Genomic DNA, 57,671 nt, shown 5'->3' on the forward strand with positions numbered 1-57,671 from the left:
TCAGGCCGGCTACCCGTCGTCGCCTTGGTAGGCCATCACCCCACCAACAAGCTGATAGGCCGCGGGTCCATCCCGTACCGCCGGAACTTTCCACCACCACGGATGCCCGAAGTGGTCATATCCGGTATTAGACCTAGTTTCCCAGGCTTATCCCAGAGTACAGGGCAGGTTACCCACGTGTTACTCACCCGTTCGCCGCTCGTGTACCCCGAAGGGCCTTACCGCTCGACTTGCATGTGTTAAGCACGCCGCCAGCGTTCGTCCTGAGCCAGGATCAAACTCTCCAATAAGGAATGAGTTCGATCGCTCCGAACAACACTGACACAACTGTCAGCTGTCCAGTAACAATCTCAAAGGAAACCTCTTGACGAGGTTCATACAATTTACTGGCTATTCGGCACGCTGTTGAGTTCTCAAAGAACACGCGCACACCGTCACTCATCACTTCAGTGATTCGATCCGGGGCTTGTTGTCCGCCGCGCTCCGTTCCGGTCTCTCTCCGGCCCGTTCCGCGCTGGCAGAGAGAAACTTACACGAGTGTCCCCGGATAGTGAAATCGGGGGGTCGGTTGCGGCATCTCCGCAGCTAGGCGTGGTGCGACCCCGTCCGGGGGTGGATGCTGAGGCCGTGCAGCTCCCCCCTGGGCTCGGTCGGTACGCGCGCCGCCTGGCCGTCGTCGCGGCTTGCTACTACGCGGGTGCCCGGCTCGGCCTGCTCCAGGCCCTGATCAACGACCAGGTGACACCGCTGTGGCCGCCGACCGGGGTGGCGGTGCTCGCCCTGCTGCTCGGCGGGCTGCGGATGTGGCCGGCGATCGTGGTCGGGGCGTTCGCGGTCAACTTCACGTTCACCGACCTCGGTGCCACGGTCCTCGTCACCGCCGGCAACACGCTCGGCCCGGTGGTCGCGTACCTGCTGCTGAGGCGGGCGGGGTTCCGGCCGGAGGTGGACCGGGCGCGGGACGCGATAGCGCTGGTGTTGCTGGGCGGGTTCGCGGGCATGGTGGTGAGCGCGACGATCGGCTCGGCCACGCTGCTGGTGGCGGGGGTGATCGACGGCGGGTTGTTCTGGTCGACGTGGGTGGTCTGGTGGACCGGCGACGTGCTCGGTGTGCTGGTGCTGGTGCCGATCGTGCTCGCGTTCCGCCGCCTGCGGTGGCGGGGCCACCCGGCGCGCCGGTGGTTGGAGGCGGCCGCGTTGCTGGTGAGCACGACGGTGGTGATGACCGTGGCGACCACGCACAACCTGCGGCTGATGTACTTGGTGTTCCCGTTCCTGATCTGGGCGGCGCTGCGGTTCCAGCACGTGGGCACGGCGCCGTGCACGGTCATCGCGGCGACGTTGGCGGCCTGGGGCGCGGCGCGCGGCTCCGGCCCGTTCGCGGACATGGGGTTGCTGCCGCGCATGGTGACGTTGCAGGCGTTCAACGGGACGGCGGTGTTGACGGCGCTGTTGTTGTCCGCGGTGATCGCGGAGCGCAACGCGGCGCGGGAGGCGATCGAGCGGACGGTGGAGCAGTTGGCGGAGGTCGTGGCGCGGTACCAGCCGTTGGGGTTGGGCAAGCTGCTGCCGCCGAAGCCGCCGGAGGAGCGCTGAGTGGACGTGGTGGTCGTCGGCGGCGGGCCGGCGGGGCGGGCGTTGGCGCGGGCGTGCGCGGCGCGGGGTCTGGGCACGACGGTGGTCGACCCGAACCCGGGGCGGCCGTGGCGGGCGACGTACGGGGCGTGGGCGGACGAGCTGCCGGTGGGCGCGCCGGTGGCGGTGCGGACGGCGAGGGCTCGGGCGTTCACGACGGGCGAGCACGTGCTCGCGCGGGGCTATGCGGTGTTGGACAACGAGCGGTTGCGGCGTCTGCCGGACGCGGTGCGGGTCGTGGCGGGTCGGGTGGTGGGGTGGACGGGCACGTCGGTGACGTTGGCGGACGGGCGGGTGTTGACCGGTCGGGTGGTGGACGCGGCCGGTGCGGCGGGTGGTCGGGGTGCGGCGCAGACGGCGGTGGGGGTGGTGGTGCCGGCCGCGGCGGCGGTCCCGTTCGTCGGGCCGGACGAGGCGTTGATCATGGATTGGCGGAAGCCGCCCGCGGCGACGACGGGTGATCCGACGTTCCTGTACGCGATCCCGGTGTCGGCTGACGAGGTGTTGCTGGAGGAGACGTCGTTGGCGCGTCGGCCGGGGTTGCCGCTGCGGGAGTTGCGGTTGCGGTTGCACGCGCGCCTGGCCGCGCACGGGGTGGCGGTGCCGGCGGGTGAGGAGCGGGTGCGCATCCCGTTGGACGGGCGGCCGCGGGCCGGGGCGTTCGGGGCGGCGGCGGGGTGGGTGCACCCGGCGACGGGGTACAGCGTGGCGGTGGCGTTGCGGCGCGCGCCGGTGGTGGCGGACGCGCTCGCGGCGGGGCGCGGGGTGGGGCGCACGGTGGCGGAACGGGCGGTCCGGGGGTTGCGATCGCACGGGTTGGAGGCGTTGCTGGCGTTGCCGCCCGACGCCGTGCCGGAATTCTTCAACGACTTTTTCCATTTGCCCGGCAGTCTTCAACGCGCCTACCTCGGCGAGCCGGATGACCTGGGCGGGACCGCTCGCGCGATGCTCCGGCTGTTCCGGTCGGCGTCGTGGGGTATGCGAGCCCGCCTGGCATTTCCTGTGCATTCGGCCACAAGTGCGGGAACACCTGGTTAACGGTCTCGGCAAGGGCATGGGCGGAGGGGCACGATCGACGCGTGCCCGCCTTGCTGGATGACGTTCGCTTCGCCTTCCAGCCGTTGTTCAACCTCCACACCGGAGGGGTCGTGGCGGTTGAAGCGCTCGCCCGGCCGCACGACGGCACCGTGCAGGACCTGCTGCGGATGGCGTTCCGCGCGGGATACCTGGCCAACACCGACGTGGCGCTCGCCTGCCGGGCGGTCCGGCACGCGGCCGAGCACGGCCTGGGCGTGCCGCTGCACGTCAACCTGCTGGCGTTGACGATCGCGGACAAGCCGGAGCTGATGGCCCCGCTGTACGGGGTGCTGCGCGAGGTGGGGCGCACCCCGGCGGACCTGGTCGTCGAGGTCGGCACGCCGTACTCGCGCGCGCCGCGCCGGCTGCTGGTGCGGGGCATCGCGCGGTTGCGGGAGGACGGGTTCCGGATCGGGTTGGACGGCGTCGGCGAGGGTGATTCGCCGTTGTCGCTGCTCACCGAGGTGCGGCCGGACGTGGTGAAGCTGGACCGCGAGGTGGTGGTGGCGCTGCCGGTCGACCCGGCGCGCTTCGCGCTGGCGCAGGCGTTGCAGCACCTGTGCGAGCACACGGGTTCGCTGGTGGTGGCGGAGGGTGTGGAGACGGAGGCGCAGCTGGCCGCGCTGCGCCGGCTGGGGGTGCGGCTCGCGCAGGGCAACCTGCTGGCGAGCCCGCAGCGCCGGCCGAAGGTGGACGCGACGATCGCGGCGGTGTTGAGCGAGGTCATCGACCCGGAGGCGGTCACCAGCACGATGACCGCGCCGTTGCGGCGCCGGAACGGCCCGAAGGTGACCGACTTCCTGCACCCGGCGACGACGCTGCCCGACTCGGCGACGTCCGAGGAGGTGCGGGACGTGCTGGCGAACCAGCCGACGGTCAGCGGCGTGGTGCTCGTGGACGGGGAGAACCGGCCGCGGTGGACGGTGGACCGCAACCGGTTCCTGCTGGCGGTGACGGGGCCGTTCGGGCACGCCCTGCACGCCAAGCGGGAGGCGGCGCGGTTGGCGGACAAGCCGAAGCTGATCGGGGCGGAGTCCAGCGCGCTGGAGTTGTTGGACGTGGTCGCGCACGCGAACCGGGAGCGCACCAACGACGACCTGGTGGTCGTGGACGACGACGACCGGTGCCTCGGTGTGGTGCGCGTCGCGGACGTCGTGCGCGGTGTGGCGGAGATGAAGGTGGAGCAGGCGGCGGCGTTGAGCCCGTTGACGCGGCTGCCGGGCAGCGACTCGATCGCGCGCGAGGTGGACCGGCGCATCCTGGGCGGCGAGCTGTTCGCCGTGGGGTGGTTGGACGTGGACGCGTTCAAGCGGGTCAACGACTCGGCGGGGTTCGCGGCCGGGGACGACCTGATCCGGGCGATAGGGCGTGCGCTGACCGACGGGGCGGGGTCGTTCCCGGGCGTGCAGGTGGGGCACGTGGGCGGGGACGATTTCCTGGTGGTGGCGGGGTTGGACGAGATCGTGCCGTTCGCCGCGGGTGTGCTGGACGTGCCGTTCGAGGCGGAGGGGCGCGCGGTGACGTTGTCGTTGGCGACGTTGGTCTGCGCGGCGGGGTCGGTGGGGTCGTACCGCGAGGTGTCGCGGTTGCTCGCGCCGTTGAAGGAGCACGCGAAGTCGTTGCGGGGCAACAGTTGGGTGTTGGGGCGGCCGGGCAGCGACCACGTCGACGTGCTGCGGGGCGGGCCGCACCTCGCGGTGAGCTAGGAAGTTCACCGCAAAGCTGCCTGTGCGACCCGGTCGGTTACTCCTAGCATCACGGTGACTACCCACCGCACGGGAGGTCCCTGGTGAGTGAGGTCATCGCCCTACCGCTTCCGCGAAGCGTGTCCGACCCGCCGCTGACGGTGGGGGTCGAGGAGGAGTTCCTGCTGGTCGACGCGGACACCGGGGTGCTGGTGCCGCTGGCGGGCGTCGTGCTCGGCGGCGCCCGGTCCGGGCTGGACCTGCAGACCGAGATGACGAAGTACCAGGTGGAGAGCGCCACGCCGGTGTGCCGGAGCATGGCGGAGGTGCGTGAGCAGTTGCTGGCGGCGCGGCGTGAGCTGGCCGCGTTGGCGGGCGCGCACGGTGCGCGGGTCGTGGCGAGCGGGACGCCGCTGCTGGGTGGCAGCCGGCCGCCGCCGCTGACCGACACCGCGCGTTACCGCCGGATCGCCGCCGAGTACGGGCCGCTGGTGGACGGGCTGATGATCTGCGGGTGCCACGTGCACGTCGGCATCCCGGACGAGGAGACGGGGGTGCTGGTCAGCAACCACCTGCGGCAGTGGCTGCCGGTGCTGCTGGCGCTGAGCGCCAACTCGCCGTTCGCGGACGGGCGGGACACGGGGTACGCGAGTTGGCGTTACCTGGCGTGGAGCCCGTGGCCGTCGGCGGGCGCGCCGCCGTGGTTCGAGTCGGCGGAGGACTACCACCGGGGCACGGGGGTGCTGTGGTCGAGCGGGGCGGCGTTGGACCCCGCGATGGTGTACTGGGACGTGCGGTTGTCGGCCCGGCACCCGACGGTGGAGCTGCGGGTGTGCGACGTGGCGGTGACCGTGGACGAGGCGGTGGTGCTGGCGGCGCTCGTGCGGGCGATCGCGGCGACCGCGCTGGCCGGGGTGCCGGCCCACCGGGTGCCGGACCTGGCGTTGCGGACGGCGTTGTGGCGGGCGGCGCGGGACGGGTTGGACGGGGCGGGGATCGAGCCGCACAGCGGCCGGTTGGTGCCGGCGGTGGACATGGTGCGGTCGTTGTTGGACTGGACGCGCCCGGCGTTGCGGGCGGCGGGCGACGAGGACCTGGTGGTGGACGGCGTCGACCGGTTGCTGCTGGACGGCACGGGCGCGGCCCGGCAGCGGAGGGCGTTCCGGGAACGCGGGTCGCTGGCGGACGTGGTCCGGCTGCTGACCGTCCAGCCCTGACGTCGTGCCCCGACGGGGTGGTGGGACGACACAGGGGCCCTCGCGGCGAGGACCCCTGTGCGGGTTGTCGGTCGGGTGCGGGTCAGACCGTGAAGCCGAGTGCCCGCAACTGCTCGCGGCCGTCGTCGGTGATCTTCTCCGGGCCCCACGGCGGCATCCACACCCAGTTGATGCGGAAGTCGTTGACGATCCCGCCGCCGCCACCGCCGACCAGCGCCGACCGCGTCTGGTCCTCGATGACGTCGGTCAGCGGGCACGCCGCGGACGTGAGCGTCATGTCGATCAGCGCGACGTTCTCCTCGTCCACCCGGATGTCGTACACCAGGCCGAGGTCCACGACGTTGATGCCCAGTTCGGGGTCCACCACGTCGCGCATGGCCTCCTCGACGTCGTCCACGGCGGCCACGTCGGCCTTCGGCGCCGGCGGTTCGGGCATGCCCTCGATGCCGCGCACCACGTCCTCTTCGGTGCTCATGCCTTCGCTCCCTCGCTGCGTGCCACCGCGTCCTTGAAAGCCATCCAGCCCAGCAGCGCGCACTTCACGCGTGCCGGGTACTTCGCCACGCCCGCGAACGCGATGCCGTCCTCCAGGACGTCCTCGTCCGGCTCGACCTTGCCCTTGCCCTGCATCAGCTCGACGAACGCGTCCATCTTCTCGAACGCCTCGCCCAACGGCCGGCCGACCACCAGGTCGGTGAGCACCGAGGTGGACGCCTGGCTGATCGAGCAGCCCTGGCCGTCGTAGGACACGTCGCGCACCGTGTCGCCGTCGAGCTTGACCCGCAGCGTCACCTCGTCCCCGCACGTGGGGTTGATCTGGTGGGACTCGCCGTCGAACTCGTCCCGCAGGCCGCGGCCGTGCGGGTTCTTGTAGTGGTCCAGGATGATCTCCTGGTACATCTGCTGCAGCTGCATCACGCCACCCCGAAGAACTTCTGCGCTTCGCGGACGGCGTCGACCAGCGCGTCCACCTCGTCCAGCGTGTTGTACAGGTAGAAGCTGGCCCGCACGGTCGCGGCCGCGTCCATCCGCCGGTGCAGCGGCCACGCGCAGTGGTGGCCGACGCGCACCGCGACGCCCAGGCTGTCGAGCACCTGGCCCGCGTCGTGCGCGTGGATGCCCTCCACCACGAACGACACCGCGCCGCCGCGGTCCACCACGTCCAGCGGTCCGACGACCCGCACGCCCGGCACACCGGCCAGGCCGCGCAGCGCCGCCTCGGTCAGCACGTGCTCGTGCGCCGCGACGCGGTCCATGCCGAGGGCGTTGAGGTAGTCCACCGCCGCGCCCAGCGCCACCGCCTGCGACGTCATGGGCACGCCCGCTTCGAACCGCGCGGGCGGCGGGGCGAAGGTCGACTTCGCCATGTGGACCATCTCGATCATCGACCCGCCGGTGAGGAACGGCGGCAGCGCCTCCAGCAGCTCGCGGCGGCCGTAGAGCACGCCGATGCCCGACGGTCCGAGCATCTTGTGGCCGCTGAACACCGCGAAGTCCACGCCCAGCGCGCCGAAGTCGACCGGGCCGTGCGGCACGGACTGGCACGCGTCGAGCACCGTCAGCGCGCCCACCGCGCGGGCCGCGTCGACCAGCACGCGCACCGGGTTCACCGTGCCGAGCACGTTCGACTGGTGCGTGAAGGCGACGACCTTCGTCCTCGGGTTGATCAGCGAGTCGAGGTCCGACAGGTCCAGCCGGCCCTCGTCGGTCACGCCGAACCACCGCAGCGTGGCGCCCGTCCGCGCGGCCAACTGCTGCCACGGGACGAGGTTCGCGTGGTGCTCCATCTCGGTGACGACGATCTCGTCGCCGGGGCCGACGCGGAACCGCTCGGCCTCGGGTCCGGCGGTGGCCGCGTTGCCCATCGCGTACGCGACCAGGTTCACGCCCTCGGTCGCGTTCTTGGTGAACACGATCTCGCCGTAGTCGACGCCCACGAAGTCGGCGATCTTCTGCCGGGCGCCCTCGTAGGCGTCCGTGGCCTCTTCGGCCAGTTGGTGCGCGCCGCGGTGCACCGCGGCGTTGGCGGTCTCCAGGAAGGCGCGCTCGGCGTCGAGGACCTGCCTCGGCCGTTGCGAGGTGGCGCCGGAGTCGAGGTAGACCAGCCGCTTGCCCTCCCGCACGGTGCGGCCCAGGATCGGGAAGTCCGCCCGGACGGTAGCGACGTCCAGTGGAGTGGCGGTCGTGGTCACTGCTCCGACGCCTCCTCTCGATACGTGTTCACGGACAGGTGCACGACAGGTGCAACGTCAGCCGATCGCGGCGGCTTCCGCCTTCCCGGTGTACTTCACGTAACCCTCCGCCTCGAGCTGGTCGGCCAGCTCGGGGCCGCCGGACTCGACGATCCGGCCACCCGCGAAGACGTGGACGAAGTCGGGCGAGATGTACTTGAGGATCCGGGTGTAGTGGGTGATCAGCATCACGCCGGCCTCGCCGGACTGCTTGTACCGGTTCACGCCCTCGGACACGACGCGCAGCGCGTCGACGTCCAGGCCCGAGTCGGTCTCGTCGAGGATCGCGATCTTCGGCTTGAGCAGCCCGAGCTGCAGGATCTCGTGGCGCTTCTTCTCGCCGCCGGAGAAGCCCTCGTTGACCGAGCGCTCGGCGAAGGCCGGGTCGATGTCCAGGTCGGACATCGCCTCCTTGACCTCCTTGACCCAGTGGCGCAGCTTCGGGGCCTCGCCGCGCACGGCGGTGGCGGCGGTGCGGAGGAAGTTCGACATCGAGACGCCGGGCACCTCGACCGGGTACTGCATGGCGAGGAAGAGACCCGCGCGGGCGCGCTCGTCCACGGTCATCTCCAGCACGTCCTCGCCGTCCAGCAGCACGCTGCCGGAGGTGATCTCGTACTTGGGGTGGCCGGCGATGGCGTAGGACAGGGTGGACTTGCCCGAGCCGTTGGGACCCATGATCGCGTGGGTCTCGCCCGCCTTGATGGTCAGGTCGACGCCCTTGAGGATCTCCTTGGAGCCCTCCTCGGTGGTGACCGAGACGTGCAGGTCCTTGATCTCCAGAGTGGCCATTGGTGCTTCGTTCTCCTGGTGTTGCGGGCGGAAGTCAGTTCGTGGTGGTGGTGACGTCCACGTAGACGTCGTCACCGCGGAGTTCGACGGCGAACACGTCGACCGGCTCGGTGGCGGGCGGCGAGGACGGGCGGCCGGTGCGCAGGTCGAAGCACGACCCGTGCAGCCAGCACTCCACGCCCTTGCGCGTCACCTCGCCCTCGCTGAGCGCGACCTCGGCGTGCGAGCACAGGTCGCGCAGCGCGTGCACGGTCCCGCCGTCGCGGACGAGCACGACCGGGGTGTACTCGTCGCCGACCTCGAACGCCGCGGGCTTGCGGTCGTCGAGGTCGGTCAGCGAGCACACCCGGATCACGCGCCCACCGCTTCGAGTTCCGCCTCGATGGCGGCTTCCAGGCGCTCGCGCACCTCGGGGACGCCGATCTTGAGCAGGATCTCGTGGAAGAACCCGCGCACGACCAGCCTGCGCGCCTGCTCCTCCGGGATGCCGCGGGCCTGGAGGTAGAACAGCTGCTCGTCGTCGAACCGGCCGGTGGCGCTGGCGTGGCCCGCGCCCTCGATCTCGCCGGTCTCGATCTCCAGGTTCGGCACCGAGTCGGCGCGCGCGCCGTCGGTCAGCACCAGGTTGCGGTTCAGCTCGAAGGTCTCGGTGCCCTCGGCCGCCGCGCGGATCAGCACGTCGCCGATCCACACCGTGTGCGCGTCCTCGCCCTGGAGCGCGCCCTTGTAGACGACGTTGCTGCGGCAGTTGGACACCGCGTGGTCGACGAAGGTGCGGTGCTCCAGGTGCTGGCCCGCGTCGGCGAAGTACAGGCCGAGCAGCTCGGCGTCGCCGCCGCGGCCGGTGTAGGTGACCACCGGGGTGAGGCGGACCACGTCGCCGCCGAGGGTGACGACGGTGTGCTTGAACGAGGCGTCGCGGCCCAGCCGGGCGTGGTGCGCGGAGACGTGCACCGCGTCGTCGGCCCAGTCCTGGATGGCGACCACGGTGAGGTGCGCGCCGTCGCCGACGACGAACTCGACGTTGTCGGCGTAGGCGCCGGAGCCGCGGTGGTCGATGACGACGACGGCCTCAGCGAACGGCTTGGCGTGCACGTGCAGGTGGCCGTAGGCGACCTCGCCCTGGCCCGCGCCGGTCACGGTGATCGTGGTCGGCCCGACCTTCGCGTCACCCGGCAGGGTGACGACGGTGGCCTGGGTGAACGACGTCCACGCCTGGGCGGCGATCCGGTCGCCGGGGGTGCCCGCGACGCCCAGCCGCTCGTCGTCGCGCCCCACGGTCTCGACCGCGACGCCCTCCGGCGCGTCCACGTCGACGGTCACCGCGCCGGTCGCCTCGGCTCCCCGGTGCAGGTTCGCCAGGCGCTTCATGGGGGTGAAGCGCCAGATCTCCTCGCGCCCCCCGGGCACCTCGAACGCGTTCACGTCGAACGACGTGAAGTGGTCGGCGCGCGACGAGACGGGAGCACCTGCACCGTGCGAGTGGGCCGTCAGGCCGTGTTGCTGGTCTTCGGTGGTGACGGCCATGTCAGCCGACGGCCCCTTCCATCTGCAGCTCGATCAGGCGGTTCAGCTCCAGGGCGTACTCCATCGGCAGCTCGCGCGCGATGGGCTCGACGAACCCGCGCACGATCATCGCCATGGCCTCGTCCTCGTTGAGACCGCGGGACATCAGGTAGAACAGCTGGTCCTCGGAGACCTTCGAGACCGTGGCCTCGTGGCCCATCGACACGTCGTCCTCGCGGACGTCCACGTAGGGGTAGGTGTCCGAGCGGCTGATGTTGTCCACCAGCAGCGCGTCGCACTTGACCGTGGACTTCGAGTGGTGCGCCCGCTTGTTGACCTGCACGAGGCCGCGGTAGGAGGTGCGGCCGCCGCCGCGCGCCACCGACTTCGACACGATCGTGGACGACGTGTGCGGCGCCATGTGGACCATCTTCGCGCCGGCGTCCTGGTGCTGGCCCTCGCCCGCGAACGCGATCGAGAGGACCTCGCCCTTGGCGTGCTCGCCCATGAGGAACACGGCCGGGTACTTCATGGTGACCTTGGAGCCGATGTTGCCGTCGATCCACTCCATGGTCGCGCCCTCTTCGGCCTTGGCGCGCTTGGTGACCAGGTTGTAGACGTTGTTCGACCAGTTCTGGATGGTCGTGTAGCGGCAGCGGCCGCCCTTCTTGACGATGATCTCCACGACGGCGGAGTGCAGCGAGTCCGACGAGTAGATCGGCGCGGTGCAGCCCTCGACGTAGTGCACGTACGCGCCCTCGTCGACGATGATCAGCGTGCGCTCGAACTGGCCCATGTTCTCGGTGTTGATCCGGAAGTAGGCCTGGAGCGGGATCTCGACGTGCACGCCCTTCGGCACGTAGATGAACGAGCCGCCCGACCACACCGCGGAGTTCAGCGCGGAGAACTTGTTGTCACCCGACGGGATGACGGAGCCGAAGTACTCCTTGAACAGCTCCGGGTGCTCCTTGAGGGCGGTGTCCGTGTCGAGGAAGATGACGCCCTGCTCCTCGAGGTCCTCGCGGATCTTGTGGTAGACGACCTCGGACTCGTACTGGGCCGCGACGCCGGAGACCAGGCGCTGCTTCTCCGCCTCCGGGATGCCCAGCTTGTCGTAGGTGTTCTTGATGTCGTCGGGCAGGTCGTCCCAGGTCGCCGCCTGCTTCTCGGTCGACCGGACGAAGTACTTGATGTTGTCGAAGTCGATGCCCGACAGGTCGGAACCCCACGTCGGCATCGGCTTGCGGTCGAACAGGCGCAGCGCCTTCAGCCGGAAGTCCAGCATCCACTCGGGCTCGTTCTTCTTCGCCGAGATGTCCCGAACGACGTCCTCGTTCAGGCCCCGGCGAGCGCTCGCGCCTGCCACGTCCGAGTCGGCCCAGCCGAACTCGTAGTTGCCGATGCTCGCCAGGGTCTCTTCCTGGGTGAGCGGGGCTGTGGTGGTGCGCTGCTCGGCAGCGGCAGTCATGCGGGCTCCCCTCCATCTGGGATCCGGGGTGTGTTCGGGATGTGCGTCGTGCACACGGCATCGCCGCGGGCGATCGTGGCCAGGCGTTGGACGTGCGTGCCGAGCAGGTCGGCGAACGCCGCCGTCTCGGTCTCGCACAGCTGCGGGAACTCCGCCGCGACGTGCGCCACCGGGCACAGGTGCTGGCAGAGCTGCTCGCCCGCCCCCACGGTGCGCGCCGAGGCAGCGTAGCCCTCCCTGGTCAACGCCACCGCGAGGGCCTTGGCCCGGTCCGCGGCGTCGGGGCGGTCGACGATGGCCGAGCGGTGCCGGTCGACGAATGCGGACACCCGTCGTTCGGCGAAGGCCCGTACCGCCTCCTCCCCGCCCTGTTCGGCGAGGAACCGCAGCGCGGCCACGGCGAGGTCGTCGTAGGCGTGCCCGAAGCGGGCCCGCCCCTGCTCGGTCAGCAGGAACAGCTTGGCCGGGCGACCCCGGCCGCGCTGACCCCGGCGGGGGGCCTCCCTGCCGGTCGCCTCGCCGTCCGCCACCAGCGCGTCGATGTGCCGGCGCACCGCCGTGGGGCTCAGGCCCAGCTGCTCCGCGACCGAGGCCGCGGCCACCGGGCCCTGCTCCAGGAGGAGCCGTGCGACGGCGTGCCGGGTCCGCCCGTCGTGCCCGGACGGCACGGCGGTCGGAGAGGTCCCGGCGTTTTTCACAACACCAGTGTTGCGTATTTCGCGGTCGGTCGCAAAGATCGGTGGGCGCCGGGTGACCCGAGTCACGCGCCCGGGCCGGCCGCTACCCTTCGGACGTGACGGCGGGCGGACTGGTGATGACGAACCGGAGCGAGATCGGCGAGGCAGCGCCCCTCGACGCGACCGAGACCCGGCAGCTCGACATCATCCGCCGGTGGGGCACCGTGGGCGCGTTGCTGCTGGCCGTGGGCTCGCTCGGGGCGGGCGCGGCGCCCGTGTTCAGCCCCCTGCCCGGCACCCCGCTGCTCGGGCTGTTCCCCCGGATGCCGAGCGCCGCGATGGGCGTCGCCTGGACCGGCATCTTCCTCATCGTGTCGGCGTGGCTGTGGCTGGGCCGGTTCGCCCGGCCGGGCAGGCCCCGGCTGATGTCGCGCAGCCAGCTCGACCGCACGCTGCTGATGTGGATCACGCCGCTGGTGTTCGTGCTGCCCATGTTCAGCCGGGACGTCTACAGCTACCTGGCGCAGTCGCAGATCGCCGCCAACGGGCAGGACCCGTACGAGCTGGGGCCCGCCACGGCGCTGGGCGTGGAGCACGACCTGACCAAGAACGTGCCGAACATCTGGCGGGAGACGCCCGCGCCGTACGGGCCGCTGTTCCTGGCCGTCGGGCGGGTCATCTCGATGGTGACCGGCGACAGCGTGCTGCCCGGCATCTTCCTGCACCGGCTGCTGGGGCTGCTGGGGCTGGCGATGATCGTGTGGGCGCTGCCGCGGCTCGCGCGGCGCTTCGGCGTGCCGCCGGTGGCGGCGCTGTGGCTGGGCGCGGCGAACCCGCTGGTGCTGTTCCACCTGGTCGTGGGCGTGCACAACGAGGGCCTGGCGATCGGCCTGATGCTGGTGGGGCTCGAGTTGGCGCTGCGCAAGATGCCGGTCACGCCCGGCGCGCCGACGACGCGCGAGGAGCTGCTCTGGATCACGCTCGGCGCGACGATGATCACGATGGGCGCGGCGGTGAAGATCCCGGCCGCGCTGGCGCTCGGCTTCCTGGGCGTGATGATCGCGCGGCGGTGGGGCGGCAGGTTCTCCGACCTGGTGCGGGCGGCGCTGCTGTTGCTGCTCGTCTCGGGTGTGGTGATGGTGGGGACGTGCGTCGGCACCGGGCTCGGGTTCGGGTGGGTGGAGACGCTGAACGTCGCCAGCACGGTGAAGAGCTGGATGTCGCCGCCGACCGCGATGGGGTTCCTGGGCGGCGGGCTGGGGCTGCTGCTGGGGCTGGGCAACCACACCGAGTCGATGATCGTGCTGATGCGGATCGTGACGCAGGCGGTGTCGGTGGTGATCGTGGCGACGCTGCTGTGGAAGGCGTTCCGGGGGCGGATCAAGGCCGTCAACGGGCTCGGCGCGGGGCTGGGCGCGGTGCTGGTGCTGGGGCCGGTGCTCCAGCCGTGGTACGTGCTGTGGGCGGCGTTGCCGCTGGCCACGGGCGTGCTGGCGCGTCGGTTCCGGGTGTTCGCGACGACCGCGAGCGCGGTGATCGCGGTGATCCTGCCGCCGACCGGCTCGGCGTTCGACGGGCGCGCCTACATCGTGCCGCAGGCCGTGACCGGGGCCGTGATCGCGTTCGCCGTGTGCCTCTTCGTCGCCCGCAGGCAGGTCCTCCCCCTGATCAAACGCGACCCCCTGCCCGGCTCCGCCTGACCCCGCGCGAGAGTCCTGCGTTCACCGCGCGAGAGTCCAACGCCCGCGGCCGGTGAGTTCGACACCCGGCATACCGGGTGGTCGGTGCGAGCGTTGAATTCGGGGGTCGTGAACGTTGGACTCTCGTGACCCGGGTGTTGGACTCTCGCGGGGGTAACGGGATCGGGTGGTGGGCGAGAGAGCAGGTAGGGCCGGTGCGGGAGGATCGGCGCGGTCGGGGAGGAGTGCGTGATGGTGGACGTGCCCAGGGAGCAGATCCGATTCGCCGTCGTGCTGAACGGGGGTGTGAGCCTCGCCGTGTGGATGGGCGGGGTCGTGCTCGAACTCGACCGGCTGACCCGGGGGGCCGGTCCGTACGCCGACCTGCTCGACATGGTCGGCAGCACGGCCCGCGCCGACGTCATCACGGGCACGTCGGCCGGCGGCATCAACGGCGCGGCCCTGGCGTTGTCGCAGGTCAACGCCAACGCCAAGCTGGAACGGCTGCGTGACCTGTGGGCCGAGCAGGGTCGGATGGAACAACTGCTGCGCACCCCGTTCCGCGGCGAGCCGGTCTCCCTGCTGCGCGGCGACGAGTTCTTCCTCCCCCGCCTGAAGGAGGCGCTCGAACGCCTGACCACCGACTTCACCCCGCAGGAGGACCGCCCGGTCGACCTGCGGATCACCACGACGCTGCTCGCGGGCGTGCCCACGGTCACCTACGACGACCTGGGCCAGACCCTGGTGCAGGCGTCCCACCAGGGCAGCTTCTCGTTCCGCCGCGACCCGGGCGGCCGCGACGACTTCACCGCCGACAAGCTCCCCGCCCTGGTCGGCCGCATGGCGCTGGCCGCGCGCTCGTCCGCGTCGTTCCCGTTCGCGTTCGAACCGTCGTTCATCCCGGTCGCGCCGGGCGCGCCCGACGGCGACAAGCCGAACATGGCCGAGGTCGCGTCGTGGGCCAACGACACCGACAACCGGTCCCGCTACGCCGTGGACGGCGGCGTCCTGGTGAACACGCCCACCAAGGAGGCGCTGGAGGCCATCGACCGGATGGCCGCCGAAGGCCCGGTGCGACGGGTGATGCTGCTGGTGTTCCCGCACGCCCCGGAGGCGGTCGTGGAGCCCGCGGCCCCGGTGGACGGCGCGCTGCCCAGCACCGTCGCCACCGGCGGCAAGCTGCTCGGCGCGCTGACCAGCCAGAGCGGCCGGACCTACGTCGAGCGCATCGAGGAGCACAATCGCAACGCCGCGTCCCGCCGCGGCGGCCGCAACGCGCTGCTGGACCGGCTGGCGTCGGGCGGTTCGGTCACCGGGAAGCTGTACGCGCTGGCCGAGACGCTGCACGACCACTACGAGGACGTCCGCATCCGGCACGCCGCCCGCGACGTCGCGACCCGCCAGTTCGAGGTGCCGGGCGCGAACGCCGCCGGCTGGACGTTCGAACGGGTCCGCGCGGCGGCCGAGGCGGCCCAGCGGGAGCACCGCGCCGAGTGGGGCCGGCTGCCGTACGTGCCGACCCGGCCCCAGCCCGCGCCGCTGCCCGACCACGGCTGGCCGTGGGGCATCACCATGGCCGAACGGCTCGCGTCCGCCGCGATGGACGTGCTCAAGCGGCTGGTGTGGATCATGCCGGACGCGCAGCGGCTCGCGATGGCCCGCACGAACCTGTTCGACGTGCGGGCACGGCTGCGCGCCGCCCGGGTCGACCTGGACGGGCACTGGACCACCGGCGCGCCGGAGGAGCTGGACCAGGAGTACTGGGGGCGGCGGGTCCGCCGGTTCGCCGAGAAGATGCTGGACGAGCCGGACGGCGTCGGGCAGCGGGTGCGGGAGCAGGTGGAGCGGATCGCGGGCGTCCTCGGCGACGCGCGCGACATCCTCGACCAGCTGGACGAGGAGCAGCTGCGGGTGGGCGAGCTGCGGTCGTGGCACCGGTTGCTGACCGAGCCGCGCACCGAGGCGGAGGCCGAGGCGGGGCTGGTCGCGGGCGAGCTGTGGCTGTCCCGCGTGCTGGCGCTGGAGGTGGCCACGACGTGCCTGGCCGACGACACGCGCGGCGGTCTCGACCAGGCCGTCGAGCTGGTGCAGATCAGCCTGCAGACGCGCAACGCGTTCGCCGAGTACAGCCTCACCGCCGAGGACAAGGCGGGCGGGGCGTCGCTGCACCGGTTCTCCGGGTTCCTCAAGCGGTCGTGGCGGGTCAACGACTGGATCTGGGGTCGGCTCGACGGCGCGACGATGCTGTGCAAGGTGGTGTTCGACCCGAAGCGGCTGCTGCGGGTGGACCGGCTGACCGGCGCGGGCGGCGACCCGGTCGAGCGGGCCGCGGCGAAGGTGGACGAACTGGTGGCCGCGTTGTTCGGCGACGGCCTGCCGGCCGAGCTGGAGCCGTGCGTGCGGCGGGCGAAGGCCGAGCTGGGCAAGGTGTACGCCGATCCCGACGGCGACCACCCGCCGACGTGCGCGGCGCTGGCGGAGCTGGCCGCGTGGGGCCTGCACGTGCGGATCATCTGCGAGGAGCTGCCCGCGCTGCGCGCCGCGATCCTGGCCGACCGGACCGAGGGCGCGGACCGGCGTTCGCGCGGCGAGCTGTTCCTGGAGGAGCAGGCCGCGCTGCTGGCCCGGCTGCCCGTGCGCACGGACGCCGACCGGGTCGAGGTGGGCGTGCGAGGGCTGGCGGCGTTCGACCGGGCGGGCATCGGGCGTGAGCCGCTGGTGCAGGAGGCGAGCAGCGACCAGCTGATCCGGACGGCGGCCACGGCCGCGGCGGTGGCGATCACCGTGGCCGACAGCGACAACTCCGGTCTGGGCACGGCGAAACCGCTGACCAGGACGTTGCGCGGGGCGGCGCTGCTGCCGTACTGGACGATCACCGGGTTGACCCGGGGTGGCCGGTTGGCGCAGTTCCTCGGGCTGCTCGGGTTCGCGCTGGGCGGCGCGCTGCTGGTGTTGTCGCTGTTCGACCTGCTGCCGCCGTGGGCGGTGGGGCCGGCGGCGGCGTTCGGCGGCGGGACGCTGCTGGCCGCGTTCGGCTACGCGGCGTTGCGGTCCGGGACGCTGCTGCACGGGCTCGTGCTGCTGTCCCCGGTGATCCCGCTGGTCACGGTCGCGATCGACCGGACGCGGCACGCCCTGGCGTCCGGCGACACCGGCGGCCAGGCGGTGACGGGCATGGTCGCGGTCGGCGGCGTGCTGCTGGTCGTGGTGGGGTTGCTGGTCATCGGGAGCCTGCCCGCGCCGGTGGGCACGCCGCTCGCGGTGCTGGGCCGGATCCGGCTCAAGCCGCGGCTGCTGCTGCGGGTGCTGGTGGCGGCGGCGATCGTGGTCGGGGTGTGGGCCGTGGTGCGGTACCGGCTGTACGACCTGAAGCCCGCGTTCGTGGTCGTCGGCACGGTCGTGGCGATCGTGTTCGGCGCGGTGACGTCGTACGTGCTGGGCAGCTCGTTGCGGCGGTGGCGGCAGGTGGACGGGGTGTGGGACACCGAGGCCGCCGAGCCGCCCGCGTCCGCGACCGCCGGGTGGGCCGCGGTGTACGGGGCGGTGCTGCTGGTGATCGCCGCGATCGTGCAGGTGTTCTCGCTGCGGTTCACCGGGTGGGAGGCGGTGCTGGGCACGGCGTTGGCGTTCGGGCTGGTGCTGCTGCTGGTCACGACGTGGTGGGTGCCGCTGCGGGCCAGGCGGACCATCGCCACGTCGCTGGTCGAGCAGATGTCCGTGCTGGACTTCGACTCCGACGACGTGGCCGAGGCGCTGCTGAAGCGGCTGGAGGGGCACGGGATGCTGTTCAAGTTCCTCACCGAGCTGGACGACACCGGCCGTCCCCGCCTGAGCGCGAACGGCCTGCGCGTCGCCCACCGCGCCGCCCGCCGCTCCGCCACGGGCACGGACCTCGACTGACCCGCGTGTCCTACGTTCGGAACGCGCGTGTCCTACGTTCGGGACAGGCGAGTTGAGCGTTCGGAACGGCCCTTGCCTCGGTGGGCGCGTTCCGAGTGTTCAACTCACGCGTTCCGAACGTAGGACACACGCGTTCTCAACGTAGGACTCGCGCGTCCGGGGTCAGGCGGCCAGGGCCGGGGCGCGGTGGACGGGAGGCAGGCCCAGGGCGCGGGCGTAGAGGGACTCGAAGGTCTCCAGGGTGGTGTCGATGGCGTGGGCGGCGATCAGGTCGCTGCTCGCCGCGCCCATCCGGGCGGTCACGGCCGGGTCCGCGGTCACGGCGTGCAGCCGGTCGGCCAGGCCGCGTACGTCACCCGGCGTGAACAGCCAGCCGTTGCGGCCCGGCGCGCACAGGTGCGGCAACGCCATGGCGTCCGCGACCACCACCGGCTTGCCCGCCGCCATCGCCTCCATCGTCGCCAGGCTCTGCAGCTCCGCGATGCCCGGCATGCAGAACACGTCCGCGCCGGCGTAGGCGTCCAGCAGCTCCTCCTCGCCCACGAACCCCCGGAACGTCACCCGATCGGTGATCCCCAGGTCGCGCGCCAGCAGCTCCCACTCCGCCCGGCACGACCCGTCGCCCACGATCTCCGCGTGCAGCCGCGGCACCAGCGCCAACGCCCGCAGCAGCTCGTCCACCCGCTTCTCCTCGTCCAGCCGGCCCACGAACAGCACGGTCGGCGCGTCGGTCCGCCGCACGGGACGCCGCGACCGGTACCGGTCGATGTCGATACCGCACGACACCGGCACCGCGCGGGCCGGGAACCCGTTGTCGTGCAGCAGCCGCACGGCCCGCGGCGTCGGCGCGGTCACCACGTCGGCCTGCCCGAACACCCGCGTCAGGTCCCGCCACGCCCACCGCGACGCCACGCCCTGCAACCACGCCGGCACGCGGGCGTGCCCGAACAGGTTCTCCGGCATGAAGTGGTTGGTCGCCACGGTCGGGATGCCCAGCGCCGCCGCCCGCCCCAGCACGTGCCGGCCCACCACGAAGTGCGCCTGCACGTGCACCAGATCCGGCCGCAGCCCCTCCAGCAGCACGTCGACGTCCCGGCGCACCTGCCACGGCAGCCCGATGCGGAACGTGCGGTGGAACGGCGTGCGGTGCGAGCGCAGCCGGTGCACGGTGATCCCGTCGGCGCGTTCGGTGCGGGCCGCGCCGTCCGGCGACACGCAGATCACGTGCACGTCGTGGCCGCGGCCGGCGAGGCCGGTGGCGAGGCGGTGGGCGAACCGGGCCGCGCCGTTGACGTCCGGCGGGAACGTCTCCGCGGCGATGACGATCCGCATGGCGCGTCCGTTGGTCACTGTCGTCTCCGATCTGGTGGGCACTGCGGGAAGGGTTCGGGTGCGGGCCAGCGCGACGACACCGCCGATGGCGATCACGGCGCACACCACCTGGGCGGCGCCGACGAGCGGGCTGGTCCGGTTCGCCTCGCCGAGCAGTCCCGCGCCGATGCCGACGGCGACGAGCGGGTCCACGACGGTGAGGCAGGCGACCGCCACGTGCGGCGGTCCACTGGCGTAGGCGTGCTGGATGAACCAGCCGCCGACGAGGAGGGAGGCGGCGATGCCCGCCGCCGACAACGCGGTCGCCCACGTCAGGCCGCCCTGCTGGACGTCCTGCGACACCGACCGCATGAGCACGGAGACGAAGCCGTAGGCGACACCGCCCGCCGCGCCGAAGCCCAGGGCGCGGACCGCCGGGCGGGTGGACAGCACCCCGACCAGGCCGGGGACCGCGATCAGGCCGAGCGCCAGCAGCGCGGCCCGCACCTCGGCCTCCGGCACGACCGCGGTGGACGTGGCGCTGCCCGCGGCCAGGAGCACGAACGCCCCCACGCCGAACGTGGTCCACGCGACCGCGGGCAGCTCACGGCGGCGGCCGTCGAGGACCGCGGTGATGCCGATGGCCACCACGCCGACCGGCTGCACCACGCTCAACGGCGCCATCCCCAACGCCGCCGCGTGCACGCCGGCGCCGAGGACGAGCAGCAGCAGGCCCACCAGCCACCGCGGCCTGCGCAGCAGCTCCAGGACCCGCAACGCGCCCTCGCTCGCCCGCACGGCGTCGTGCTGCAGGCGTGCGGCGAAGGCGAAGAACACGGCCCCGAGGACCGCGAGCACCACGGCGAGCCAGGTCACGACGCCTCCTCCCGCCGCAGGACGGCCGACGCCAACGCGAACAGCAGGCCGTAGAGCACGGCGAACAAAACGCGTTCGAAAAGGCCGAGCAGCACCGCGCCGTCACCCGGGTACACCACCGAGACGTGACTGAGCATGAATGCCACGGACGTGATGCCCGCGGCCACCGAAAAACGACGCACGGTGGGACTCGGCAGGAACGTCCGGTGAATCAGCCAACCGGCCAGCGGCAGGCTCGCGAACATCACCGCGCCCGCGTACCGGTGCACCGCGCCGGAGAACGACGTGGGCGCGCCGGTCGGGTCGGTCGGGAACACCGTCGCCACCGCGAGGCCCGCCGACCACAGCCCCAGCAGCACCGCCACCGGCCCCCGCCTGGGCAAACCCGCGCGGACCAGGGCGACCAGCAGGCCGATCGACGCCGCCGCGAGCGTCAGCGACGTGAGCGCGAGCAGCCCCGCGCCGTGGTCCACGAAGATGTAATCGCTGACCGTGTGGGCGACCGGGCTCAGCTCCCCGGCCGAGGCCACGTGCAGGTAAACAATCGGGAACAGCGACAGGACGAACCCCGTCACCGTCCACGGCAACACCGCCGTGCGCCTATTCCCCCGGATCTCCACCACGAGGGAAATCCTGTCCCGGAATGGCGCGCGAACATATCGGGAACACCCCCGAGTCGACCCTGATGCCACCCGGAGAACCGCAGGGGGGCTGACCCCACCACCGGGGTGGGGCGGGCCACGCCCTAGGCTTCCGCGTCGTGAGCCCGCACCCCCAGCACCCTGCCGTGGAGGTGTCGGGGCTGGTCAAGCGCTACGGCTCCACCGTCGCGGTGAACGGACTCGACCTGACCCTCGACACCGGCACGGTCCTCGCGCTGCTCGGCCCCAACGGCGCCGGCAAGACGACCACGGTCGAGGTGTGCGAGGGGTTCCGGTCCGCCGACGGCGGCGAGGTCCGCGTCCTCGGGCTCGACCCGAAGCGCGACGGCGACGCGCTGCGCCCCCGCATCGGCGTGATGCCGCAGGGCGGCGGCGGGTACCCCGGCGTGCGGGCCGACGAGATGCTGCGCCTCGTGGCCGCCTGCGCCGCGAACCCCCTCGACCCCGCGTGGCTGCTGGACGTGCTGGGCCTGTCGTCGTCGGTGCGCACCCCGTACAAGCGGCTGTCCGGCGGCCAGCAGCAACGCCTTTCGCTGGCGTGCGCGCTCGTCGGACGCCCCGAGCTGGTGTTCCTCGACGAACCGACCGCCGGCATGGACCCCCAGGCCCGCCGCCTGGTGTGGGAGCTGGTGTCGGCGCTGCGCGCGGACGGCGTCAGCGTGCTGCTCACCACCCACCTCATGGACGAGGCCGAGGCGCTGGCCGACCACGTCGTCATCGTGGACGCGGGCCGCGTCGTCGCCCAGGGCAGCCCCGCCGAGCTGACCGAGCACCACGCCGACGACCGGCAACTGCGCTTCCGCGCCCGCCCCGGCCTGGACCTCACGCTGCTGCGCGACGCCCTGCCGGAAGGGCTGGACGTGCGCGAAGCCGGCCGAGGCAACTACGTCGTGCACGGCCGGATCGACCCCCAGGTGCTCTCCACCGTCACGTCGTGGTGCGCGCAGCAGGGCGTGCTGGCCGAGGAGCTGACCGTGGCCAGGCGCAGCCTGGAGGACGTGTTCCTGGAGCTGACCGGCAGGGAGCTGCGCTCGTGACCGAACCCACCGGCCGCTTCGCCCCCGGCACGTTCACGCCCGCGCCCGGCCGCGGCCGGCTCGGCCGGATGCTGCTCGCCCAGGCCCGCACCGAGACCGTGCTCACCCTGCGCAACGGCGAGCAGATCCTGCTCACCGTGCTCATCCCGGTCGCGCTGCTGGTCGCGATGAGCCTCATGGACGTCATCCCGGTGCCGGAACCGCGCGTCGGCTCGGCCACCGCGCGCATCCTCGCGCTGGCCGTGATCTCGTCCGCGTTCACCGGCCAGGCGATCGCGCTCGGGTTCGACCGCCGCTACGGCGTGCTCAAGCGCCTCGCCGCGACCGCGCTCCCCCGGTGGCTGCTCGTCACCGGACGGGTCGTCGCCGCCCTGGCCGTGGTCGCCGTGCAGGTCGTGATCATCGCGGCGGTCGCGCTGCTGCTCGGCTGGCGGCTGCCGCCGGTCGGCGGCGTGCTGTGGGCGGTCGCGCTGATCGTGCTGGGCACCCTGTCGTTCGGCGCGCTGGGCGTCCTGCTCGGCGGCGCGCTGCGGGCGGAGATCGTGCTCGCGCTGGCCAACATCGTGTGGTTCGTGCTGCTGCTCATCGGCGGTGTCGCACTCGGCGTGGAGACGCTGCCCGCCGCCCTGGCCGCCGTCGTGGACGCCCTGCCGTCCGCCGCGCTCGCGCTCGCCCTGCACGACGCGGTGGTCGAGGGCGGCGCGCCGGAGCCGCGGCACCTCGTCGTGCTGGTGGTGTGGGGCGTGGTCGCGGGCGCGCTGGCGGTCAAGACCACCAGGCTCGCCTGACACCCCCGGGCGGCGCTTCTCAGCCGGTGGTACCTACCATCGGACCGTGTCCGCCCCATCCTGGTTCACCACGTTCCTCCGCACGTTCCAGCGCGCGTTCGCCATCGCCGTCGTGATCGCCCAAGGCGGCATCGCGGTCACCGGGTCGATCGTGCGGGTGACCGGATCGGGGCTCGGCTGCCCCACCTGGCCCCAGTGCTTCGAGGGCAGCCTCGTGCCCGTCGAGCACCCCGAGGTGGCGTCGCTGCACCAGTGGGTCGAGTTCGGCAACCGCACCCTCACCGGCGTGGTCGGCGTCATCGCGGGCCTGTGCGTGCTGGCGGCGTGGTTCAACCGGCCGCGCCGCAAGCGGGTCGTGGTGCTCGCGCTGGTGCAGTTCGGCGGGGTCGTGCTGCAGGCCGTGATCGGCGGGTTCACCGTGCTCACCGGCCTGCTGTGGTGGACGGTCAGCGTGCACTTCCTGGTGTCCATGGTGCTGGTGTGGTTCGCCGTGCTGCTGGTCGCCGCGCTCGGCGAGGGCGACGAGCCCGCCCGGCCGCGCGTGCCCAGGCCGCTGATGGCGTTGCAGGTCGTGCAGGCCGTGGTGCTGGGGCTGCTGCTGCTGGCGGGCACGTTCGTCACCGCCGCCGGACCGCACGCGGGCGACGCGGCCACGCCGCGCCTGGACGTGCCGGTGGACACCCTGTCCCAGCTGCACGCCGACCTGCTGTTCCTGTTCCTGGGCATGCTCATCGCGCTGGGCTTCGCGTTGCGCGGCCACCCCGTGCCGCGGCGGCCGTACACCGCGCTGGTCGCCGTGGTGCTCGCGCAGGGCGCGCTGGGCATGGTCCAGTACTGGACCGGCGTGCCCGAGGTGCTGGTCTCGCTGCACGTGCTGGGCGCGGGCGCGGTCGTCGTGGCCACCGCCGCCCTGTGGGTCTCGACCCGGGAACGGCCTCACCGCGTGGACGAGGGCCTGCGCTCCCACACCGCGGGCAGCTCCGTCGCCAGCCACGTGTAGACCTCGTCCACGGTGCGCAGCCGCATCGCGCGTTCCGGGTCGCCGCTCATCAGCCGCATCCCGGCCTCGGTCAGCTCGCGCACGCTCACCAGGGCGTCCAGCTTGCGCTGGACCAGGTCCACCCACCGCTTCTCGTCGATCCGGTACTGCGCCGCCTGCCGCCCGCGCCGGGTGCGCTTGGTCACCAGGCCCGCGTTGACCAGGAACTTCAGGTTCGTGCTGATCGAGCCGCTGCTGGCCTCCAGCTCCTGCGACAGCTCGGCCGCGGTCCGTTCCGTCGGCTGGCACACCAGCAGGTAGCCGAGGATCCGGCCGCCGATCAGCGGGATGCCCTCCTCGGCGAAGTGGGCGGCGAACCGCTCGACCCACGCCGACAGCCGCGTTTCCCGTCCGACGCTCATGCGCCCCCCTGTAGCTCCACGGCCGACGATTCGGTCGACACTGAAGGCACAATAGGTCGTGTGCTGATCATCACGCAAAGGTGGCGCGCGTCCCGAGCGTTGAATTCAGGGGTCCTGAACGTAGGACACTCGTGACGCGAACGTAGGACTCACGCGTTCCGAACGTAGGACACACGCGTTCTGGAGGTAGGACACGCGGGGGTCAGAGGCGGCGCAGGCCGGCGAGGACGCGTTCCATCAGGCCCAGGTCGGGTTGCTCGCCGTCGGTGGACGCGGTGCGGTGCACGTCGATCAGGCCGCGTTCGGCCATGTCGCCGAGCAGCACCTTGGCCACCCCTAGCGGCAGGCGCAGCAGGGCGGCGATCTCCGCGACCGACCGGGGCCGGGCGACCAGCGCGATGACCTCGTGGTACTCGGCCTTCAGGGCTCCCGGGTAGTCCCAGTCCACCGCCGACACCAGCGTCTCGATCTCCAGCTGGAACGACGACGTGGTGCGGCCGCCCGTCCACGAGTAGGCGCGCACGATCGACGCCGCTTCCTCGCGCGGGTACTCGAAGGCGTCGTCCTCGTCGTCGAAGACCGGGCGGTGGGGCTTGGTGTCGCCGGTCGCGGCGGGTTCCTCGGGCTTCGGCTTCCCCTGCTTGCGACGTCGGGAGGAGTCGAGGCTGAACCCGTTGAGCAGGGCGGCGAACGTCTCGTCCGACGCCCTGGGCTCGTCGTTCCGGTCCATGACCACCTCACGCAGACGGGCGGGCCATCATCCGCTTCGCGCCGTGGAGCTGGGCGCGCAGCTCGGGTGTCAGGAGCTGGCCGACCTGGTCCACGACCACGGTCATCTCGTAGGCGACCTGGCCGACGTCGGCGTCCGGCGCGGCGAGGACGGCCAGGCACGAGCCGTCCCGGATCGACATGAGCAGCATGATCCCGTACTGCATCTCGATCACCGACCGCAGCACGCCGCCCCCGTCGAAGCAGCGGGCCGCCGACTCGGTCAGGCTGGCCACGCCCGCCGCGATCGCGGCGAGCTGGTCGGCCCGGTCGTCGGGCAGCCCGTTCGACGCGGTCAGCAGCAGGCCGTCGACCGAGATCACCACCGCGTGGGCCACGCCCGGCACGCGATCGACGAAGTTGCTCACCAGCCAGCCGAACTGGTCGACCTGTCGCGACTTCTGCGTGCTCATCCGTTCTCCTGCCCCGCTCGGTTCTCACCGGATCCCCGCACACCTTGCCGGATCCCCGTCTGGTAGCTGGCGAGGAAACCGCGTGTCGCCTGCGGATCCCTCCGGACGGGTGCCACCGCGTCGGGTGCGCTCGGCCGTTCGGCCACCAGGTTGGTCCGCGGCCGCCTCTTGGGCAGCTCCGCCGGAATGTCGTTCACGGGCTGGTCGTTCACGGGCGCCTCCCCGCGCGCGTGGGTGTCCGCGGCGCGGTGCCGCGCCGGTTCCGCCGGGCCCGACGGCACGGGACCGCCGCCGAACCAGGTCGAGGCCGTCCGCCGCGGCGCGGCCCCGGGCTGCGGGGGCGACGCGGGCGACGCGGGCGACGCGGTGTCCGGGGTGTCGACGGTCCGGCCCCGGAACGGGGTCCAGCCGTCCTCCTTCAGCGGCACGGCCGGCGGCAGCGGGGGCTGCGGCGACACGGGTCGCGGCTGGGCGGCGCGCGGCAGGACGGGCTGCGGTCCGGTCGAGGGCGACCCCGTCGGGCGCGGCACGACCGGCTGCGGCCCGGTGGACGGCGCGCCCGCCGGACGCGGCACCACCGAGGGGGACCCGGTCGGACCGGGCAGCACCGGCTGCGGGCCGGTCGACGGCGACCCGGCCGAGCGCGGCACGAGCGGCTGCGGGCCCGTGGACGGCAGCGCGGGCTGCGGGCCCGTGGCGCGCGGCAGGGCGGGTTGGGGGCCGGTGGACGGCGAAGGCGAGGGGATGGCCGGGGCGGGCGTGGGGCGGACCGGGGCGGTCGCGCGGACGAGGTCCGCGGGCAGCGCCACGACCGCGCGCAGCCCTTCGCCCTGCTCGCGCAGCTCCACCTCGATGCCGTGCCGCCCGGCGAGCCGGCCCACCACGTACAGGCCGAGCTGGCGGGACACGGTCAGCTCGCCGGAGTCCTCCGACGCGGCCAGCGCGATCCGGCGGTTGGCCTGCGCCAGGTCCTCCTCCGACATGCCGACGCCCGCGTCGACCACGTCCACGAGCACGCCGCCGCCCGCCCGGTGCCGGCCGCCGACGACGACCTGCGTGCGCGGCGGCGAGAACGTGGTGGCGTTGTCCAGCAGCTCGGCGACCAGCCGGACCAGGTCGCCCGCGGCGTAGCCGACGACCTCCACCGACGGGGTGGTCTGCACGACGACCCGCTGGTACTGCTCGATCTCGGACGCGGCGGCGCGCAGCACGTCGCCCAGCGGCACGGGGCGGGTGAAGCGGCGGGCCACGTCGCTGCCGGAGAGCACCATCAGGTTCTCGTTGTTGCGGCGCATCCGGGTGGCGAGGTTGTCCAGCTTGAACAGGTTCGCGAGCTGCTCGGGGTTCTCCTCCTGCCGCTCCAGCTCCTCCATGAGCTTGAGCTGCCGCTCCACCAGGCCCTGGCTGCGGCGGGACAGGTTGATGAACGCGTTGCGCATGCTGGTGCGCAGGTCGGCCTGCTCGGCCGCGGAGGAGACGGCCTGCCGGTGCACCGCGTCGAACGCGCGGGCCAGCTGGCCCAGCTCCTCCCTGGTCTGCACCGGCACGGGGGCCACGGTCACGTCGTGCGCCGCGCCCTCCCGCAACTGCGCCACGAGCGTGGGCAGGCGGTGCTCGGCGACGTCCAGCGCGGCGGTCCGCAGGGTGCGCAGCGAGCGCAGCAGGTGGCTGCCGACGACGAAGCCGATGCCGCCGGCGAGGAACATCGAGGCGAGCAGGATGACCGACGCCGCGCCCGCCCGGTCGCTGGTGGTGTCCTGCAACCGGCCCGCGGCGGCGGTGAGCTGGCCCTCCAGCGACCGCAGCACCACGCCGAGCTGCTTGAGCGTGCTCTCCGAGCCGCTGTTCCACGCGTCGGCCTTGACCAGCAGCTCGACCGCGCCGGAGTTGACGCGGACCTGCTGGAACAGGCTGTTGCGCAGGTCCACCTCCTGGCCGGAGACGGTGCTGCGGTAGTCGGCCTGCTGCTGCGGCGTGGCGACCGCGGAGAAGTCGGCCAGCTTGTCCTGCTGGCGGGTGTAGGACTGCTCCAGCGCGGTGACCTCGTTGTCGGTCAGCCGGCCGCGGCTGATGCCGGCCAGCACCGTGGCGTGCTGCCAGGACACCTGCTCGCCCGCCATGGCGAGGTTGTGCAGCGCGGTCGCGGTGCCGGACAGGGCCGGGTCGCCGAAGTCGCCGACCATGGCCTGGTCGAAGTCGAGCAGGGCGCGCACCACCACCGTGTAACCGCCGATGGAGCCTTCCAGGTCCACGCTGCCCGATTTCACGCGTTCGCGGAGCTGGGGCAGGCCGTCGAGCTGGACGACGACGTCGCGGAACCGGGCGTTGGCGACCTCGCCGAGGGTCGTGGTGCGCTCCATCAGGTTCCGCACGCCGGCCGCGGCGTTGTCGGTGGCGCGCGTCAGGTCGTGGAACTCGCGCTCCGGCACGCCCGCGTCCTCGGCGCGCTGCGCCGACATGGCGCGTTCCGCCTGCACGGACGCGATCAAGGGGTCGATGCCGGCACGCAGCGTCACCATGCGCTGCATCGCGGCGTAGGTGTCGGCGCTCTTGACGTACCCGCGGATCTGCACCACGCCGGTGACGACCGCGACCAGCACGGGCACCGCCAGCACGGCGGCGACCTTCACCGGCAGGCGCCAATTCCGCCAGTCGGCGACGGCACTCCACCACTGCCCGCGCGCGTTGTTGTCGCCAGTCACCTGAGAAGCCCCGGGAAAGTCCGTAGTTGTTTCAAAGTTGAACGACGCCGACGCTGTATTGACCGACGAGCGTGGATGTTGCTGCGCGGATAGTAGGTGGTCAACAGGCCGGGGACAACGACCTTGCGGTGGGTCCCCATCCGATCGGCGCAGCGTGACGACGCTGCGTGCGCCCGCCCCCCGGTTGAGACGCTCCGATGCCTCCGGTCGTGCAGTCGTGACCCGACCGATGGCGTCATGTCGTTGACTGGCGGCGGAGCGCGGTTACGCTGAGCGCTCGCCGCCGGCCCGCGTGCGGAGCGTGCGCGGCGAGGCCAAATCCCCGTGGAGGATTGATGACGAAGGCGATCCTGCCTCCGACGGATTCCCGACCCGCCCGCGGCGGGCGCGGCTTCGCCACTTTCGACGACCCCGGCTCACCCCTGTTGGTCGACGAAGCGGGCGACCCGGACTTCGTGGCGCTCCAGCAGAGCGCCGATTTCCGCGAGTTGCGCAAGCGCATCGCGGTGTTCGTGCTGCCCGCCACGTGCGGGTTCCTGCTCTGGTACCTCGGTTATGTCGCGTTGTCGGCGTACGCGCCCGAGTTCATGGGCACGGCGGTGTGGGGCGTGATCAACGTCGGCCTGCTGTTCGGGCTGCTCCAGTTCGTCACGACGATCGCGCTGACCCTGGCGTACGCGCGCTACGCGCGGCGCCGGCTCGACCCGCAGGTCGACGCGGTCCGCTCGCTCACCGCGGAGGACCGGGCCTGATGGGCGGCAACACCGCGATCAACCTCGGCGTGTTCGCCGTCTTCGTGTTGATCACCCTCTACATCGTGTACCGGGCGGGCACCCGCAACGCGACCGCGTCGGACTACTACGCCGCGGGCAGCAGCTTCACCGGACCGCAGAACGGCATCGCGCTGTCGGGTGACTTCCTGTCCGCCGCGTCGTTCCTCGGCATCTCCGGCAGCATCGCGGTCAACGGCTACGACGGCTTCCTGTACTCGATCGGCTGGGTGGTGTCCTGGCTGCTCGGCCTGATGATCATCTCGGAGCGGCTGCGCAACACCGGCCGGTTCACCCTCGGCGACGTGCTGGCCTTCCGGATGCGGCAGCGCCCGGTGCGCGCCGCGGCGGCCAACGTGACGCTGGTGATCTCGCTGTTCTACATGATCGCGCAGATGGCGGGCGCGGGCGCGCTGATGGCGTTGCTGCTCGACGTGCACAGCAAGGTCGGCCAGTCGGTGATCATCGCCGTGGTGGGCATCGTCATGGTGCTGTACGTGCTGGTCGGCGGCATGAAGGGCACCACGTGGGTGCAGATCATCAAGGCCGTCTTCCTGATCATGTGCGTGACCCTGATGACGGTGTTCCTGCTGGGCAAGTTCGGGTTCAGCCTGTCGGCGATCCTGGAGACGGCGTCGCGCAACACGCCGCTGGGCCCGCAGGTGCTGGAGCCGGGCGTGCGGTACGGCGCGACCCCGACGAGCCGGCTCGACTTCCTCTCGCTGGCGCTGGCGCTGGTGCTCGGCACCGCGTCGCTGCCGCACGTGCTGATGCGGTTCTACACCGTGCCGAACGCCCGCGAGGCGCGCCGCTCGGTGGTGTGGGCGACGTGGATGATGGCCGTGTTCTACCTGTGCACGCTGGTCATCGGGTTCGGCGCGCTCGCGCTGGTCGGCTCGAAGGACATCACCTCGGCCCCCGGCGGCGAGAACTCCGCCGCGCCGCTGCTGGCCTACGAGATCGGCGGCTCGGTGCTGCTGGGCGTGGTGAGCGCGGTGGCGTTCGCGACGATCCTCGCGGTGGTGGCCGGGCTGACGTTGACGGCGTCGGCGTCGTTCGCGCACGACGTGTACGCGAACGTGATCAAGCACGGGCAGGCCGACCCCGCCTCGGAGGTCCGGGTCGCCCGGCTGACCGCGGTCGTCGTGGGCCTGCTGGCGATCGTCGGCGGCATCGCGGCGAACGGGCAGAACGTGGCGTTCCTGGTGGCGCTCGCGTTCGCGCTGGCCGCGTCGGCGAACCTGTCGACGATCATCTACTCGATGTTCTGGAAGCGGTTCAACACGCCGGGCACGCTGTGGGCGATCTACGGCGGGCTCGGGTCGTGCGTCATCCTGTTGATCTTCTCCCCCGCCGTGTCGGGCGCGAAGTCCTCGATGTTCCCGGACGTCGACTTCGCGTGGTTCCCGCTGAGCAACCCGGGCCTGGTGTCGATCCCGTTCTCGTTCCTGTGCGGCTACCTGGGCACGGTGCTGAGCAAGGAGAAGGCCGACCCGGCCCGGCAGGCCGAGATGGAGGTCCGCTCGCTGACCGGCCTCGGCTCCGGCCTGCGGTGAGGCCCGCGCCGGACGCCGGGGCACCCGACGCTCCCGACCTGCGGTAACGACGGCGGACGCCGGAGCACCCGGTGCTCCGGCGTCCGGCCTGTCGGGGTTCTCGGCGGGTCAGCGCCGGGCGAGGGCGGCGCGGACGGCGGAGGCGAAGCGGAGCGGAGCGGTGGCGTCGGTCTGGCGGAAGCCCAGCGACGGCTCGACCAGTTCCAGTTCCAGCAGCAGCGGGGCGCGGTCGGGGCCCGGGATCAGGTCCACCCGCGCGTAGAGCAGGTCGGCGCGGCGCAGGCCGGTCAGCTCGGCGGCGGCGTCCATCACGTCCTCGGCGACCCGGCGCTGCGCGGGCGACGGCGTCGCGCCGGACAGCCGTTCCAGCAGGTACAGGCCGGACTCGTCGTACTCGGCGTCCGGCGTGAGCATCGCGCCCTTGGTGAACGCGTGCGAGTACTGCCCGCCGAGGAACACCATCGCGGTCTCGCCGACCGAGTCCACGTGCGACTGGTACGGCTGCACGAGCGCGGGCACGCCCAGCGCGGCCAGGTGCGCGGCCGCGGCCGCGTGGTCGCCGGGGGCGACGCGCAGCGCGCCCCGGGACCCCGCGCCGACGGTCGGCTTCACCACGAACTCGCCGTCCGGCCAGTCGGTGAAGCCCGGACCGGCCACGGCCGTCGGCACGACCGGCACGCCCGCCGCCGCCAGGTCCACCAGGTAGGTCTTGTCGGTGTTCCACCGCACCACCGACGCCGGGTTCACCAGCGCGGGCTCGGTGTCGCACCAGGCCAGGAACTCCGGCAGCCGCTCGGTGTAGTCCCACGTGGACCGCAGCACGACCAGGTCGGCCCGCACCGGCGTGCCCCACGCCGCCCACGACGCCTCCACGCCGACGTCGGCGAGGGCGTCGACCAGGGCGTCGTCGTCGCCGTCGCCCGCGGGCAGCGACTCGCACGTGGCGAAGAGGACCTTCACCGGCCGGCCATCTTCCGGCGGTGCGCCGGGCCGATCTTCACCGCCGCGGTCGTGTCGCGGTCCCACTCGTGGCGCTCCAGGTCCGGGACCGCCTCGACCACGGCCTCGGCCGACGCCACGTCGGGCAGCACCACGTCGCCCATCGCCCCGTCGTCACCGACCAGCACGACCCGCGCGCCCGCGCGCCCGACGTTCTCCACGACGGCGCGGGAAGGCTTGCCGTGCGCGGCCACGAACGCGGTCGCCGTCTTCACCGCGCGCCCGATCCTCTTGTCCTCTGCCACGTCGGCCAGACTAGAACCTGTCGGTAACCTGCGCGCACGTGACGGCACTCACGACGTCGTCAGAGGGTCTCGACGGCGGCCCGGGCGTAGAGGCCGGTGGCCAGCTCGGTGCGCCGGTTCACCTTCAGCTTGCGGTAGGCCCGGGTGAGGTGCTGCTCCACCGTGGACACGGTGATGAACAGCTTGTTCGCGATCTGCCGGTTGCTGTAGCCCCAGGACGCGAGCGTCGCCACCCGGGCTTCCGCGTCGCTCAGCGCGCCGCCGGGCGGCAGCTCCGCGACGGCCGGGGCGACGGGCTGCTCCGGGGCGGTCGTCGCGCCGACCGTGCGGCCCGGTTCGGCGGCGCCGCACTGCTTGGCGATCAGCCCCGCGCTGCGCAGCGCCATCCGCGCCTGGCTGAAGCTGCCCAGCTCGTGGTAGGCCCAGCCGAGGTCGGACAGCGCGGTGGCCAGCTCCAGCCGGTCGCCCGTGCTCTGCAACGCCTCGACCGCGCCGCTGAGCAGGGCCACCCGGCGGTTCGGCTCGGTGGTGGCGGCGATGATCCGGGTGGACACGGCGATGAGCCGGGCGTTGTCCACCTCGCACAGGTCGCTCTGCTCCTTGGCGAGCCGGCGGGCCCGCTCCGCGTTGCCCAGGCGCAGCCACGTCTGGGCGGCGTCGGTGCGCCACGGCGACAGCGCCGGGACGTCCGCGTCCCACTTCCGCATCAGGTCGCCGACCGCGTGGAAGTCGTCCAGGGCGGCCCGGTAGCGGCCGGTGGCGTGGTAGTAGAGGCCGCGGGCGCGCATGTGGTGCAGCCCGATGCCGGTGTCGGCCATGGCGTCGGGCACCGGGGTGCCGAGCCGGTCCAGGGCGTCCTCCACCCGCCCGGCGGCCAGGTGCACGCGGACGAGCGTGCCGACGGGCAGGCCGATGACCACGCCCCAGCCCTCGGGGGGCAACGTGTCCAGCGCCAGCCGCCCGTACCGCTCGGCGACGTCCAGCTCGCCGCGGCGCAGCGCGATCTCGGCGCGCATCGCGGCCAGCAGGGCGTGCCAGGTCGGCGCGCGACGGCCGGAGACCTCCGCGAGCAGGCGGCGGCACCACGCCTCGGCGTCCGCGGGCCGCTCGCCCGCGATCTGCGCGGTCAACGCGCCGAGGGTGTGCATCAGCGTGTGCTCCTCCAGCCGGGAGGTCTGGAGCACGCGTTCGGCGCGGGCGAGGCTCTTGGCGTCGAACCCGCCGTGGGGCAGCAGCCCGGTCAGGGCCAGCATGCACGCGCGACCGCCGGTGGGCCGGGCCTCGGGCAGCTCGGCGGACCGCCCGAACCACGCCAGCATCTGGACGACCAGGTCCACCTGCCGGTCGTCGAGCAGGCCGGCGCGGGTGGCCGCGGTCAGCTCGTCGAGGTGGGCCGCGGCCGCCGCCGGGTCCACGCGCCACTGCACCCGGGCGACCATGGCCGTGGTCGTGGCGCGGCGCCGCTCGTCGCCGCCGGACTGGCGGGCCAGCCACAGGCAGGCGCGGGCGTGGTCGGGGTCGTCCTCGGCGAGCGCCTGCTCGGCGGCCTCGTGCAGGACGGGCAGCAGCGCCGCGTCCACGGCCTCGCCGGCGCGCACGAGCTGCCGGGCCACGGTCGCGGCGTTGGAGCCCTCGGTGCGCAGCAGCAGCGCCGCGCGTCGGTGCAGCCGGGTGCGCTCGGCCGGGGCCAGGGCCTCCAGCACGGCCGCGGCGGCGGCCGGGTGGCGGAACCAGCCGCCGGCCAGGACGCCGCACTCCTCCAGCGCGGCCAGCGCCCGGCTCACCGACTCCGGCTCCGCCTCCACGAGCTTGGACAGCAGCAGCGCGGGGCGCGGTTCGGCGAGCACGGCCAGGCCGCAGGCGGCGGCGAGCAGGGTGTCGCACGCGGCCAGGCAGCTCAGCAGCGCGTGCCGGAACGCCGCGCCCGCCTCGGGGGCGGCGCGGTCGGGGGTGTCCCGGTTGTCCTCGGCCAGGGCCCGCACCAGCGCCGGGTTGCCGCCGGTGAGGTCGTGGCACCGCTCGGCAAGGCCGCGGCCGCGCGGACCGAGGTGGCCGGTCAGCAGCGCCGTGACGCCGTCCCGCGACAGCGGGTCCAGGCGCAGGCGGCGGCAGACCGGGTGGCGCGGCAGGCCGGCGGGCAGCGGGCGCTCGCCGGTGCCGTCGCCGAGCACGACCAGCACGCCCCGGCGGGCCCGGCGCACGACCGACGACAGCACCTCCAGCGACGGCCCGTCGCTGTCGTGCGCGTCGTCCACCGCCATCACCACGGGCTCGTCGGACCGCTCGACCAGGTCGAGCACGGCCATGCACAGGTCGTGGTGGACCACGGGCGGCACCGGGTCGCCGCCCGCCGCGTCGCGCAGCAGCCGCGCCACGTGCCCGGCCTGGTCGGCGGGCAGCCGCGCGCCGCGCAGGAGCTGGTCGAGCACCCCGAACGGCACGGCCCGCTCGGCGGGCGCGCCCGAGGCCGACAGGACCACCGAGCCGCGCGCGGCCTCCTCGGTGAACGCGGCGAGCAGCTCGGTCTTGCCGGTCGCCACCGGCCCGCCGACCACCGCCATGCGCCCCTTGCCGTCACGGCTCTCGGTCAGCAGCGCGCGTAACTCGGACAAGTGCGATTCCCGTTCGAACAGCATCGAGAGGTCCCCCAGACCAACTCATCGCGCACACCGACCCGAACCGACCGACCGGACTCCCCCCGAGCGGCGTCGTCGCCGTGTTCCCCCGGTCAGATCTACCACGATTCCACCGCACAGGTCACATCGTGGTGCCGAACATCCTCCCGCTCGTCCGACGTGGGAAAACGGGGTCAGCGCACGGGCGTCAGCCGCACCGGCAGCTCCCCGATGACGCGCATGAACGTGCCCGGCCAGCGCTCCGGGCCCCGGCCGCCGCGCTCGATCCGGTATCGGATCAGGGCCTCCAGGCCGACCCGCACGACCAGCCGCGCGATCGGCGCGGCCACGCAGAAGTGGATGCCCTGGCCGAAGGCGAGCGTGCGGCCGGGCGGGCGGGTCAGGTCGAGCGTGTCGGGGCGGTCGAACGCGCGGGGGTCGCGGTTCGCCGCGCCGAGCACCACCACGACGTGCTGACCGGCGGGCAGCGGTGTGCCGGCGATGTCGGCGTCCTGCACCGTCATGCGGGTGGTGACCTGGAGCATCGGGTCGTAGCGCAGCAGCTCCTCCGCCGCGTCGGCGACGCGGTCGGGATGGTCGCGCAGCCAGGCGAGCTGGTCGGGGTGGTCGAGCAGGTTGTGCACCGCGCTGCACAGCGCCGCCGTGGTCGTGCTGAAGCCCGCCGCCAGCAGGTTGAGCAGCAGCAGCGCCAGTTCCCAGGACGAGAGGCGGTCGCCCGCCTGCTCGGCGCGCACCAGGTCGGAGACCAGGTCGTCGCCGGGGTCGCGGCGGCGTTCCTCGGCCATCTCCAGACCCGCCTCGATGAACAGGTCGCGGGCGATCGTGCGGCCCGCCTTCTGCTCGTCGGTCAGCGTGAAGCCGGGGTCCAGGCCGCGGGCGCTGTCCTTGACGCTCGCGAAGAACAGCGGGTGGTACCGCTCCGGGATGTCCATCAGCCGGGAGAGCACGAGCGCGGGCAGCGGCGCGGCGAACGCGGCGCGGAGGTCGAACTCGCCGCCGTCGGAGCCGGCCGCCGCGTCGCGCAGCAGGGTGCGGGCGTGCTCCTCGGCGTGCGGGCGCAGCCGGTCGACCACGCGCGCGGTGAACGCCCGGCCGGCCAGGGCGCGGACGCGGGTGTGGTCCGGCGGGTCCAGGAACATGACCGGCCTGCCGCTGCCGCCGTCCACCGGGTCGGCCACGAACTGGTCGGCGATCATCGGGTGCTCGCCGATGCCGAACCGGGGGTCCCGCAGCACGGCCGCGGCCTCCTCGAACCCGAACACCGCGACCGAGTCCGCGGACGTGCGGCACCAGCCGCCGTGCGCGTCCTGCAGCTCGCGGTACCGGGGGTAGGGGTCGCGGTGGAAGTCGGGGTCGAAGACGTCGAACGGCAGCAGCCGCGCCGCCGTCTCCCTGCTGTAGGCGGTGAGGTCGGTCATCGGGCGTTCTCCTCCGTGACGCTGACGGGCACGTCGAGCAGCACCGTGTGCTTGTTGTTGGGTCCGTGCACGACCGGCCCGGACAGGCTCAGCTCCGCGACGCGGTCGAGCAGGGCGGTCAGCAGCAGCCGCAGCTGGAGCCGGCCGAACCCGTCGCCCGAGCAGCGGTGCGTGCCCCAGCCGAACGCCATGTGCGGGTTGGGGTCGCGGCGGATGTCGAACACGTCGGGGTCGGCGAACACCTCGGGGTCGCGGTTCGCGGCCGGCCACCACAGCGCGACCTTGTCGCCGGCGCGGATGCGCGTGCCGCGCACGACGACGTCCCGGGTGGCGGTGCGCCGGTTGTACGGGTTGGCGGGCGCCCAGCGCAGCACCTCCTCCACCGCGCCGTCCAGCAACGACCGGTCCCGCTTGAGCAGCGCCCACTGGTCGGGGTGCTCGGCGAACGCCTGGACCGCGGCGGCGAGGGTGTTGCGCGGCTGCTCGTAGCCGGACACGAACAGCACGGCCGCGTGCTGTTCGCGCTCGGCCTCCGACAGGGGCTCGTCGCCGGGGATCCCGCCCAGGGCCAGCAGCGTGCCCAGGTCCGCGGCGGGTTCCTTGTCCACCAGGAACTTGCGGAAGTAGTCGCGCACGGCGGCGAACGTGGCCCGCGACTCGTCGGTGGCGCGCCCGGTGCGCCGGTCGGTGAACCCGAGGACCGCCCTGACCCAGCCCAGCAGCAGGGGCCGGTCGGCCTCGGGCACGCCCAGCAGCGCCGTGACGGCCTCCAGCGCGAACGGCTCGGCGATGCCGGTCACGACCTCGACGCCGCCCGCGCGCACCGCCCGGTCGACCAGCTCCTCGGCCAGGGCGCGCAGGCGCGGTTCCAGGGCGCGGCCGGTGAGGACCGGGTGCAGCGCCCGCTTGATGTGCGCGTGGCGCGGGTCGTCCATGGCGAACAGGACGACCCCGGCGAGCATCCCGATCGGCATGTCCTCCAGGTGCGTGCCGCCGCCCGCGCGGGGACCTCCGCCCCGGGAGGAGAACGCGGGGTCGGCCGCCGCGGCGGCGATGTCGGCGTGCCGGGTCAGCACCCAGAAGCCGTCGTCGCGCGAGTCGCCGTGCGGGTGGAAGAACACGGGCGCTTCCTCGCGCAGCCGCGCGAACAGCCCGTACGGCACGCCGTCGGCGAAGTTGTCGTGGTCGGTGAGGTCGATCCCGCCGAGCACGGCGGGCAGGGGTTCGGTCGTCATGCTCACCTTCAGGTCGTGGTCAGGAACTCGTAGCCGTCGCCCGCCAGCCAGGCCCGGCTCAGCTCGCCGTAGGCGGGCGCGCCGTCGGGCGACAGGTCGCGCCACAGGCCGGCCAGCCGGGCCCGCGCGGCGGTGAGGTGCACGTCGGCGAGGTGCTGCGCCCGCGCGTCGCCGTGGGCGCGGGCGAGCACGGCGGACGCGGCGACCAGCTCGCCCGCGATCCGCCCGGAGGTGATGAGGAACTCCTGGTCGGCGAACAGCTCCTCGGCCGGGCGCTCCCGGGTGACCTCGTCGTAGACGGACGCGAAGCGCCTGGTCTGCTCGGCGACCGCGGCCAGGTGCGCCCGGTTGCGCGGGCCGAGGTCCAGCCCGGCGAGGTCGGCGGCCGCCGGGTCCACGACCGGGCGCTCGTCGGTGTAGTAGCGGCCGAGCAGGAGCTGGGCGATCTGGTGGTCGAGCCGGAAGTCGACGTTGCCCGCCATCCGGAACCCGCGCGCGTCGCGCAGCGCCCGTTCGGCGGGCAGCACGGGCGCGCCGCGGCGCCGCTTGCTCGCGGCGGTCTCCAGCCCCTCGCCGCCCAGGAGCGCCACGGTCCGGTCGGCCAGCGCCCACGCCGTGCCGGTGAGCACGTTGCGGGTCAGGAACGTCTCCAGCCACCGGCCCGGGATCAGGCTCCAGCGGGTGATCGCGTCCATGGCGTAGACGTCGCCCATCGCCCGCGCCACCATCCGCTGCACGCGGTCGTACCCGCCGAGCGGCCGGCCGTCGACCACCCGCCGGGACACGAACCGCCGCGACCACTCCAGGCAGTTGCGCGCCACCGCCAGCGCGGACGCGCCGGCGAAGTAGACCCGGCCCCGGAACGCGATGGCGTTGATCGCCGCGGGCAGCCGCAGCTGACCCTCCGAACCGGACAGCACGCGGTCCGCCGGCACCCGCACGCCGTCGAATCGCAGGGCGCCGCTGGGCAGGCCGCCGCTGCCGATGAAGTCCACGGTGGACTCGACGGAGAAGCCGGGCGACGCGGTGTCCACGAAGCACACGCCGATGCCGCCGTCCACCGTCGCGGACACGGCCAGCAGGTCCGCCACGGGACCGTTGGCGGTGTAGAGCTTGTCGCCGTGCAGGACGTAGTGGTCGCCGGACCGCGTGGCGGTCATCTTCGGCAGCCGGTTGTTCTGCCCGGCGTGGTCGGTGTCGCCGAACCCGGACAGCGCGCCGCCGGCGACCCGGTCGCGCACCCAGTCCCGCAACGGCCCCTCGGGCAGCGCCGGGTACAGCGCGCCGGCGCCCGCGCCCGCCTGCACCGCGACCACCTGGCCGACCGGCACGGACGTCCGCGCCATCGCCGCGATCACCCGGACCACGTCGTACGGCGAGAGCCCCGCGCCGCCCAGCTCCGGGCCGAACGAGACGGTGAGGAACCCGTCCCGGCGCAGGGCGTCGAGCAGCCCGTCGGGCAGCGCGCGGGTGCGGTCCAGCTCGTCCGGGTCGGGCACGTGCGCGGCCATGAACGCCTCGGCCCTGGCCACCCACGCGTCGCCCGCGGCCCGCTCGGCGGCGTCGCGCACCGGGAAGTCGGCGAGCAGCCCGACGTCGAGCCTGCCCGTCAGCAGACCGGTCTCCAGCGAGTCGGTCCCCGGCGAGTCAGCGGACATCGTCGCCCCCCAGCGCCCGGAGCCCCGCCTCGACCGCGACGAGCTGCGCGGGCCGCGTGCCCGACGCCGCCACGAACCCGTCGGGCCGCAGCACCAGGAAGCCGGGCGGCCGGCCGTCGAGGTGGTCGTGCTCGACCAGGCGGGGGTTGCGGTCGGCCAACGCCGACGCGTCGGCCACCAGCGCCGACGTCGCGGGACCGGTGGTGAGCAGCCGCAGCCGCCCGTCGCCGTCCCACGCGGGCACCCAGTGCGGCGCGCGGCCGACCTCCGCCGCCGGGGACGGCACGCGCAGCAACTCGTCGGTGTAGCGGACGTTGCGCCCGGCGAGCAGCGGCACGAACCGCCGGCGCAGCGCGCCCGTCCGCTCCAGCGCCCCCCACAGCGCGTTGCGGACCCGGGAGCCCACCGGCCCGAGCATGAACACCTTGAGCATCCGGCCGGTCATGGCGACGACCTGCTCGGCCGCCTGCCGCCGTTCCACCGCGTAGCCGTCGAGCACGGCCGGGCGGAACCGGCCCCGGATCACGCCCGCGAGCCGCCACGTCAGGTTGTCGGCGTCCTGGAGGCCGAGGTTGAGGCCCTGGCCGCCCAGCGGCGAGTGGGTGTGGGCGGCGTCGCCGACGAGGAACGCCCGGCCGTGCCGCAGCCGGGCCGCGATCCGCTCCGCGCTGGCGAACGTGGTGAGGTGGTCCAGCTCCAGCACCTCGATGCCGCCGGGGCCGCGCTCGTCGAGCAGGCGTTGCACGCCGGCCGCGGAGACCGGCAGGTCCGGCGGGATCGGCGCGGACACCCGCACCCGGCCGCCGGGCAGCGGCCCGAACACCAGCGAGCCGCCGCGGCCGAGGAAGTAGTGGACCGCGCCCTCCCCGAAGTCGCCCGCGAACCGGCCCTCGGCGAGGATGAGCGTGGTCGGCACGGCCCGGCCGGGGAACTCCACGCCCAGCCGCTCCCGCACCGCGCTGCGCACGCCGTCCGCGCCGATCACCCAGTCCGCCTCGACCAGCTCGACGCCCGACGGCCCGGTGACCTCCACGGTGACCGAGTCGGTGCCCGGCACGAGGTCGGTGAACCGGACGCCGCGCTCCACCTTGCCGCCCAGCCGTTCCAGCGCCTCCTCCAGCAGCCGGGTGGTCTGCTCCTGCGGCAGCAGCAGGGGCTCATTCTCCGCGCCGAGCGCCACGCGCAGCGTCCGGCCGCCCGCCAGCTCGTAGACGTTCGCGCGCACCGTGACGCCGAGCCGCACGGCCTCGTCGCGGATGCCGAGGCGCCCGAAGATCTCCAGCGCGGGCGGCCACAGCTGCACCGCGCGCGACCCCGTCTGCCGCTCGGTGGACTGCTCCAGGACGCGCACCTGCACGCCGAGCCTGAGCAGGCCCACGGCGGCGGTCATCCCGACCGGGCCGGCACCGATGATGACGACCGTTGTCCTCGACTTCACGGCTGCTCCAGTTCGTCCAACCAGGTGTCGACCGCGTGCGCGGCGGCGTCGACGTGCGCGTCGACCAGGCTCCAGTGGGTGGCCGGGACGTCCACGACGGCGGCCCCCGGCCAGCGCGCTCGCCAGTCCGGCACGTCCGGCCAGTCGTCCATCGGGCGGTCGGCGCGGGCCAGCAGCGTCGGCGCCGCGATCCCGGCCGGCCGCCACTCGTCCAGCAGCCGCAGGTAGGCGTCCATCGCCGCGCGCCGGGCGTCGGTCACGTCGGCGAGGCGGCCGGCGACGCCGGCCAACAGCGCGGGCCGCAGCGCGTCGAGGGCATCCCACGGGTAGGTGTCGAGCAGGACCAGCGCGGTCAGGCCGTCGTCCGCCAGCAGTCGGGCGGCGCGGTGCGCGACGAGACCCCCGGAGGAGTAGCCGACCAGCGCGAACGGCGCGCCGTTCGCCGCCCGTGCGGCGACCTCGGCGACGTGCTCGGCGACGTCGTCGAGGCCGGAGGGCGGCGGTTCCCCATCGGCGAAGCCCGGCAGCGGGAGCGCCACGACGTCGCGCCGGCCCTGGAACCGCTTGGCGAACGGCACGTACTGGTGCGGTCCCGAGTCGGCCAGCACGGTCGGCACGCAGATCAGCTTCGGCCCGCGCGGACCGGTGGCCAGGGTGAGCGGGCCCGCCGGCGCGGCGGGCGCGGCGTCGCGCCGCAGGTGGGCCACCAGCGCGTCCGGGGTGCCGAGGTCGCGCAGCTCCCGCACGGTGAGCCGGACGCCGGTGGCGGCGGCGAGCCGGTCGCGCAGCTCCACGGCCCCGACCGAGTCCAGGCCCAGCTCCAGCAGCGGCCGGGACATCACGACCGCGTCGGGGTCCGGCTGCCCGAGCACGCGGGCGACTTCGCGGCGCACCCGCTCGACCGGGTCCGTGACCACGACCTCGGGTTCGACCGGCGGGGCGGGCCTGGCCACGACCGGGTTCGCGCCGGCGGACGCGGCCCAGTAGCGGCGGCGCCGGAACGCGTAGGTGGGCAGGTCGACGCGCCGCCCGCCGCGGTGGTCCGCCGACCAGTCGACCGGCACGCCGCGCACGTGGGCCGCGCCCAGCGACGCGTGGAAGCGGCGCAGGTCGCCCCGGTCGCGGCGCAGCGTGCCGACGACCACCGCGTCCACGCCGGCCCCCTCGGCGGCCTCCGCGACGCCCGCGGTGAGCAGCGGGTGCGGGCTGGTCTCGACGAACGTGCCGAAGCCGTCGGCGAGCAGCGCCCGCACGACCGGCTCGAACAGCACCGGCCGCCGGCAGTTCTCGAACCAGTACCGGGCGTCCAGCTCCGCGCCGGCGAGCGGTCCCCCGGTGACCGTCGAGTACAGCGGCACGCGGCCCGCGCGCGGCCGGACGAACGACAGCAGCCCGATCAGGCGGTCGCGCACCCGGTCCACCTGCGAGCTGTGGGACGCGACCAGGGCGCTCATCACCCTGGCCCGCACACCGCGCGCGGCCAGCGCGGCGACCAGCTCCGTCAGCGCGTCCACGTCGCCCGCCACGGTCACCGCGCGCGGCCCGTTGAGGCCCGCGACCGACACCCGCCCGTCCAGCAGGGGCTCCACCTCGGCCAGGGGCGCGGCCACGGAGGCGACCCCGCCCAGGCCGAGCAACTCCTCCGCGAACACCCGGGAGCGCACGACGATCAGCCGCGCGGCGTCCTCCACCGACAGCGCGCCCGACGCGCACGCCGCCGCGACCTCGCCCTGCGACTGGCCGACCACGGCGTCGGGCCGGACGCCGCGCGACTCCCACAGCGCGGCCAGCGCCACCATCACCGCGAACAGCACCGGCTGCACGACCTCGACCCGGTCGATCGTCGGCGCGCCCTCCGCGCCCCGCAGCACACCCTCGACGGTCCAGTCGACGTGCGCCTCCACCGCCGCCGCCACCTCGCGCAGCCGGGACGCGTAGGCGTCGTCGGCGTCCAGCAGGTCCAGCGCCATGCCGGGCCACTGCGAGCCGTGGCCGGGGAAGACGAACGCGGTCCGGCGGGGGTCGGTGACGCTGCCCGTGACGACGTCGTCGGACGGCTCGCCCCGCGACAGCGCGTCCAGCGCGGCCACCTGCCCGGCGCGGTCCGCGCCGAGGACGACCGCCCGGTGCTCCAGGGCGGCGCGGGTGGTCGCCGACGAGAAACCGAGGTCGCGCAACGGCTGCCCGCTCGCGGCCACGTGGTCGCGCAGCCGGCCCGCCTGCGCGGCGAGCGCGGCGGCCGAGCGGGCCGACAGCAGCAGCGGGACGGCCGCGTCGGGCCGCTCGTCCGGTGCGCCGGACGAGTCCGCGTCGTCGTCGGGGACGTGCTCCAGGATCACGTGGGCGTTGGTGCCGCTCATCCCGAACGCCGACACCCCGGCCCGCCGCACCCGCCCCGTCCGCGGCCACGCGCGGGGCTCGGTGAGCAGCCGGACCGCGCCGGCGTCCCAGTCGACCTGCGTGGTGGGCCGGTCGACGTGCAGGGTGCGCGGCAGCCGGCCGTGCCGCATCGCGTGGACCACCTTCATCACCCCGGCGAGGCCCGCGGCGGCCAGGGTGTGCCCGATGTTGGACTTGACCGAGCCGAGCAGCAGCGGTTCGCCGGACCGCCGGCCGTAGGTGGCCAGCAGGGCTTGGGCCTCGATCGGGTCGCCCAGGGTGGTGCCGGTGCCGTGCGCCTCCACGACGTCCACGTCGCTCGCGGTGAGGCGGGCGTCGGCCAGCGCCTGCTCGATCACCCGGACCTGCGCCGGGCCGTTGGGCGCGGTGAGGCCGTTCGACGCGCCGTCCTGGTTGACGGCGCTGCCGCGCAGCACGGCGAGCACCGGGTGGCCGTGGCGGCGCGCCTCGGACAGCCGTTCCACGACCAGCGCGCCGACGCCCTCGGCGAAGGCGGTGCCGTCGGCCGCGTCCGCGAACGCCTTGATCCGCCCGTCCGGCGCGAAACCCCGCTGCCTGCTGGTGTCCACGAACGAGATCGGCGTGGCCATCACGGTGGCCGCGCCCACGACCGCGAGCGAGCACTCGTCGCGCCGCAGCGCCTGCGCGGCCAGGTGCAGCGCCACCAGCGAGGTCGAGCACGCGGTGTCGACGGTGATCGCCGGGCCCTCGAAGCCCAGCGCGTAGGCGACCCGCCCGGACAGCACGCTCTGCGCCGCGCCGGTGATCCGATAGGGCTCCACGTCGTCGGTCGAGTTCGCCAGCAGGGTCGCGTAGTCGTTGGTGACCGCGCCCGCGTACACGCCGGTCCGGCTGCCGCGCAACGCGACCGGGTCGATGCCCGCGCGTTCCAGCGCCTCCCAGACGACCTCCAGCAGCAGCCGGTGCTGCGGGTCCACGACCAGCGCCTCGCGCGGCGAGATGCCGAAGAACTCCGCGTCGAACGCGGCGGCGTCGTGCAGGAAACCGCCCTCGCGGACGTAGGAGCGGCCCCGCTCGTCGGGGTCGGGGTGGTAGAGCCGCTCCAGGTCCCAGCCGCGGTCGGTCGGGAACCCCGACACGGCGTCCACGTCGTCCTCCACCAGCCGCCACAGGTCCTCCGGCGACGTGACGCCGCCGGGGAACCGGCACGCCATGCCGACGACGGCGATCGGCTCGTGCCGCCGGTCCCGTTCCTCGCGCAGCTGCCTGCGGGCCTCCTGGAGTTCGACGGTCGCGCGCTTGAGGTAGTCGCGGAGCTTCCGCTCGTCGGACATGGCACTCCTCCCGGGCTCAGCCGAGTTCCTGGTCGAGCAGGGCGAACAGGTCCTCGTCGCTGGTGTCGTCGCCGACGGCCGGGCGGGCGGCGGGCTCGGCGACCAGCTCGGCCAGGAACTCGCGCAGCCGGTGGGCGAGGGCGGCGCGGTCGGGCGCGACCGCCAGCGCGGCGCGCAGGTGGTCCAGCTGCTCGTCCACGGACACCGCCGGCTCCCGGGGAACGAGCCGCCGGACGACGAACCCGGCCACGGCCGACGCGGTCGGGTGGTCGAAGACGAGGGTCGCGGGCAGCGCCACCCCGGTCGCGGCGGCGAGCCGGTTGCGCAGCGACACCGCGGCGAGCGAGTCGAACCCGAGGTCGCGCAACGCCCTGTGCGGGTCCACCGCCTCGGCCGAGGCGTGCCCCAGCACGGCCGCGACCTCGGCCAGCACCACGGCGAGCACGCGCCGTTCCCGGTCGGGTCCGGTGAACCCGGCCACCGGGCCGGCGGTCGGGCGCGGCGGCTCGTGCAGCTCCGACAGCAGCCGGCTGGGCCGGGCGGAGGTGAACACGGGCGCGAACCGGGCCCAGTCGACGTCCGCGAGCACCAGGCCCGAGTCGCCGCGCTCGAACACCGCCGCCAGCTCCGCCGCCGCGGCGTCCGGGTCCATGGGGACGAGCCCGAGCCGTGCCAGGTGGTCGGCGTCACCGGTGGCCCACGGGCCCAGCGCGACCGAGATGCCCACGCCACCCGACCGCCGGACGCCTTCGGCGAGCGCGTCCAGGTGGGCGCTGACCGCGCTCGACGCCGCCTGCCCGGCGCTGCCGACCGTGCCGGCGATCGAGGTGAGGACGACGACCGCGTCGAGTCCGGTGGGCGCGGGCACCTCCAGGTCGGCCGCCGACGTGTCGGCCAACGGGGTCGCGCCGCCGACCGGGGCGATGTGGACGACGGCGGTGACGGGCCCGTCCGCCGCCTCCCACACCACCCGGTCCGCGCCGGCTTCGACCAGCAGCCGTGCGACGGGTCCGGCGATGGGCGAGTCCGCGCCGGTCACCAGCACCGTGCCGCGCGGCCGCCACCCCCGCCCCGGTCGGGACCGGGCGCGCACCAGGCGGCGGACCAGGACCTGACCGCGGACGGCGAGCTGGTCCTCCTCGCCGACCGCCTCCAGCAGCGCGGGCAGCCCGGCGAGGTCGGCGGCACGGGCGAAGGCGTCGGCGGTGTCGGAGGGGGTGGCGGAGGGGGTGGCGGAGGGCGTGGCGGAGTCGGTGTTGAGGTTCCCGTCGGAGAGGTCGATCAGGCCGCCCCACCGGCGGGGCAGTTCCAGGGCGGCCGTGCGGCCCAGTGCCCACACCTGCGCCTGCTCCGGGTCCGGCGCGGGGTCGTGGTCGTCCACGGCGACCGCCCGGCGCGTGACCGCCCACACCCGGAAGTCGAGCGCGGCGGCGGCGCGGATGACCGCGAGCGCGGCGGCGGCCGGCTGGTCCCGCCCCACCGGCCACAGCACCCGGTCGAACGGCTCCTCCGCGCGCAACCGGTCCGCGAGCCCGTCGAAGTCGTCCACCTCGACGGTCCGCACGCCCGCCACCGGCCCGGTCCCCGGCGGCGACAGGACCAGCCACCGGTACCGCGCGGGCCGGGGCGCGACCGGCAGCGGTCGCCACTCGACCGCGTGGCGCCAGGACCGCGCGCCGAGCCAGAACCGCTCCCGCTGGAACGGGTAGGTCGGCAGGGGGATCCGCCGCGCGCCCGGCGTCAGCGCCGACCACGCGACGTCCGCGCCCCGCACGTGCACCTCGGCCAGCGCGGCGAGCAGCGTCTCGACCTCGGGCCGGTCCCGGCGCAGCGCGGGCACGAACACGTCGTCCGACATCTCCCGCCCGAACGCGGTCAGCGTGGCGTCCGGCCCGAGCTCCAGGAACGTCGTCACGCCCCGGTCGCGCAGCCACCGCACGTCGTCGGCGAACCGCACGGTGTCGCGGACGTGCCGCACCCAGTGCTCCGGCGAGGTGACCGCCGACGTCAGCGGGATCTCGGGCGGGTGGAACTCCAGTCCTTCCGCGACGCGCCGGAACTCGGCCAGCACCGGCTCCACCAGGTGGGAGTGGAACGCGTGGCTCACCCGCAGCCGCCGGGTCCGGACGCCGCGCGCCGCCAGCTCCGCCTCGGCCTCGGCCACCGCGCCGGCGTCGCCGGACAGCACCACCGACTCCGGCGTGTTCACCGCGGCCAGCGCGAGCCGGTCCGACAGCAGGTCGGCGATCCGCTCCTCGGAGGCCAGGACCGACAGCATCGCGCCGCCCGCGGGCAGCGCCCCCAGGAGCCGGCCGCGCGCGGCGACGAGCGTGGCCGCGTCCGCCAGGGACAGCACCCCGGCGACGTGCGCGGCGACGAGTTCGCCGATCGAGTGGCCCGCCACGTGGTCCGGCCGCACGCCGAAGCTCACGACCAGCCGGAACAGGGCGACCTCGACGGCGAACAGGGCCGCCTGGGTGTAGCGCGTGTCGTCGAGCCGGTCGCCGTCGCGCACCACGTCGGCGAGCGGCCGGTCCAGGTGCCGGTCCAGCTCCGCGCACACCGCGTCGAACGCCTCGGCGAACACCGGGAACGCCGCGTGCAGCTGTGCGCCCATGCCCGGCCGCTGGCTGCCCTGGCCGGTGAACAGGAACGCCAGGCCACCCGCGACGTCCCCGACGACCGCGCCGGACGGGAACGCCGCGAGACCCGCGCGCAGCTCCTCGACCGACGCCGCGAACAGCACGGCACGCCGGTCGAGCGCGGCACGCGTCGTGGCCAGGGAGTGGGAGAGGTCGGCCGGGTTCGGGTCGGGTGAGGCCGAAGCGAGGAAGTCGTGCAGCCGACGTGCCTGGGCCCGCAGCGCCCGCGGGGTCGCGGCGGACAGCGGGAACGGCAGCACGCCGGTCGGCTGGGGCGTCGCCGGCCGGTCGGCGGGCCGGTGCTCCTCCAGCACGACGTGCGCGTTGGTGCCGGAGATGCCGAACGACGACACCGCGCCGCGCCGCGGCCGGTCGCCGGGCCACGGCCGGGCCGACGTCAGCAGCTCCACGGCCCCGGAGTGCCAGTCGACGTAGGGCGACGGCGCGTCCACGTGCAGCGTGCGCGGCATGACGCCGTGCCGCATCGCCTGCACGACCTTGATGACGCCCGCCACGCCCGCCGCGGCCTGGGTGTGGCCGATGTTGGACTTGAGCGAGCCCAGCCACAGCGGCTCCGCCCGGTCGCGGCCGTAGGTGGCCAGCAGCGCGGACGCCTCGATCGGGTCGCCCAGGCGGGTGCCGGTGCCGTGCCCCTCCACCAGGTCGACGTCGGCGGGGGTCAGCCCGGCGTCCTTCAGGGCGTCGCGGATCACCCGCTCCTGGGCCGGGCCGTTGGGCGCGGTGAGGCCGTTGGACGCGCCGTCGGAGTTCACCGCGCTGCCGCGCAGCACGGCCAGCACGTCGTGGCCGAGCCGTTCGGCGTCCGACAGCCGCTCCACCAGCAGCACGGCCACGCCCTCGGCCCACCCCGTGCCGTCGGCCGCCGCCGCGAACGACTTGCACCGGCCGTCGGCGGCCAGCCCGCGCTGCCGGGCGAACTCGACGAACGTGGTCGGCGTCGCCATCACGGTCACGCCGCCCACGATCGCCATCGAGCACTCCCCCGCCCGCAGCGACCGCGCCGCGAGGTGCAGGGCGACCAGCGACGAGGAGCACGCCGTGTCGACGGTCAGCGACGGTCCCTCCAGGCCGAGGGCGAACGACACCCGGCCGGACAGCACGCTGCCCGCGCCGCCGGTGAGCCGCAGGCCCTCGACGCCCTCGGGCAGCGCGGCCCCGTGCCCGTAGTCGTGGTACATCAGGCCCGCGAACACGCCGGTCCGGCTGCCGCGCAGCGAGCGCGGGTCGATCCCGGCGCGTTCCACGACCTCCCAGCAGCTCTCCAGGAACAGCCGCTGCTGCGGGTCCATCGCCAGCGCCTCGCGGGGCGAGACGCCGAAGAACGCCGCGTCGAACTCGGCCGCGTCGGGCAGGAACCCGCCCCGGTCGACGGTGGTCGTGCCGGCGTGGTCGGGGTCCGGGTGGCGCAGCGCGGCGAGGTCCCAGCCGCGGTCGGCCGGGAACGCGCCGGTGCCGTCGCCGCCCGCCTCGACCAGCCGCCACAGGTCCTCGGGCGAGGCGACGCCGCCGGGCAGGCGGCAGGCCATGCCGACGACGGCGATCGGCTCGTCGGACGGCCCGACGAGCCGCTTGAGCCGGGCGACCTCCTTGACCGAGTCGCGCAGCGCGGCGACGACGTCCTCGTACTTGGCCATCCGCTCCCCCAGTGCTCAGTCGCCGAGGCCGGCCCGCGCCAGCGCGATCAGCTCGTCCACGTCGAGGTCGTCCACGTCGAGGTTGTCCACGTCGGGCTCCTCGTCCGGGCGCAGCGCGGCCCGCAGGTGCTCGGCGAGGCGTTGCGGCGTCGGGTGGTCGAAGACGACCGTGGGCGTCAGCCGCACGCCCGCCGCCCGGCCGAGCCGGTCGCGCAGCTCCACCGACATGAGCGAGTCCAGGCCCAGTTCCCGGAACCCGCGCCGCACGTCCACGCCGGGGTGGTCGAGCACCCGCGCGACCTCGCGGCGCACCAGGTCGAGCGCGGCCCCGGCCAGTTCGGCGTCCGACATCGCGGCGGCGCGCTCGGCCAGCGTGACGCCGTCCCCGTCGGGTCGCCGTCGCGCCCGCCGCGGCGCGGACCGCAGCGGCACGACGGTGGCGTTGTCCAGCTCCAGCACGGCGTCGAACAGCGCGAGGCCGTCCGCCGCGGGCAGCGGCGCCATGCCGAGCCGCGTCAGCCGGGCGGTGTCGGCGTCGGCCAGGCCGGCCGCCATGCCCACGCCCGCCCACGGCGCCCAGGCGATGGAGGTCGCCGCGAGGCCGTCGGCGGCGCGCTGCCGGGCGAGCGCGTCGAGGAAGGAGTTGGCCGCCGCGTAGTTGGCCTGACCGGCCGCGCCGAGCACGCCGGAGGCCGAGGAGAACAGCACGAACCCGGCCAGGTCCAGGTCGGCGGTCAGCTCGTGCAGCGTCCACGCGCCGTCCACCTTCGGCCGCAGCGCGGTGTCCAGGCGCTCGGGCGTCAGCGCGTCGACCGGGGCGTCGTCCAGGGTTCCGGCCAGGTGCACCACCGCGGTGAGCGGGTGCTCGGCGGGGATGCCGGCCAGCAGGGCGCGCACCGCGTCCGGGTCGGTCACGTCGCACTCCCGCCGGGAGACCGGCAGCACCCGCAGGCCGCGCTCCGCCAAGCGCCGGGTCACGAGCGCGCCCAGCCCGCCGGACGCGCCGGTGACCAGGACGGTTCCCCCGGGGTCCCAGGCGCGGCGGCGCGGGCGCGGCGTGATCGGGGCCAGGTGCGGGGCCAGCAGCGCGCCGTCGCGCAGGGCCAGGCGCGGCTCCCCGGTCGCGACGAACCCGGCCGCCTCGTCGTCGGTGACGTCCCGGTCGGTCTCCAGCAGCACGAACCGGCCGGGGTGCTCGGTCTGCGCCGACCGCACCAGGCCCTGCGCGGCGGCGTGCGCCGGGCCGGCGCGGGCGACCAGGACCAGCGGTGACGTGTCGTCGGACGCGAGGCGCCGCCGCACGGCCGCCAGCGCGTCCGCCACGGCCGCGCGCACGGCGTCCGGCACGGGGCCTCCCGTCGCGGGGACGCGGTGGACGGCCACCGGCGTGACGCGGCCCGGGGCCGGGGCGGGCGACCACGCCACGTCGAGCAGGACGCCGGCGGCCGGGGGCAGCCGGTCGGGCAGTGCCCGCACCACGAGGGACCGGACGGACGCCACGGGCTCGCCGTGGACGTCGGCCAGCACGAGCGACACGGCGTCGTCGCCGAGCGGCGTGACGCGGGCCCGCACGGCGGCGACACCCGACCGGTGCAGCCGCACGCCGCTCCACGCGAACGGCAGGCGCGTCGTTTCGGCGGGCAGCGCGAGGCCGACGACGTGCAGCACCGAGTCCAGCACGACCGGGTGCAGGCCCGGTCCGGCCAACCCGTCGGGCAGCTCGACCTCGGCGAACACCTCGGCCCCGGCGCGGCGCGCCGCGCGCAGGCCCCGGAACGCGGGGCCGTAGTCGAAGCCCTGGTCGGCGAGCCGGTCGTAGAAGCCGTCGAGGTCCACCGGCTCGGCGTCGTCGGGCCAGGCCGGCGGCGCAGCGGTGTCCGGCACGTCGCCGAGGACGCCGGAGGCGTGCCGCGTCCACGGTCCGTCGCCGGCGCGGAAGTGCACCCGGAACGGCCGCGTGCCGTCGGGGTCCGGGCCGTCCACGGCGAGCTGCACCTCCACCGCGCCGTCGGCCGGCAGCGCGAGCGGCGTTTCGAGGGTCAGCTCGGCCACGCCCGCGACGCCGACCTCGGCGGCGGCCCCGAGCGCGAGGTCCACCACGGCGGCGGCCGGGAGGACGACCGTGCCGCGGATCGCGTGGTCGGCCAGCCAGGGGCGTTGCCGCGTGGACAGCGCCGCGGTGCGCACCAGGCCGCCGGTGGCCAGCGGGACGGACGGGCCGAACAGCGGCCGCCGGTCCGCGGCCCAGTGGCGGCGGTGCTCGAACGGGTAGGTGGGCAGGCCGACCGGGCGCGGCGCGAACGGCGCGTGCACGGCGGCCCAGTCCACGTCGTGGCCGCCCGCCCACAGCCGGGCCGCGGCCGTGGTCGCGGTCGTCACCTCCGACCGGCCGCGGCGGACCACCGGCACGAACTCGACCGCCTCGCCGGGCAGGCAGTCGCGGCCGAGCGCGGTGAGCACCGCGTCCGGGCCGATCTCCAGGAACGTCGTCACGCCCGCGTCCCGCAGCCCGGTGACCGCGTCGGCGAACCGGACGGGCGCGCCGACGTGCCGCACCCAGTAGTCGGCGTCCCGGGCGCCGGGCGGCAGGATCGGCACCGCGGGCTCGTGGAACGCCAGCCGTTCGGCGACGCGGCGGAAGTCGGCGAGCACCGGGTCCATCAGCGGCGAGTGGAACGCGTGGCTCACCCGCAGCCGACGCGCGCCGGGGAACGCCTCGGCCACCCGCAGCACGGCCCGTTCGTCGCCGGAGATCACCGTGGCCGCCGGTCCGTTGACGGCGGCGATCGCGACGCCCGCCGGCAGCGCGGCCGCCACGTCCGCCTCCGCCGCCGGGATCGACACCATCGCGCCGCCCGCCGGCAGCGCGCCCATGAGCCGGCCGCGCGCGGCCACGAGGGTGGCGGCGTCGGCCAGCGACAGCACCCCCGCGACGTGCGCGGCGGCCAGCTCGCCCAGCGAGTGCCCGGCCACGTGGTCGGGCGTGATGCCCCACGACTCCAGCAGCCGGCACAGCGCGACCTCGAACGCGAACAGGGCGGGCTGCGCGAGCGCGGTGTCGTCGAACGACCCGGCCGACAGCAGCAAGCGGTCGAGCCCGGCGTCCACCGCGCGGACCGCCGCGTCGAACGCCTCGGCGAAGACCGGGTACCGGGCGTGCAGCTCGCGGCCCATGTCCCGGCGCTGGCTGCCCTGGCCGGTGAACAGGAACGCGACCCCGCCGGGGGGCGCGGGCCGCTCGCCCGGGACCGCGCGGTGCGCCATCGGCGTGCGGCGGGCCAGCGTGGCGGCCACGTCGACCCGGCGCGGCCGGTGGGTCAGCACGAACCGCTCGACGCGCTCCACCTGGGCGGCGAGGGCCCGCGGCGTGCGGGCGGACAGGACCAGCGGCAGGTCCGCGTCGTCCTCGGCCGGCGGGGGCTCGGGGACCTCTTCGAGGATGGCGTGCGCGTTGGTGCCGCTGATGCCGAACGACGACACGGCGGCGCGGCGGGGCCGGGCCACGGCGGGCCAGGGGCGCGGTTCGGTCAGCAGCGCCACGTCGCCTGCGGTCCAGTCCACCTTGGACGACGGCGCGTCCACGTGCAGGGTCTTCGGCAGCAGGCCGTGGCGCAGGGACAGCACCGACTTGATCACGCCCACCACGCCGGCGGCGGCCTGCGTGTGGCCGATGTTCGACTTGACCGACCCGAGCCACAGCGGTTCCACGCGGTCCCGGCCGTAGGTGGCGAGCAGGGCCTGGGCCTCGATCGGGTCGCCCAGCCGGGTGCCGGTGCCGTGCGCCTCCACCGCGTCCACTTCGGACGGTCGCAGGCCGGCGTCGGCCAGGGCGGCGCGGATGACCCGTTGCTGCGCGGGCCCGTTGGGCGCGGTGAGGCCGTTGGACGCGCCGTCGGAGTTGACCGCCGTGCCGCGGACGACGGCCAGCACCGCGCGGCCGTTGCGGCGGGCGTCGGACAACCGTTCCACCAGGACCACGCCCACGCCCTCGGCCCACCCGGTGCCGTCGGCGGCCTCGGCGAAGGACTTGCAGCGGCCGTCGGCGGACAGCCCGCCCTGCCGGGAGAACTCCACGAACGTGGCCGGCGACGCCAGCACCGCCACCCCGCCCGCGACCGCGAGCGAGCACTCGCCCGCGCGCAGCGACCGCACCGCCAGGTGCAGGGCCACCAGCGACGACGAGCAGGCGGTGTCCACGCTGAGGGCCGGGCCCTCCAGGCCGAGCGCGTGGGCGACGCGACCGGACACGACGCTCGCCGCGCCGCCGGTCATCCGGAAGCCCTCGTCGCCCCCGTCGTAGTCGTCGTCCATGACGCCCGCGAAGACGCCGGTGTCGCTGCCGCGCAACGTCCGCGGGTCGATCCCGGCGCGTTCGAACACCTCCCACGAGGTCTCCAGGAACAGCCGCTGCCGGGGGTCCATGGCCACGGCCTCGCGCGGGGAGATGTCGAAGAAGGCGGCGTCGAACCCGGCGACGTCGGTCAGGAAGCCGCCGTGCCGGGTGGTCGAGGTGCCGGGCCCGTCGGGGGCGGCCAGCGCGTCGAGGTCCCAGCCGCGGTCGGTGGGGAACGGGCCGACGGCGTCGCCGCCGGATTCGAGCAGCGCCCAGAAGTCCTCGGGCGAGGAGATGCCGCCGGGCAGCCGCACGCTCATGCCGACGATGGCGATCGGGTCGTCGGTGGGTTCGTCGGCGGGGTGGTCGGCAGTGGGTCGAGGGCGGGCATTGGCGGGGTCGCTGCCGGAGCCGTCGGCGGCGGCTCGGGGGCGGGCCTCGGCTTCGGCGGGATCGTCGGTGACGCGTCGGGGATGGGTGTCGCCCCGTTCGGCGCGCGCCCACCGGGCCACCGCGTCCGGCGTCGGGTGGTCGAACACCAGGGTGGCGGGCACCCGCAGGCCGGTCGCGCGGGCGAGCCGGTCGCCCAGTTCCACCCCCATCACGGAGTCGAAGCCCAGCGACCGGAACGTGCGGTCGCGCTCCACCGACCCCGGGTCCGCGCCCAGCACGGCGGCGACCTCCGCGCGGACGAGGGCGTCCACGTCGGCGGGCGGCGCGGGCGAGGGCTCGGCCGCGACCTCGCCGTGCCAGTGGCGTCGCCGCTGGAACGGGTAGGTGGGCAGCGGCACGCGCCGCCCGGTCCACCCGAAGTCGACCGCGACGCCCCGGGCGTGCAGCCCGGCCAGGGCGGGGCGGACGTCGTCGCCGGTGGCGATGAACGCCGAGGTCGGCTCGGCGGCGCAGGCACGGCCCAGCACGGCGAGCGTGGCGGCGGGCCCCAGCTCCAGGAACGTGCGGACGCCCGCCCCCTCCAGCCACCGCACGCTGTCGTGGAACCGCACGGCCTCGCGGGCGTGCCGCGCCCAGTGGTCGGCGTCGATGCGCTCGACGGGCCGGCCGGTCAGGTTGGACACGACCGACAGGCGCGGCGCGTGGTGGGTCAGGCCGCGCGCGACCTCGCGGAACTCGTCCAGCACCGGCTCGACCAGCGCGGAGTGGAAGGCGTGGCGCACGTCGAGCCGCCGGGTGCGCTCGAACTTCGCGGCCACCTCCCGCACCGCCCCCGCCTCGCCGGAGATCACCGTGGACGTCGGGCCGTTCACCGCGGCGATCGAGACGCCGGCCACCAGCGCCGCCCGCACGTCGGCCTCGCGGGCGTGCACCGACACCATCGCGCCGGCGGGCAGGCCCCGCATCAGCCGGCCGCGGGCGGCGACCAGCGCGGCGGCGTCGGGCAGGTCCAGCACGCCCGCGACGTGCGCCGCGACCAGCTCGCCGACCGAGTGGCCCAGCACGTGGTCCGGGGTGACGCCGAAGCTCTCCACGAGCCGGTACAGGGCCACCTCGACCGCGAACAGCGACGCCTGGGTGAGGTCCGTGCGCGCCAGCAGTTCCTCGTCACCGTCGAAGACCGCGGCCTGCAACGACCGCCCGAGGTGACCGTCCAGCTCCGCGCACACCGCGTCGAACGCCTCGGCGAACACCGGGAACCCCGCGTGCAACGCGCGCCCCATGCCGACCCGCTGGCTGCCCTGACCGGTGAACAGGACCGCCAGTCCTCCGTCCACGACCGGCCGCCAACCGGTGACGTCGAAGTCGCGCAGCTCCGCCAGGCGCTCGACCCAGGCCACGGCCCGGTACTCGAACGCGGTGCGCGTGGTGGCCGACGAGTACGCCACGTCCGCGATCGGGTCGGTCAGCTCGGCGAGGCGCGCCGCCTGCGCGGCCAACGCCTCACGCGACCGCGCCGACAACGGCACGGCCACCGGCCCGGGCCGGCCGGCGCTCCCCTCGGCGACGCCCGCACCGGCACCCGATCCGGCGGTGCCCGCCCGAGCAGCGCCCCGCCCGGCGGTGGCCGCCCGGGCCGCGCCCCACCCGGCGGTGGCCGCCCGAGCCGCGCCCCACCCGGCGGTGGCCGCCCGAGCCGCATCCGACCCGACGGTGGCCGCTTCCTCCGCGGCACCGTCCCAGCCGGTCAGGACGACGTGCGCGTTCGTGCCGCCCATGCCGAACGAGCTGACCCCCGCCGTCGCCCCCGGCGGCAGCCCGCGCGGCGACGTGTTCACGACCAGCCGCAGCTCGTCCAGCGGGATGCCCGGGTTCGCCGCGGTGAAGTTCAGGGAGGCGGGCAGCAGCCGGTGGCGCAGCGCCAGCACCGCCTTGACCAGCCCCGCGACACCCGCCGCGCCCTCCAGGTGCCCGATGTTGGTCTTGACCGACCCCACCGGCAGCGGCTCCTCCCGGGAGCCGAACACCGCGCCCAGCGCCGCCGCCTCCACCGGGTCGCCGACCGGCGTGCCGGTGCCGTGCAGCTCCACGAACGCCACCGAAGCCGGGTCCACGCCGGCCCGCGCGTACGCCTCGCGCAGCACCCGTTCCTGGCTCGCGCGCGACGGCGCGGTGAGCGTCGTCCCGCCGCCGTCGTTGTTCACCGCGCTGCCCAGCAGGACGGCGTGCACGCGGTCGCCGTCGCGCTCCGCGTCGGCGAGCGGCTTGAGGACGACGACACCGCCGCCCTCCCCGCGCACGTAGCCGTTGGCGCGGGCGTCGAAGGTGTGGCTGCGGCCGTCCGGCGAGAGCACGCCGAGCCGCCGGTTCACCTCGAAGGTGTCCGGGTGCAGGGCCAGGTTCACGCCGCCGGCCAGCGCGAGCGGCACCTCGCCGCGGCGCACCGCCTCCGCCGCCAGGTGCACCGCGACCAGCGACGACGACTGGCCCGAGTCCACCACCAGCGACGGGCCGCCCAGGCCGAGCAGGTAGGACACCCGGTTGGCGATCATGCCCCGGCTGCCGCCGGTCGCGGTGTGCCGGGTGATGCCCACGCCGAGGCGGGCGTAGTCGTCCCAGATCGCACCCAGGTAGACGCCCGCGTCGGCGGCGGACGCCGGCACGATCCCCGCGTCCTCCAACGCCTCCCACGCCAGTTCCAGCGCAAGGCGCTGCTGCGGGTCCACGGCCGCCGCCTCGCGCGGCGGGATGCCGAAGAACGCGGCGTCGAACCGGTCGACGTCGGGCAGGAAGCCGGCGCGCAGCGTCGCGGGCAGGTCGCGGCCGGCGGGCGGCGCGCCGACGGCGTCCACCCCGTCGCGCAGCAGGCGCCAGTAGGCGGCCGGGTCGGGCGCGCCGGGCAGCCGGCAGGCGATCCCGACGACGGCGACCGCGCCCGGTGCGGCGGCGCTCACCGCTCCCCGAAGCCGCGCAGCGGGCTGACCCGGTCCTCGCCGATCCGGGCCCGCAGCCCGGGGTCGGTCACGCCCAGGCCGGGTTCGGGCGCGAGGCACAGCACGCCCACCTTCCCGATGTGCCGGTTGGCCTGCACCGCGCGGGTGGCCTCGGCGACGTCGGACAGCCGGTGCACGGCGGACAGGGTCGGCGCGACGTGCCCGAGGCCGATGAGCCGGTTGGCCTCCCACTGCTCCTGGAGGTTGGCCGCGTGGCTGCCGATGATCCGCTTGAGCTTCATCCACAGGTACCGGTTGTCGTACTCGTGGTGGTAGCCGGTGCTGGAGCCGCAGGTGACCACCACGCCGCCGCGCCGCACGACGAACAGCGAGACGCCGAACGTGGCCCGGCCGACGTGCTCGAACACGATGTCCGCGTCCCGGCCGGTCCGCTCGCGGATGACCCGGCCGAGCCGCTTGCCCACCTCGATGACCCGCGCGGGGTCGTCCGCGACGTCGTCGGTGAGCCCGAACTCCGACCGGTCGAGCACGATCTCGCAGCCGAGCGCGCGGGCCGCCTCGGCCTTGTGCGCGGAGCCGACGATCCCGACCGGGATGCCGCCGCCGTTGCGGACGAACTGCACGGCGTACCCGCCGAGCCCGCCCGCCGCGCCCCACACCAGCACGACGTCGCCCTGCTTCATGCGCGCGCCCCGGTCGCTCACCAGCATCCGGTAGGCGGTGCCCGCGCACAGCGGGTTGCTCGCGGCCTCCTCCCACGTCAGGTGCGCGGGCTTGGGGACCAGCTGGCTGGCGCGCACCACGGTGTACTCGGCGAGGCCGCCGAAGTTCGTCTCGAACCCCCACGCCCGCTGCTCGTCGCCCAGCATCCCGTCGCCGTGGGTGGCGGCCTCCTGGTCGTCCACGTGCACCGGGCTGATGACCACGCGGTCGCCGACCCGCCACCGCCGCACACCCGCCCCGACCCGGACGACGACGCCCGCGCCGTCCGAGCCGACGACGTGGTGGGGCAGGTCGTGCCGCGCGGCCCACCCGCCCTGCCGGGCGTACTGGCGCAGGAACCGGAACGTGGGGATGGGCTCGAACATCGCCGACCACACGGTGTTGTAGTTGACGGCGCTGGCCATCACGGCGACCACGACCTCGTCCGGCGCGAGTTCGGGCATCGGGACCGGGCCGACGCGCAGCGACTTGCGCACGTCCTTGTCCTCGACCCCGCGGAACATGTCGACGTCCTCGACCCGGAGGTGCGCGGCGACGTACTCCGCGGGCAGGGGGAGGCGCTCGATCTCGTCGGGCGCGGCGTCGGCGAGCACCGCTTCGGAGAGAGAACTCATGGTCGCCCCTTCGTCAGCCTCGTGCGGTCCGCCCCGAGCTAACCGGCGTCCCGCACGGCCGGGAGAGCCCCTGCATCCCCTGTCCGGGCGGGGTGCCCAGGGGTCGCCCGCGACCGGGACTAGGGGGTCGGTCGGGGTGGCCGCCCGCACGTCGTGCCTCCGCGGCGGTGGCCCCGCGTTCCGCGCACGACGGCCGGCCGCGATCCGTCCTCGGTGACCGGGCACTCCTGCGTCCCCGGCGGCGCTGCCACTCCGGACCGGCCCCGGCCGGCGGGGCCTCTGGTTCACGCCACCGGTCCGACCACCGGGTAACTTGCGGGTGGTGACCGACAACCCCACCCTCACCGACCTGGTCGAACAGTTCCTCGCGTGGCACTTCGACCGCAACCCGGGCAGTGCCGCGATGCTCGGCTCCCTCGCCCACGACCACACCCTCGGCGACTTCGGCGCCGACGCGTTCGCCGACTACGAGCGCGGCGCGGACGCCTGGCTCGACCGGTTCACCGCGGCCCGCGCGGACGACCTGCAGTCCTCGGTGGACCGCGACCTCCTGGTCTCCGTGCTGCGCGGCGTCCGGGCCAAGGCCGCCTGGCCCGCGTGGCGGCGCGACCCGTCCGTCTACACGGGCGCGGTGCTGTACCCGCTGTTCAGCGCGTTCCTCAACCGGCTGCGGCCGGAGGCGGAGCTGGTGGAGAGCGTGGTGCGGCGGCTGGGCGAGGTGCCCGCCGTGCTGGCCGCGTGCCGGGCGAACCTGGACCCGGGGCTGGCCGCGCCGCGGATCGTGCGCCGCGCCGCCGACCAGGCCCGCACCGGGCGGGCGTTCCTCACCGCCACGCTGCCCGCCGAGGTGTCCGACCCGGCGCTGCGGGCCCGGCTCGCCGA

Annotated in this window: 36 protein-coding genes, 1 rRNA gene and 1 pseudogene (1 of these 38 running past the window's edge); 12 read left to right on the forward strand and 26 right to left on the reverse strand. The window is 74.5% G+C overall.

Translation table 11 applies throughout. The annotated features are described in order from the left end of the window. Window positions 1-290, reverse strand: a 16S ribosomal RNA gene (locus tag ACFXGA_RS04525); the annotation flags it as partial. A gap of 337 nt (window positions 291-627) precedes the next feature. On the opposite strand from ACFXGA_RS04525, the gene ACFXGA_RS04530 reads away from it, so the two are divergent. The 4 genes from ACFXGA_RS04530 to ACFXGA_RS04545 all read left to right on the forward strand — a co-directional run bounded on the left by ACFXGA_RS04530 (window position 628) and on the right by ACFXGA_RS04545 (window position 5,614). Next, on the forward strand, window positions 628-1,596 hold the full coding sequence (locus ACFXGA_RS04530) for an MASE1 domain-containing protein (protein WP_378084341.1): 969 nt from the start codon (window positions 628-630) through the stop codon (window positions 1,594-1,596). Then, window positions 1,597-2,673: a lycopene cyclase family protein gene (locus ACFXGA_RS04535; protein ID WP_378084343.1), complete on the forward strand. Its 1,077-nt coding sequence runs from the start codon at window positions 1,597-1,599 to the stop codon at window positions 2,671-2,673. It abuts the gene before it with no gap. Between the two features lie 41 nt (window positions 2,674-2,714). Further along, window positions 2,715-4,418, forward strand: coding sequence for an EAL domain-containing protein (locus ACFXGA_RS04540; protein WP_378084344.1), 1,704 nt, complete (start codon window positions 2,715-2,717; stop codon window positions 4,416-4,418). A 119-nt stretch (window positions 4,419-4,537) separates the two neighbouring features. Next, a complete protein-coding gene (locus tag ACFXGA_RS04545; protein WP_378084345.1) occupies window positions 4,538-5,614 on the forward strand; it encodes a glutamate--cysteine ligase in 1,077 nt (358 codons plus the stop codon). Between the two features lie 82 nt (window positions 5,615-5,696). On the opposite strand, the gene ACFXGA_RS04550 is transcribed toward ACFXGA_RS04545, so the two are convergent. Genes ACFXGA_RS04550 through ACFXGA_RS04585 form a run of 8 tightly spaced genes read right to left on the reverse strand, consistent with a single transcriptional unit; the run spans window position 5,697 to window position 12,309 of the window. Then, window positions 5,697-6,089, reverse strand: coding sequence for a metal-sulfur cluster assembly factor (locus ACFXGA_RS04550; protein WP_378084347.1), 393 nt, complete (start codon window positions 6,087-6,089; stop codon window positions 5,697-5,699). After that, window positions 6,086-6,529, reverse strand: coding sequence for a Fe-S cluster assembly sulfur transfer protein SufU (sufU, locus tag ACFXGA_RS04555; protein WP_378084349.1), 444 nt, complete (start codon window positions 6,527-6,529; stop codon window positions 6,086-6,088). Before sufU ends, ACFXGA_RS04550 begins: the two co-directional genes overlap by 4 nt. Next, window positions 6,529-7,806, reverse strand: coding sequence for a cysteine desulfurase (locus ACFXGA_RS04560; RefSeq protein WP_378084350.1), 1,278 nt, complete (start codon window positions 7,804-7,806; stop codon window positions 6,529-6,531). Before ACFXGA_RS04560 ends, sufU begins: the two co-directional genes overlap by 1 nt. Window positions 7,807-7,863: 57 nt before the next feature. After that, complete coding sequence (gene sufC / locus ACFXGA_RS04565; RefSeq protein ID WP_378084351.1) at window positions 7,864-8,637, reverse strand: Fe-S cluster assembly ATPase SufC; 774 nt, start codon at window positions 8,635-8,637, stop codon at window positions 7,864-7,866. 34 nt (window positions 8,638-8,671) lie between these two features. Continuing rightward, window positions 8,672-8,992 carry a non-heme iron oxygenase ferredoxin subunit gene (locus ACFXGA_RS04570; RefSeq protein ID WP_378084353.1) on the reverse strand — a complete coding sequence of 107 codons (321 nt, stop codon included), beginning with the start codon at window positions 8,990-8,992 and terminating at the stop codon, window positions 8,672-8,674. After that, entirely contained in the window at window positions 8,989-10,164 is a 1,176-nt protein-coding gene (sufD, locus tag ACFXGA_RS04575) for a Fe-S cluster assembly protein SufD (RefSeq protein WP_378084355.1), read from the reverse strand. Before sufD ends, ACFXGA_RS04570 begins: the two co-directional genes overlap by 4 nt. A 1-nt stretch (window position 10,165) precedes the next feature. Next, on the reverse strand, window positions 10,166-11,611 hold the full coding sequence (gene sufB / locus ACFXGA_RS04580; protein WP_233815126.1) for a Fe-S cluster assembly protein SufB: 1,446 nt from the start codon (window positions 11,609-11,611) through the stop codon (window positions 10,166-10,168). Further along, window positions 11,608-12,309, reverse strand: a complete 702-nt coding sequence (locus ACFXGA_RS04585) for a helix-turn-helix transcriptional regulator (protein WP_378084357.1) — start codon at window positions 12,307-12,309, stop codon at window positions 11,608-11,610. The genes sufB and ACFXGA_RS04585 overlap by 4 nt, the downstream gene beginning before the upstream one ends. Window positions 12,310-12,425: 116 nt before the next feature. On the opposite strand from ACFXGA_RS04585, the gene mptB reads away from it, so the two are divergent. Together mptB and ACFXGA_RS04595 are read left to right on the forward strand one after the other, a co-directional pair. Next, window positions 12,426-13,988 (forward strand): polyprenol phosphomannose-dependent alpha 1,6 mannosyltransferase MptB, encoded by a 1,563-nt coding sequence (mptB, locus tag ACFXGA_RS04590; RefSeq protein WP_378084463.1) that lies wholly within the window; start codon window positions 12,426-12,428, stop codon window positions 13,986-13,988. A 231-nt stretch (window positions 13,989-14,219) separates the two neighbouring features. After that, window positions 14,220-17,867: a patatin-like protein gene (locus tag ACFXGA_RS04595; protein WP_378084358.1), complete on the forward strand. Its 3,648-nt coding sequence runs from the start codon at window positions 14,220-14,222 to the stop codon at window positions 17,865-17,867. A 162-nt stretch (window positions 17,868-18,029) separates the two neighbouring features. Here the strand turns inward: ACFXGA_RS04595 and ACFXGA_RS04600 are convergent, their stop codons facing one another. Together ACFXGA_RS04600 and ACFXGA_RS04605 are read right to left on the reverse strand one after the other, a co-directional pair. Further along, window positions 18,030-20,054, reverse strand: coding sequence for a glycosyltransferase (locus tag ACFXGA_RS04600; RefSeq protein ID WP_378084360.1), 2,025 nt, complete (start codon window positions 20,052-20,054; stop codon window positions 18,030-18,032). Further along, entirely contained in the window at window positions 20,051-20,677 is a 627-nt protein-coding gene (locus ACFXGA_RS04605; protein WP_378084361.1) for a DUF998 domain-containing protein, read from the reverse strand. The genes ACFXGA_RS04600 and ACFXGA_RS04605 overlap by 4 nt, the downstream gene beginning before the upstream one ends. A 137-nt stretch (window positions 20,678-20,814) precedes the next feature. Here ACFXGA_RS04605 and ACFXGA_RS04610 point away from each other — a divergent pair, with 137 nt between their 5' ends. The 3 genes from ACFXGA_RS04610 (at window position 20,815) to ACFXGA_RS04620 (ending at window position 23,541) form a co-directional block, all read left to right on the forward strand. Beyond that, complete coding sequence (locus ACFXGA_RS04610; RefSeq protein WP_378084363.1) at window positions 20,815-21,753, forward strand: ABC transporter ATP-binding protein; 939 nt, start codon at window positions 20,815-20,817, stop codon at window positions 21,751-21,753. A gap of 68 nt (window positions 21,754-21,821) precedes the next feature. Further along, entirely contained in the window at window positions 21,822-22,541 is a 720-nt protein-coding gene (locus tag ACFXGA_RS04615; RefSeq protein ID WP_378084464.1) for an ABC transporter permease, read from the forward strand. Between the two features lie 46 nt (window positions 22,542-22,587). Then, window positions 22,588-23,541, forward strand: a complete 954-nt coding sequence (locus ACFXGA_RS04620) for a heme A synthase (protein ID WP_378084364.1) — start codon at window positions 22,588-22,590, stop codon at window positions 23,539-23,541. Here ACFXGA_RS04620 and ACFXGA_RS04625 read toward each other — a convergent pair. The 4 genes from ACFXGA_RS04625 to ACFXGA_RS04640 form a co-directional block, all read right to left on the reverse strand. After that, complete coding sequence (locus ACFXGA_RS04625) at window positions 23,478-23,942, reverse strand: GbsR/MarR family transcriptional regulator (protein WP_378084366.1); 465 nt, start codon at window positions 23,940-23,942, stop codon at window positions 23,478-23,480. The genes ACFXGA_RS04620 and ACFXGA_RS04625 overlap by 64 nt on opposite strands. 202 nt (window positions 23,943-24,144) lie before the next feature. Then, on the reverse strand, window positions 24,145-24,672 hold the full coding sequence (locus ACFXGA_RS04630) for a DUF742 domain-containing protein (protein ID WP_378084367.1): 528 nt from the start codon (window positions 24,670-24,672) through the stop codon (window positions 24,145-24,147). 7 nt (window positions 24,673-24,679) lie between these two features. Next, the gene (locus ACFXGA_RS04635) at window positions 24,680-25,123 is read right to left on the reverse strand and encodes a roadblock/LC7 domain-containing protein (protein WP_378084369.1); all 444 of its coding nucleotides are present in this window, start codon (window positions 25,121-25,123) and stop codon (window positions 24,680-24,682) included. Continuing rightward, window positions 25,120-27,825, reverse strand: a complete 2,706-nt coding sequence (locus tag ACFXGA_RS04640) for a nitrate- and nitrite sensing domain-containing protein (protein ID WP_378084370.1) — start codon at window positions 27,823-27,825, stop codon at window positions 25,120-25,122. Before ACFXGA_RS04640 ends, ACFXGA_RS04635 begins: the two co-directional genes overlap by 4 nt. A 335-nt stretch (window positions 27,826-28,160) precedes the next feature. Here ACFXGA_RS04640 and ACFXGA_RS04645 point away from each other — a divergent pair, with 335 nt between their 5' ends. Further along, a complete protein-coding gene (locus ACFXGA_RS04645) occupies window positions 28,161-28,577 on the forward strand; it encodes a DUF485 domain-containing protein (protein WP_378084372.1) in 417 nt (138 codons plus the stop codon). Beyond that, window positions 28,577-30,151 (forward strand): cation acetate symporter, encoded by a 1,575-nt coding sequence (locus tag ACFXGA_RS04650; RefSeq protein ID WP_378084373.1) that lies wholly within the window; start codon window positions 28,577-28,579, stop codon window positions 30,149-30,151. Before ACFXGA_RS04645 ends, ACFXGA_RS04650 begins: the two co-directional genes overlap by 1 nt. Window positions 30,152-30,259: 108 nt before the next feature. On the opposite strand, the gene ACFXGA_RS04655 is transcribed toward ACFXGA_RS04650, so the two are convergent. The 11 genes and pseudogenes from ACFXGA_RS04655 to ccrA all read right to left on the reverse strand — a co-directional run bounded on the left by ACFXGA_RS04655 (window position 30,260) and on the right by ccrA (window position 56,789). Further along, on the reverse strand, window positions 30,260-31,111 hold the full coding sequence (locus tag ACFXGA_RS04655) for a RimK family alpha-L-glutamate ligase (protein ID WP_378084375.1): 852 nt from the start codon (window positions 31,109-31,111) through the stop codon (window positions 30,260-30,262). Continuing rightward, window positions 31,108-31,395, reverse strand: a complete 288-nt coding sequence (locus ACFXGA_RS04660) for a hypothetical protein (protein WP_378084377.1) — start codon at window positions 31,393-31,395, stop codon at window positions 31,108-31,110. Before ACFXGA_RS04660 ends, ACFXGA_RS04655 begins: the two co-directional genes overlap by 4 nt. 59 nt (window positions 31,396-31,454) lie before the next feature. Continuing rightward, window positions 31,455-34,031 (reverse strand): AAA family ATPase, encoded by a 2,577-nt coding sequence (locus tag ACFXGA_RS04665; RefSeq protein WP_378084378.1) that lies wholly within the window; start codon window positions 34,029-34,031, stop codon window positions 31,455-31,457. Between the two features lie 173 nt (window positions 34,032-34,204). Then, complete coding sequence (locus tag ACFXGA_RS04670) at window positions 34,205-35,449, reverse strand: cytochrome P450 (protein WP_378084380.1); 1,245 nt, start codon at window positions 35,447-35,449, stop codon at window positions 34,205-34,207. Beyond that, window positions 35,446-36,684 (reverse strand): cytochrome P450, encoded by a 1,239-nt coding sequence (locus tag ACFXGA_RS04675; protein ID WP_378084382.1) that lies wholly within the window; start codon window positions 36,682-36,684, stop codon window positions 35,446-35,448. Before ACFXGA_RS04675 ends, ACFXGA_RS04670 begins: the two co-directional genes overlap by 4 nt. 8 nt (window positions 36,685-36,692) lie before the next feature. Further along, a complete protein-coding gene (locus tag ACFXGA_RS04680) occupies window positions 36,693-38,342 on the reverse strand; it encodes an acyl-CoA dehydrogenase family protein (protein ID WP_378084384.1) in 1,650 nt (549 codons plus the stop codon). After that, window positions 38,332-39,780 (reverse strand): FAD-dependent monooxygenase, encoded by a 1,449-nt coding sequence (locus tag ACFXGA_RS04685; protein WP_378084386.1) that lies wholly within the window; start codon window positions 39,778-39,780, stop codon window positions 38,332-38,334. Before ACFXGA_RS04685 ends, ACFXGA_RS04680 begins: the two co-directional genes overlap by 11 nt. Further along, the gene (locus ACFXGA_RS04690) at window positions 39,777-43,475 is read right to left on the reverse strand and encodes a type I polyketide synthase (RefSeq protein WP_378084388.1); all 3,699 of its coding nucleotides are present in this window, start codon (window positions 43,473-43,475) and stop codon (window positions 39,777-39,779) included. Before ACFXGA_RS04690 ends, ACFXGA_RS04685 begins: the two co-directional genes overlap by 4 nt. A gap of 16 nt (window positions 43,476-43,491) precedes the next feature. Then, a pseudogene (locus tag ACFXGA_RS04695) lies at window positions 43,492-47,691 on the reverse strand (type I polyketide synthase); the annotation flags it as partial. 96 nt (window positions 47,692-47,787) lie between these two features. Beyond that, entirely contained in the window at window positions 47,788-55,452 is a 7,665-nt protein-coding gene (locus tag ACFXGA_RS04700) for a beta-ketoacyl synthase N-terminal-like domain-containing protein (RefSeq protein ID WP_378084390.1), read from the reverse strand. Then, entirely contained in the window at window positions 55,449-56,789 is a 1,341-nt protein-coding gene (gene ccrA / locus ACFXGA_RS04705; RefSeq protein WP_378084392.1) for a crotonyl-CoA carboxylase/reductase, read from the reverse strand. The genes ACFXGA_RS04700 and ccrA overlap by 4 nt, the downstream gene beginning before the upstream one ends. A gap of 322 nt (window positions 56,790-57,111) precedes the next feature. Here ccrA and ACFXGA_RS04710 point away from each other — a divergent pair, with 322 nt between their 5' ends. Then, window positions 57,112-57,671 carry the 5' portion of a DUF885 domain-containing protein gene (locus ACFXGA_RS04710; RefSeq protein ID WP_378084394.1) on the forward strand. 1,063 nt of this gene lie beyond the right edge of the window, so only the first 560 of its 1,623 coding nucleotides appear in the window; its start codon is at window positions 57,112-57,114; its stop codon lies off the right edge, out of view.

Source organism: Actinosynnema sp. NPDC059335 (genome assembly GCF_042752395.1).
Taxonomy (GTDB): Bacteria; Actinomycetota; Actinomycetes; order Mycobacteriales; family Pseudonocardiaceae; genus Actinosynnema.

Excerpts from the sequence above, each read along its gene's own strand:
- ACFXGA_RS04550 (WP_378084347.1), bottom strand. The coding sequence starts at position 6,089 with ATGAGCACCGAAGAGGACGTGGTGCGCGGCATCGAGGGCATGCCCGAA.
- sufU (WP_378084349.1), bottom strand. The coding sequence starts at position 6,529 with ATGCAGCTGCAGCAGATGTACCAGGAGATCATCCTGGACCACTACAAG.
- sufC (WP_378084351.1), bottom strand. The coding sequence starts at position 8,637 with ATGGCCACTCTGGAGATCAAGGACCTGCACGTCTCGGTCACCACCGAG.
- sufD (WP_378084355.1), bottom strand. The coding sequence starts at position 10,164 with ATGGCCGTCACCACCGAAGACCAGCAACACGGCCTGACGGCCCACTCG.
- sufB (WP_233815126.1), bottom strand. The coding sequence starts at position 11,611 with ATGACTGCCGCTGCCGAGCAGCGCACCACCACAGCCCCGCTCACCCAG.
- mptB (WP_378084463.1), top strand. The coding sequence starts at position 12,426 with ATGACGAACCGGAGCGAGATCGGCGAGGCAGCGCCCCTCGACGCGACC.
- ACFXGA_RS04595 (WP_378084358.1), top strand. The coding sequence starts at position 14,220 with ATGGTGGACGTGCCCAGGGAGCAGATCCGATTCGCCGTCGTGCTGAAC.
- ACFXGA_RS04615 (WP_378084464.1), top strand. The coding sequence starts at position 21,822 with ATGCTGCTCGCCCAGGCCCGCACCGAGACCGTGCTCACCCTGCGCAAC.
- ACFXGA_RS04625 (WP_378084366.1), bottom strand. The coding sequence starts at position 23,942 with ATGAGCGTCGGACGGGAAACGCGGCTGTCGGCGTGGGTCGAGCGGTTC.
- ACFXGA_RS04630 (WP_378084367.1), bottom strand. The coding sequence starts at position 24,672 with ATGGACCGGAACGACGAGCCCAGGGCGTCGGACGAGACGTTCGCCGCC.
- ACFXGA_RS04635 (WP_378084369.1), bottom strand. The coding sequence starts at position 25,123 with ATGAGCACGCAGAAGTCGCGACAGGTCGACCAGTTCGGCTGGCTGGTG.
- ACFXGA_RS04645 (WP_378084372.1), top strand. The coding sequence starts at position 28,161 with ATGACGAAGGCGATCCTGCCTCCGACGGATTCCCGACCCGCCCGCGGC.
- ACFXGA_RS04650 (WP_378084373.1), top strand. The coding sequence starts at position 28,577 with ATGGGCGGCAACACCGCGATCAACCTCGGCGTGTTCGCCGTCTTCGTG.
- ACFXGA_RS04665 (WP_378084378.1), bottom strand. The coding sequence starts at position 34,031 with ATGCTGTTCGAACGGGAATCGCACTTGTCCGAGTTACGCGCGCTGCTG.
- ACFXGA_RS04670 (WP_378084380.1), bottom strand. The coding sequence starts at position 35,449 with ATGACCGACCTCACCGCCTACAGCAGGGAGACGGCGGCGCGGCTGCTG.
- ACFXGA_RS04675 (WP_378084382.1), bottom strand. The coding sequence starts at position 36,684 with ATGACGACCGAACCCCTGCCCGCCGTGCTCGGCGGGATCGACCTCACC.
- ACFXGA_RS04680 (WP_378084384.1), bottom strand. The coding sequence starts at position 38,342 with ATGTCCGCTGACTCGCCGGGGACCGACTCGCTGGAGACCGGTCTGCTG.
- ACFXGA_RS04690 (WP_378084388.1), bottom strand. The coding sequence starts at position 43,475 with ATGTCCGACGAGCGGAAGCTCCGCGACTACCTCAAGCGCGCGACCGTC.
- ccrA (WP_378084392.1), bottom strand. The coding sequence starts at position 56,789 with ATGAGTTCTCTCTCCGAAGCGGTGCTCGCCGACGCCGCGCCCGACGAG.